This is a genomic window from Pararhizobium antarcticum (assembly GCF_001885585.1).
GTDB classification, from domain to species: Bacteria; Pseudomonadota; Alphaproteobacteria; order Rhizobiales; family Rhizobiaceae; genus Pararhizobium; species Pararhizobium antarcticum.
The window spans coordinates 1-57,671 of record NZ_LSRP01000080.1; the positions used below are offsets into that span (position 1 = coordinate 1).

Here is a 57,671-nt window from a genome sequence, read left to right on the forward strand (position 1 = left end):
TCAGAAGCTTCGCCAAAGAGCGCAAGTCATGGGCAAACATCCCAGCGAAAATCAACCGTAAGCAAACCTTCAGCTTCAGTCGCTGGGTTTATCGACAGCGTAATCTCGTTGAGCGGTTCTTCAATCGAATCAAACAGATGCGCGGATTGGCAACCCGATACGACAGGCGCGCAGATAACTATCTGGCGGCACTCAAACTCGCCGCTATTCGAATATGGATCGCTTCAAAAAACGAGTCCGCATCCTAGAACAGCTTTGGCATCGGCGCCACCGCCCAGTCCGAACATTGTATTCTCCAGGAATAGTCACTCGGTTGGAAAATGATGTCCACTCTGCGACGGATGATCGAAACTTCATTTTCGATAACTCTAATTGTTGGGTGGAACCATTTACTATGTGTGAACATTCTAATGAAAAAACAACAATTCTTGCTTTTTTGGTCGATTTTTGCTCAGAATCAGGAGGGCCAACGTTCCAGGGAGTGTTGTCCGCAAGGCTGACGCAATCTGAGATACGTAAAAAATAATCATGGATCGAAAACAGAAATTTCAAATTCATTTCAAAGAGGGCGATGCCGCAGCAGAGATCACGACAGCCAAAAGCTGGCGCGGTGTATCGGTGCAGTTCTCCCGCCTGAAACTGCCTGCGGAATATGAGTTCAAGTGGGAAGGCCATTCCCACTACCTTGCCCATCATGATCTGGTGCTGCTCGACGGCGAGATGGAGGTTGTCGGTGAACGCCCGGTGGCCGCGCAGGACCTGCGCGACAAGATGACCTATGTGCCTGCCGGACAGACGATCACCGGCTGGTGCTCGCCTGTTGCCAGATTGAACGCTTTTACCGTCGTCAATTTCAACCCTGTGGACATGGAGGAAGAGCTGCAGGTGGAGTTCAACGGCGCTGAGCCCCGACCACAGATCTACTTCAAGGACGACGCGCTGGGCGCCACCATGCGCAAGCTTGGACGGCTGATGGCGGACAAGAACCAACCGGCCGCAAAAGTATACATTGAAACCGTTGGCCTGACGGCGGCGCTGGAGATGTTCCGGATCAGCCAGCCGGAGACGACCAAGATCAAGCTGGCCGGGCAATTGTCACAGGCACAGGCGAATATGGTCAAGGAGTTCATCGCGGAAAACCTGGCGCGGGACATTGGACTGGACGATCTTGCCTCCGTCTGTGGCCTGACGCGGTTCCATTTCTCGAGATCATTCAAGGCAACGTTCGGTGAACCGCCGCATCGGTATCTGACCCGGGTACGGATGGAGCGAGCCACACAGATGCTGGCAGCAACAAAGTTGTCGCTATCGGACATAGCCGGTGCTTGCGGTTTCAATGGCATCAGTCAGTTCGGGCGAGCGTTCCGTGATGTGGTTGGAAAGACGCCGCTGGAGTTTCGGCGCCAGGCATGATGCCGGGAGGCAGCAGTCTCTCAAGAACGACGTTCCTGGCCCGTGCCCGGTGTGGCTTTGGCAACGACCGAGCGGATTGCAATAAAGGCGACACAGGCCACCGAGACCATGAAAATCGCCCCCGACAAGGCATAGATAACGGGCGAAGCGCCTGAATTCATCTTGCCGAACAGCACCACCGGAAGGGTGTTCTGCCGGCCGGCCAGATAGAAGGCGCGGGTGAATTCGTTCAGCGACAGCAGGAATGAAAAAATGAAGGCGCTGACCAGTCCGGGGCGGATCAGCGGCAGCGTGATATCGACGAATTGACGCCAGCGCGTCGCTCCAAGATCGGATGCTGCGACGAGATAGGACCGGCGCACCGCGGCGAAGCTCGTCAGGATGACGATGAAGGCAAACGGCATTGCCCACAGAAGATGGCCGCCGATAACGGTCAGGCTGGACGCCTTGATGCCGGTGCGCGTGAACACTGCCGACAGGGCCAGTCCCTGAATGACACCGGGCACGAACATTGGAAGGATCACGGCCAGGAACCATGCCGTCCGCTGCGCCCGCAGTTCGAAATAGGCAAGCGCGGCCAGCAGCGCCATTCCGGTCGCCAGAAAAGCCGTGACCGTTGCGATGAGAGCCGATTGCTGCAGCGCCGCCATCAGCGCGGTCTCTTTCGGCAGCGCCAGATACCATTGAACGCTGAGATCCGACAGGCTGGGCAGTCCCGGCTGCAGCGCCGGATTGAAGGACACGGCCAGCAGATAGAGTGGCGGTGCATAGATCACGATCAGTCCGACGAGCGTGATGGCCCAGAGCAGGATGCGGTTGGAAAGCCCCTCGCGGATCATCATGGCGAGCGGTCCTCAAACAGCGACGCAAGACCGAAAAGCCGGTTGCCGATCAGCACGAGCCCAAAGATGACGGCCAGCACGATGGTCGAGATGGCAAAGGCGAGCGGATAATTGGCCACGCGCATGACGTCGTTGATCATCACCGAGACGATCGATGCACCGGCACCGCCGAGCATCTGCACCTCCGTCGACGATCCCACCACCATCACGAAGACAAACAGGAAGCCGGCGAAGATCCCCGACAGGGTCAAAGGCAAGAGCACGGTCGTCAGGCACTTCCAGAAGCCGGCGCCAAGATCCTGCGCCGCAGCCAGAAGCGTCGGATCGACACGCCGCATCGACAAAAGCAGCGGGAAGGTTGCAAACGGCAGATAGGACGCGATCAGCCCGACCACGACGGCAAAATTGCTGAACAGCAGCCAATCAAGCGGTTCCTGCGTGATGCCGAGATCCAAGAGCAGCGTGTTGATGACGCCGGTGCGTCCCAGCACCAGCCGCCAGGAAAAGGACCGGATCAGATAGGATGTGAAGAAGGGAATGGTGATCAAGGCCAGAAGCAGGATGCTCAGCCGGCGACCGGCAAGAAAATGAATCGCATAGGCCGTCGGATAGGCGATCAGAAGGCATAAGAATGCCGTCGCGAAAGCCTTTACCAGCGTCGAGACGATCACCGTCCAGCGTCCAGCCTCCAGAATGCCGGCATACCCTGCAAGGCTGAGATCCGGCTTGATCCAATAGGTCAGCGGGTCCCAGCTCCAGAAACTCCAGATGACGACGATGGCGAGCGGCGCCAGCCCGAGCGCCAGGATCGCCAGCAGTGGCGGCGTCATCAGCATCGACGAAATGGGCAGGCGGGGTCTGGTCATGGGGCCGTTCCTATGGGGCGGCGGCGGCGCCAGGAAGCGCCGCTGCCGGTTTGTCGTGTCAGGCGTTGCGAAGCTTCTGCCACCATTCTTCGTAAAGCTGGAAATTGTCCGGCCGGGCATTCTGCCAGTAGATCTTGCCCGCAAACTTCGCCTTCACGTGGTTGGCCAGCTTTTCGACCTCTTCCGGTTTGTATTCCTCCGGATGCGCCTTGGCATAGACCACGTTGTTGTCTGTTGGGACCAGATAGCCGCGCGCCTGGCCAAGCTCGCAACCATAAAAGCCGCCGAGCAAGCCGTCGACGAACGTGTGGGCCGCGTCCGCAACACCGCGATCCCCGGCACCTTTCAGGAGAACCGTGTTGTTGCCCCAGCCCTCATACCCCTCGACGGGGACTGCGTACTCCACCTGAAGCCCGCGCTTGCGGCCTTCATAAACGATCGGTTCCCAGCCGGTCATCGCATCGACTTCCTCGTCTGCAACAAGCTGAACGCCCTGCTCCCAGCCGTTCCAGAAGGTGCGGAACTGGCCGTCGGTCTTGTGCTTGATCAGGAATTCCATGACCAGACCAAGTTCGGATTCACTCAGATTGCCGGGATCCGCGATCGGCTGGTTTTCGCTTTCCTTCAGATACATTGCGGTAAAGATGGCGCTGTTGATCCAGGCATCCTCCATCGCAACACGGCCCTTCAGCTTCGGATCGAAAATCGCACCATAGCTGTCGATCTTGCCGAGCTTGTCCGGCCGATAGATGATCGAGTCGGCATTGACCACGGTCGGGATGCCGTATTGCTTGCCATCCTGCTTCAGGTAGGGAATGTCCTTCGCCCACTGCCAGACACTTTCGTAGTTGGGGATCTTTGCGAGATCCCAGGGAATGATCACGCCCTGGCGCGCCAGTTCCTTTTCCGCACCGCCTTGAAAGCCGCCAATATCGAAGAGGTCGTTGGCATTGCCCGCCGCCAGACGGGCGATTACCGGGCCAAGATCATTGCCATTATCGGTGAATTCCGGTGCAACGCCGGCCTGCCTGGCGAACTCCTGCCATTTCTCGCCGATGTCGAGTGTCGCAGTCGCCCAGAAGGCAACAGTGCCGGCCTCCTGTGCGGCAAGCCGCGATGCAAAACCCAGGCCGCCGGCAGACAGGGCAACGCCGCCCGCCCCCATCAGCTTGAGGAAGTCACGCCGCTGCACATTGCTGTGCCGGATGGATGAAACCTGTGTGCCATGCTTCGTCATTGTCATTCCCCTTTTTGATTCGTGGCATGCAGTCGTCAATCCGCTCGTCCGAACGCGGTCCGGCGGGCGGCAGTCGTCATCTTGAAATCAGCACCGCCGCATCCGGCTTCAGGCCGATCGCGACCTCCTGCCCGATGGCCAGTTCGCCAATATCCATGTCCGCGTCGATGGCAATCATCAGCGTCTGGCCGTCGCCAAACGCCAACCTGAGATCGCGGTGCAGGCCGCGAAAGGTGGTCCCGGAAACGCACAACCGAAGGGCCGCATCTGTGTTGGGCGGTGCCAGAAACAACCGGTCCGGACGGATGGCAACAACGCTCGCTGCAGGGTCAGCAGGTCCGGCAATGCGGACTTGCACCGTCTGGCCAGCGATCGTCGCGGCGCCGTGGTTGCCCGAGACCAAAACTGCTTGCGGGTGCAGCAAGGTGTCGATGCCAACGAAGCGCGCGACGAAAGCATTCGCCGGTGTCTCGAAAAACCGCGCCGGGACATCCATCTGCTCGATGCGGCCCTTGTGCATCACCGCCATGCGATCGGACAGGCTCAGCGCCTCGTCCTGGTTGTGGGTGACGAGAATGAAGGTCGCGCCGGTGCGCTTGTGCAGCCGACCGAACTCGTCGCGCATCTGCTGGCGCAACCGCTCGTCGAGCCCGGTCAACGGTTCGTCGAGAAGCAGGATGCCGGGCTCCATCACCAAGGCGCGGGCCAGCGCCACGCGTTGCCGCTGGCCGCCGGAGAGAAGATTGACATCGCGCGCACCAAAACCGGTAAGCTCGACGAGATCAAGCGCATCGTCGATTTTGACCTGAAGGCGAGACCCGGACAGGCCCTTCAGACGCAGCCCGTAGCCGACATTCTGCGCAACGCTCATATGCGGGAACAGCGCCAGATTCTGGAACACAGTGTTGACCGGGCGCTGGTTGGCCGGAAGATCGCCGACATCCTTGCCATCAAAACAAACGCGTCCGGAGGTCTGGCGGTCGAACCCGCCGATGAGCTTCAGAAGCGAGCTCTTCCCACATCCAGACGATCCAAGCAGCGTGAAAAACTCCCCCGCCTTGATGTCGATCGACACGTCGTCGAGCGCCTTGACGGGCCCGTATTCCCGGCTGACATGGTCGATCTGGATCGATATCGCCATCTATTCTGCCTCGACACTGGTTTCGCGGATGATCAGGATACCGGTATCGGTCACACTCAGCACCTGGTTTTCCTGAACGAGCGTCGTTGCCGTTGCTTCCTCGACAATCATCGGCCCCTCGATGAATTGACCGGGAGCAAGAAGGCCGCGCGCGTAGACGGGGCACGAAATCCAGCCGCGCGTACCGCCGAAATAGACGTTGCGATGCCCCGTCAAGGCCGCGCTGGAACCGGTCGGCTCTATCTTCGGCAGGGCGATGACCGCGCCGTTGAGAACCGCTTCGAGATGCAGGGTGGTGATTTCAATCGCCGCGTCGGCCAGCCGGAAAGAGTACGCCCGCTCATGCGCTGCATGAAACCGCTCTGTAAACCCCCTGACATCGTCGTCAGGCTCGACATGCGTGAACACGCCGTGTTCCTGCCCGCGATAGCGCGCCTCGACCTGATAGGTGAACCGGATGTCGGCATCCTCGCCCTTGGCGAAATAGGCGACCGCCTCCGTTTCGAGACCCTTGAACCGGACAGACATATCCGCCAGCGCTTGCGTCGACAGCGCTGCAAACCATGTACTGCGAAAATCCGCCCGCGGTTCGGCCGCGAGCATGCCCCATGCGGAAAAGATACCCGGATGCGGCGGAATGACAGTTGCCTTGACGCTGAGGTCGCGCCCGAGACGGGTGGCAAGCGCCGGACCGGCACCGCCGCTGACGACGAAAACGGCATCGCGCGGATCATGACCGCGCTGCACCGTCACGAGCTTCAGGGCATTGATCATGCTGGCATGGGCAATCTCGATGATCGCAATCGCTGCGTCCTCGATGGCAAGCCCCAAAGGTCCGGCGATGGTCGCGATCGCCTCTTTGGCCTTCTGTTTGTCCAGATGCAGGCTGCCGCCGGCAAAAGTTGCCGGATCGAAAACACCGATGGTGAGAATAGCGTCGGACAGCGTCGGCTTCAGACCACCGCGCCCATAACAGGCCGGCCCGGGCGACGAACCGGCGCTTTGCGGCCCCACGATCAGCACGCCGCGATCATCGATCCGCGCGATCGAACCGCCGCCGGAGCCGATTTCGACAATATCGACCACCGGCACCTGGATTGCATGGCCAGGGGCAATGCGGGTGTGTTCCAGCCTGTATTCGACATTCAGTGTTGGTCGGCCACCATGGATGAGCGAGCATTTCGCTGTGGTGCCCCCGACATCCAGCGACAGCACCTCGCTTTCGCCAATGGCCGTGCCGATCCGGGCCGCACCCGCCACACCACCGGCAGGGCCGGATTCCACCAGCGTCAATGGGCTGGCGACTGCCTGGTCGAATGTGGAGATGCCGCCATTCGACTGCATGGCGTAATACGGGCATGTCAGATTGCGTCGCGTCAGCGAGCGTTTCAGCTGCTCGAAGTAGTTTTGGATGATCGGCTGCACATAGGCATTGAGCACGACAGTGTTGGTGCGCTCATATTCCCGCCACTGCCGCGAGACCTCGTGGCTGGCGCAGATCGTTGCAAACGGCAGTGCATCGGCAAGGATGCCGGCGCAGAGAATTTCGTGTTCCGGGTTGGCATAGCTGTGCAGAAAGAGAATGGCGACCGCTTCGATATCCTCGGCCTGACATCGCGCGATAATCGGCCGCAGGTCGTCGAGTTCCAGCGGCACGATGACCTGGCCGGAGGCATCGAGGCGCTCGCGCACCTCGAACCGCAAATGCCGCGGCACGAACGGCTCCGGGCTGTGAAACTGTAGATTGTAGAGATCGGGCCGATTGCCCCGGCCAATCTCCAGAACGTCGCGAAAACCGGCCGTGGTCACAAGCGCGGTACGCACGCCCTTGCGCTCGGTGATCGCATTGATAACGGTCGTGCCGCCATGCGCAAAAAACGTCACGTCCCGCGTGCGCAATCCGTCTTTCGCTTCGGCGACGGCAATGGCATCGAGAACACCGAGCGACTGATCGTCAACGGTCGTCAGGCTCTTGGCGGTGAACAGTTCTCCGCTCCGCTCGTCGTAACCAACGAGATCTGTGAAGGTACCCCCGACATCGGTCGCCAGTCTGATCATCCAGCAATCCTTCGTTCATATCCGTAAAGCGCGGAAGCCTCGGCCTCCGTCAAGAATCCGTTTTGAAGATCCTGTTCGATCAGGCCGGGCTCGCGTTGCTGCGCGTCTCCCCAGCCGCCGCCGCCGCCGGTGACGACCCGCAGAAGATCACCGCTCTTCAGGTCGATATGGGCGACGCGCCCGTAGGATTGCGGTTCGCCTTGATCGGCTGGCGTTATCTGCAAGACGTTCGCGGTACCGCTCCCACCGCCATCCATGCCCCATGGCAAGGTGCTGGTGCGTCCGAAACTGCCATAGGCCGACGCGTCTTTGCTCAAGATCTCATATTCGCGAACGATGCCGAAGCCGCCGCGTCTGCGCCCCGCCCCTGCTCCGCCTTCGACATTGAAGCCGTAGCGTTTGACCCGCAGCGGGAACCGCGCCTCGATGACCTCGACCGAATAATTATACGTGTCGCCATCGGTGAGCGCGATTACGGCATTGGCCCCGTCACGGTGCTCGCTGCCCCCCCAGCCGCCATGCTGCGGTTCGATATGGATGAACGGCTGGCCGCTTTTGTCCGTGCCGGAAATGTAGACGACGCAGAGACTGGAATAGGAACCGGCCGAGAATCGCGATGGCATGAGCGGGGCGAGCGCCTTCCAGACGAGTTCCGACGCATGCACCGATCCCTCGTAATACCAGCCGGTCGGCGATGGCTTTTCCGCCGTGAAGATCGTGCCGGAGGGCGCGATGACCGTCAGCGGGCGAAACCAGCCTTCATTGGAGGGGGCCTGCGGCCCCACCATTGCCTTGATGATGGTCTTGACGGCTGATTGCAGCGCACCACGGGCGCAGTTGATGGGGCCAGCAACGGCCGGCGGGCATCCGGTAAAATCGGCGGCTATGCTGTCACCGGCAATGGTTACGGCAACGGTCACGACAATAGGCGTGGCGCTGACGCCGTCACCATCGATGATGTCGGTTGCCTCGTAGCAGCCGTCGGGAAGAAGAGAGATTGCCGCCCGGCTCCGCTTCTCGCTGGTATCAAGAAGATTGGCGAAGGCTGCCTGGACCGTTGTGATCCCGTATTTCGACGACAACTCCGCCATACGCCGGGCTGCGACACGCACCGTCGCCACCTGCGCATTGAGGTCGCCGAGGGCGATTTCCGGAAGGCGCACGTTCTCGCTGATAATATTCAGGATCTCGTCAGAAAAGACGTCCGAGCGGACGACTTTTACGCCCGGCAGGCGCAATCCTTCCTGAAAGACCGAAGTCGCATTGGGTGCGAGGCTGCCAGGCACCGACCCGCCGACATCAAGGTAATGCGCCACATTGATTGCATAGGCAACGATCCGGCCCTCGGCGAACAAGGGCTTGACGATCGCAAAATCACAGGCATGCGTGCCGCCGGCATAGGGGTCGTTCGACAGAAGAATATCGCCATCGAAAAGATTGCCGGCAAACTTGGCGATCAATGCTTTGACCTGCACGCCGAACGTGCCGGTGAACAGGGTGATGCCGTTCATCTGCGCGACGAGTTCGCCTTCGGCAGTCAGGAGACCGCAGGCAAAGTCCAGGACCTCGTAGATCACCGGGCTCATGCTGGTGCGCGCCATGACGATGCCCATCTCGTCGACGGTCGCCATCAGCTTGCCTTCGATAATCTCCTGCGTCACGGGATCGACGCACAGGGTCGCTGGGGACATTTTACCCTCATCATTCAACAAGAGGGTAGGCTAAGCATGTTCGCGGTGAAGTGGTAGCCTGCCAGATGGGTGGGGATAGTACTTGGGACCCTACCCGTTTGGGTTGGGTCGGCGCGAACCTTGGGGATCGCGCATGGCCATGACGGCAGCCGTGCGCGTCGTCACATTGAGCTTGGCGAAGATATTGCGCAGGTGAAACTTGACCGTGTTGTCGCTGAGGCTCAGCTTCCGACCAATTTCCTTGTTGCTGAGACCAGCACTGAGCAGGTGCATGACACTTTCTTCGCGTTCGGTCAGCCCGCTTGGCTCGATCGTCGGACCGGGCCGTATCCCACCGATGGGGCCGTTCAGGTCCGGGACGATTTTCAGAGCATCGGAAAGACGTTGCGACACCACATCGGCGACATCCATCGAGATGGCGAGCGTGCGCAGGCGTTCGGTAAAATCGGTGCCCTCAATTTGCAGGATGGCGCGGTAGTCACCGACTGGAAGCGACAGCAGCATGTCCGATAATTTTCCCGCAGCCTCGCATGTTCGATCTTCGGCAAGCAGCAAACGTATATCGAGAAGGCCGAGCTCGATCTGTCGGGGGACATGCGGTTTTGCCGGTTGCTGTGTCCTCAACCGTTCGAAGCCACCGCGTGCCCGTGCGATCTCGCCGCGCGCCACATCGATGCGGGTCCATAGAAGTGCCGGCACCGACCCGCGCAGATGATAGGCGAGCATGTTTGCATTGTCGGCGGTGGCACTTTGCCGACTGAAACCGCAGACTGCAGCAAAACGCTCCGCCTCGTCCAGATCCCCTGTCGCAATCAAGAGCATCACGCGCTCGCCGTCGATCAGTCGCGCCAGACGACCGAAGCCGCGGCGGGTGGCGACGGAACGGGCGCTGTCCATGGCAGCATGGGCGGCGATGACATCGCCATTCAGCCGGTGCACACGCTGCTGCGCCATGAAACCCGCCGCCAGGAGATCGAACCAGGTATCATGGCGTTCCAGATGCGGCAGAGCCCAGGAGAGTGCGGATGCGGCAGCAGCCCGCTCGCAGCGCATGGACAAGATCTCGCTTTCGAGCACCTGCCCGACAGCATCAAGATCGCTGCCCTTGCCGACATGCGTCTGCGCCTCGACAATCAGATTGCGATAGGCCTCGGCGGCGCTGACGCTGTCGCCGCTAAAAAACGAGGCCTGGCCGATATGGGTGTAGAGATGCATCGCCCCGAAATCGGCGCCGCCATCACGGAAGGCCCGCATCGCCAGCTGCCCGTAATGCAAGGCGCGGTCGAGTTCTGTCCGGATCAGGAAATTGTAGGAGAGCATGTTCAGTGCGAGCGCGCGATGGATAAGCTCGATATCGTTGTCCTGCGACAGATCAGCTTCCAGTGCGGAGAGATCATCGGCCCCCGCCCAGCGGTCCGTATAGAGAGAAAGAAGCACCCGGACGACACGCAGATCGCGTGACAATTGACCGCCGGAGGTGGCGCGCTCGGTCAGCGCCAGATAATGATTGGCCGTGTCGAGCTGGCCGGCCTTGGCGCTGATCACCGAAAGTCCAAGTGTTGTCAGCGGAAACGCAGAGAGGTTGATCTCCGCCGCCTTTGCGATCAGCGTCTGAAACAGAAGGGTGCCGCCCCGCGTCGTCGCATAGACCAGCCGCCAGCCACCGGCTGCCTCGACGATCTCAGCTGCCAGCGCAGTATCGCCGGCCAGCATCGCATGCCGCACCGCAGCGTCACAATCCTTGCGGGCCTGAAACCAGCGCGCGGCTTTGCCAAGCACCTGGTTGGCATCGATGCCGATCCGCTCGGCCTCTTCCTTGAGGAAGCTGTTGAAAACAGGATGGTAGCGGACCCACTGACCCTGCCCGTCGAGAACGGCGATCGGCAGGGCATAGGTCCCCAGCCTGTTGAACAGCGCAACCGCGTCCGGCAGAGTGCAGACGGCAGCGACGAGCGGCCGGCCAATCTCTGGAAGTGAGGCGGTCTCGGTCAGGAACCGCTGGATATCGTCCGGCAAACGGGAAAAGACCTGTTCGGACAGATAGCGTCCCATCTCGCTGTTGCTGCCGTCGAACGTATCGAGGATCGCGCCGCTGTCAGCATTGTCGTTGACCAGCACGCGGACCATCTGCAACGCGACTGCCCAGCCTTCCGTCCGCTTGTTCAGGACACCGATCTGTGCGTGCGTCAGCGACATCGAGCGGCCCGCAAAAAACTCCTGCGCCTCCGCATCGGAAAAACTGAGATCCGCGACCCCGATCTGCCGGAGCTCGCCATCGAGACGCAGCGTGGAGAGCGGGAAACGCGGGGCACTTCGGGAAATCAGAACCAGACTGACATGGCTGAGATCGGCAGCCGCCAGAAGCCTTGCCATAAGCGCTTCCGTCGCATCGGTCTGGGCAAAATGATAGTCGTCGAAGAACAGCGTGACCGGCGTGTCGATCTGGCGCAACCGCGTGATTACAACCGACAAAACAGCCGCCACGGGCATGCTGCTTGCGTCCAGTCCGCGCCCGTCATCGGGCAATAGCGGCGCCAGCGCTTCCAGCATGGTCAAAAGAAAATGCCCCTCGTCGCAGTCATCCGCATCAAGTTGCAACCAGACAAGCGTACTCCCCTGGCTTTTGAGATGCGCGTACCACTGCGCAGCAAGCGACGTCTTCCCATAGCCCGCGGGCGCAACGATCACCGTGAGGCGTCGCGCCCCGGATCGCTGCAGCTGCCCAAGGATAGCCTGGCGCGCTATATGCGGGTAATTGCTCGCCGGCGGCTGGAATTGGGTCCGAATGATTATCATCCCGCATGATTGCTAGGTGCAGGCCAGTTTGCAAGTCGCAGACGGTCTTTGATGTCCCCTCTGTCCATAAGCTCCTTCAGCAGCCGTCCTAGAACGACAGATCGAACGCCTGCCTTCGGCTGTTTTCGTGAATAGACTGCTCTTTCGGCCACCGCCTCAAAACGTCATAAGGCCTTACCCTGAACGAATTTACCGTCAAATGCCGGCCGGAACCAAATCGAGCACAATGAATTCGACATTTGCTTGCGAAGTGCCTGTTAAGGGATGCAAATGTCGGAATCGAACCACTAGTCCCTTTCTGCACCGATCGTATCGGCAACGTAGGCCCCCCGTTCACCCATTGGCCGGGGTTTGCCGATCGTTGAATCCTGGGATGTCTGGTGTTCGAGTTCGGAGTTTATTTCGGCACCAAGGATCAGGACAATGACGGATATCCAGATCCAGACCATGAAACCGATCAACGCTCCCAAAGTCCCATATGTCGCATTGTAGTCGGCAAAATTTTCCAGGTAGAGCGAAAACAGGATGGATGCCGCAAGCCACAGCAAGGTGCTGAATGCGGCACCCCAGGTCAACCATCTGACTTTTGCAGGATTACGGCTCGGTCCATAGCGGTACATCATCGTAATTCCGCTTCCGACCAGCAAAAGCAATGCTGGCCATCGGGCAATGGTCGCCAAAAGCTCAGCCCATCGATCCAGCCAGAGGTAGGCAAGAACAACAGGGATGACGCCAATCGCCGTGATCAGAGCAATGGCAATGACGATTGCGCCGAATGTGAACAGCAACGAAATGAGATTGAGCCTGACAACACCCCTCTTTTCCCTTTCGCCATAGGCGATGTTCATTGCCTCGAAAAGAGCCTTGATACCATTGTTCGCGCTCCAGAGCGCGATCAGAAAACCGGTGAAGACGCCAATACTCAAGGTCGAGTTTTTCTGCCTGGCAAGCGCATCCAGCTGATCCAGGATCAGATCGAAGGAACCGGGCGGAAAAACTCCGGATAGGAACGTGATGTGCTTGGCTATCGTTACGGGGTCCGCAACAACACCATAGAGAGAAACAAGCGCCGCAAGGGCCGGAAACAGGGCCAGAAGAAGATAATAGGTGGCGCCGGCGGCAATCAGTGTCACCCGGTCTTCGCTGAACTCCGACAGCACCCGCCAGAACACATCGATGAGACCCCGAACAGGGATTTCATTGGGTGTGTGAGCCAGACGCCCGCGGCCCCTTTCGGCAATATCGCTATTGTCGGTCAACAACGGCTCCTGTCAGCACGCAAAGATTTCAAAGTGTTACAGCCGTTAATTCTCAAGATCCTCCGCGTCTGAAGCTGTGGCCGAGACGCTTGCGGCTTTCGGCTTTTCAGTCGCCGGGCGGGTGACTTTTTTATTCTGAACCGAAACAAATGCCGGCGGCGCCTTTCCGTTCTTGTCGACCCCAAAATAAAGCGTCTGATGTGGATACGGGATTTCAATACCCCGTGCATCGAACACACGCTTGACCGCGCCGTTCAGAGCCCGGCCGACGCCCCATTGCTTGCCCGGATATGTCTTGATGCGAACGCGAATGATAACAGCACTGTCGGCAAGCTCCTGGACGCCAAACCATTCCATATCCCCCAGAATAAGGGCATTCACCTCCGGATCGCTCCGCAGTTCCTCGAAGGCCTCGAACATGGCTTCTCGCGCATCTTCAACATTCTCGCGATAGGCGATGCCGATGTCACCGACGTGATAGGAGAAATCACGCATCAAGTTGGTGACCATATCCACCGAGGAGAAAGAAATAATATGGTATGCGCCGCGGACATCACGCAGGCTGACCGAGCGGATTGTCAGCCGCTCGACAGTACCGGTCGTGTCGCCCACCGTGATGACGTCGCCAACATTGATCGCATTCTCAAGCTGGATGAAGACGCCGTTGATGACATCCTGAACAAGTTTTTGAGCACCAAAACCGATCGCCAGACCCAAGACGCCTGCCGATGCCAGCAACGGCGCTATATCCAGCCCCATCTGCGACAGGGAAAACATCAGCGCAATCACCACGATTGCGATCGTCGCGGCATTTCTGAGAAGCGAAAGAAGCGTTGTTTCACGCGAGCTCGCAACGGACCCGAATGCGGGGTTGAGCCGATAGTCCACCCATGAGGTCAGAGCTAACCAAAGCATGTAAGCGATCAGCACAATGATGAACACGGATGCAGCGGCGCCCGTCAAGGCAAGACCGATGCGGGATTGCATCAGGTCGGCCATGTCGAAAATTCCGATCGCCGACAGGACAACGCCAAGAACGAGCGCCAGTACGAGCAGTCGCAGAATGACCAGAAAGCGCGGAACGAGGCCGTTCACCCGCCGTTCGAGAAGTGGAAGCCGTTGGTTGACGTTTACCGGGAGATGAACGCCTTTGGTGACCGCGCGCGCCAACCAGTCAACGACGACGAAGCCGAGAATGATCGCAGCGAATGCCTGAGCACTGGCGGTGAGCACGGCGAGTAGCCGCTCTGCCGGGCCGATAAGCACCACGAAGAATAAAAATGCGAGATAGACAAGCACCGGCCAGTGCCATCGCTTTGCCAAAAATCGAACACGATGGTGGCGTCGGCTGTCATCTGGTGTTTCCAGAAGCCAATCGGTGACCGCCTGCCTGTTCATAAGCGTGGCCATGATGGCAATGATCAGGGCGACGAGGGCGACAAGCGCTGATAGAGCCTGTCCAGATGCGAGCGATACAGCCTCGGCAAGAACCGGCTGAAGCAACAACTGGCCGTAACCGAGAATGCTGATGATTCCGGCCAGAATCCGACTGGTTCGTTTGGCCGCGGCGTCGGATATCCTCAAAAGCCTCAGTTCCCTCGTCGAGGGGGACAAAACAGTTCTGATCGCCACCCTTGCCAGTTGCACGACCGTGAAAGCATTGAGGTACAGCGTCTGCTGGATATCCATGCGCCCGAGTTCGCCGAACACTGTCAGCGCTGCCACATATCCTGCGCCCCAGGCTATGATGACGATGGCGATGTCGAGCAGGGACGACGCGACAATCAGGAAGACCTTTTCGAAGAGACCGGCTGTCACGGCGCGTTTGCCGAAGGAATGATCGATACGGCGCGTAATCAACCGCAGGCCGGCAAAGACGCCGTGGGTGACGATGATCACGAGAGCCAGATCCCGCAGCGTCAGCAGCAGGATTTCGCCTTCGGCAACATTCAGGCTCGAAAAGGTAGCCGGTGCTGCCGCCACCTGCCTGGTAAAGATCACCGCGGAGGCAACGGCTCGTTCGGCAAATTGCCGCGTGGTTTCTGCGATCCTTTGGCCAATGGATATAGTCTGCGGGGTCGCTGGCTGCGACGGGTCCGTGGCAGCAACACCTTCCCCTGCGACCTTCTGCAGCTCGTCGAGAAAAGGCTGTCTTGTCTTGTCGTCCCGCAGAACGTCGATCAGATCCTGAAGTTTGGACGCCGGGGCCGGCTCCCCTTGAGCAACAGGTCCGGTCTGCGCTGCTGGTTGTTGCGCGGTCGCAGACGTGATGCCCATGATCAATGTGACGATCAAACAGCAGGTTGTCCGTATCAATGCCCGCAGGAATGAATGTGCCATTGGTTCCCTATCCCTCGGCATTCATCAGATGCGAGCGCATTTAGCAAAAAACATTGTTGCCTAACTAGAAGCCTCGCACTGCAGGTCAACCTCTTTGCCAACAATGCATCCAGCCGGTAGCAGCAAGTCGCTGGCATGATCATCATGTGCGAGGTGACGCTGATCACCCGGCTTGTCGGCATGACCCTGTCCGTTGTGCAGGGCGTGCGCATCGACGCGGGGCCACCTACAGCGATATGATGAAAGGTCCATTCCGGACCCGGCGGTCATAGCCGAGGCGGTGTTCCCAGGCCGCTGACGCACAGGGTGAATAGGTTCTGCGCTATAGGATCACCGACGCCGGGTGCCGGGTCAGTTCGCCATGGTCGAGCGATGCGCCCAGCCGGTCATGCGCTTCTCGATAAAGGCCATCAGCGCATACATGGCAATGCCCTCGATCGCCAGCATCAGCAGGCCGGCAAAGACCAGGGGCACGTTGAACTGGCTCTGGGCCGAGCTCATCATATTGCCGAGGCCGTAATTGGATGCCACCGTCTCCGAGACGACCGAACCGACAAAGGCGAGCGTGATGGCGATCTTCAGCGAGCCGAAGAAATACGGCATGGAGCGGGGAATACCGACCTTCAGCATGATATCGATCTTCCGCGCACCGAGCGCCCTGAGCACGTCCTCGGTCTCAGGCTCGATGGTGGCCAAGCCGGTCGCGACATTGACCACGATCGGGAAGAAGGAAATCAGGAAGGCCGTCAGCACCGCCGGCACCGTGCCGATGCCGAACCAGATGACCAGGATCGGCACCAGCGCCACCTTGGGGATGGCGTTGAAGCCGATCATCAACGGGTAGAGCCCGGCATAGATGGTCTTCGACCAGCCGATGAACAGGCCGATGCCGAGGCCCGCAACCACGGCAATCAGGAAGCCGAGCGTCGTGGTGTAGAGCGTCTGCAGCGAATTCTTCCAGATCGGCGACCAATATTGCACGATCGCCTCGAACACCCTTGTCGGCGCTGGCAGCAGGGTCTGCGGCAGGGCAAAGACGATGACCGACAGTTCCCAGATGACGAAGAGCCCGAGCGTATAGAGAAATGGCGCCGCCCGCACCCAGTTGATCCGCTGCATCAGTGGCTTCGTCGAAGGCTTTGCGGCCCGGTTTTGCATCGCCATGGTCATGCCACCACCCTCGCCTTTGCGATTTCGCCATGCAGGACATGCACCATGTCGTTGAAGGCGGTTTCATACATCAGTTCCAGATCGCGGGGCCGCTCAAAGGGCACGGTATGCTCCTTGACGACTTTGCCGGGCCTTGCGCTCATCACAAAGATCCGATCGGCGAGGAACACCGCCTCGCGCAGGTCATGGGTCACGAGCACGATGGTCACGCCTTGCGCTGCATGCAGGTCGCGGATGACGCACCACAGCTCCTCACGGGTGAAGGCATCGAGCGCGCCGAAGGGCTCGTCGAGCATCAGCAGTTCCGGCTCGTGGATCAGGGCCCGGCAGAGATTGGCGCGCTGCTGCATGCCGCCCGAGAGCTGCCAGGGGAATTTCGAGCCGACGCCCTTCAGGCCGACGATCTCCAGCAGGTTTTCGGCTTTCTCGATATATTCCTTTTTGTTCGCCCGGAGACGGTGGCGGTGTCGCTCGACGATCTCCAACGGCAAGAGGATGTTTTCGAGCGTCGTACGCCAGGGCAGCATGGTCGGGTTCTGAAAGGCCATGCCGACGATCGACACCGGCTTTGTCACCTGCTGGCCGGCGACGATCACGACACCGGCCTGAGGAATATGCAGCCCTGTCACCAGTTTCATCAGGGTTGATTTGCCGCAGCCGGACGGTCCCACCACGGCGGCGAACTCGCCCTTGTCGACGCGCATGGTGAGGCCGGACACGGCCAGTGTGCCATCGGCGCCGCCATAGCGCATGTCGACATTGTCGATGGAAACGAGATGGGACATGGGGGCTCCGGTCAAAATGGGACTTCCCAACCTCCCTTTTGCGGGGGAGGTCGTTGCGAAGCAGCGGGTGGGGTGATCTCGCGGAAGTTCACCCCACCCCGAACCTGCGGTTCGACCCTCCCCCCTCAAGGGAAGGGTGAGATCATCAAGGCAACATGCGGTCTTCCTTGGCCGGCAGGAAGCTCGCGTCGAAGACCTGCTCGGCCGCGACATTGCCATTCAGTCCCATCGACACTTTCAACGTCTCGATCGAAGCCGAGAGCCGGGCCATGTCGACCCCACCCATGCCGTTTTCGATGACGTAGGGCGTCTTGATGTTCATGGCATTGGCCATATCAAGACGTTCCTTCTCGATCTCGGGGTTGAGCGTCTCATTGCGCTTCAGGACGGCGGCAACGCCTTCTTCAGGATTGGCCACCGCATCGGCGAAGCCCTTGGCAAGCGCCTTGAGGAAGCCCTTGACCGCGTCCGGGTTCTCGGCGGCGAAGTCCGAATTCACCAGCACGCTGTTGCCATAGAGGTTCAGCCCGTTGTCGGCCATCAGGATGGTGGCGATGTCGTCATCGGCAATCCCCTGCGCCTTGAGGTTCAGGATGACCGAGAAAGCAAAGCCGAAGACGGCGTCGACGTCACCCTTGGCGAGCATCGGCTCGCGCACCGGAAATCCGATACTCTCGATGGTGATGCCGCTGTCGTCGATCCCCGCGGCCTGCTTGAAGGCCGGCCACTGGGCAAAAGCACCATCCGGCGGCGGTGCGCCGAGTTTCTTGCCTTCGAGCGACTTTGGATCTTCCGTCACGCCGAGCGACTTGCGGCCGACCACGGAGAAGGTCGGCTTTTCATAGACCATCATCACGGCCTTGACCTTCTGGGTCGGGTCTTCGTCGAGGAACTTGATCACTGAATTGATGTCACCGAATCCCATCTGGTAGGCGCCGGTCGCCACACGAGGGATCGCCTCGACCGAACCATTGCCGCTATCGATCGTGACGTCGAGGCCTTCGGCTTCAAAATAGCCCTTGTCCAGCGCCAGCAGGAATCCGGCCGCCGGGCCCTCGAACTTCCAGTCGAGGGTGAACTTGATGGAAGTTTCAGCCCGTGCATCGACGGTCGGCAGCGTGACGCCGGCCATCAGGGCGGCGGCGAGGACCGCAACCGAAAAAAGACGTCTGGTGATCATGAATTCTTGCTCCCGTTGTTTTTTTGATGTCGTCATCAAAGCATGATTTCAAACCGGCGAAAAGCGAAAATTGCCCAAAACTTCACCAAAAATAAAGCTGCCTATTCGGCGAGCATTTTGCTGACCGACTTTGCCCACAAGCGCATGGAACATTCACTTGAACATGCCCACTCGCGCCAACGGCTCTGCCTGCAGAAATCAAAGGGTCATCCTCCTGAAACAAACTTTTGTTACCTTCGCTACGCTTTCCGACGACGAGGCAATCGCCCTATGCGATGGACCGTGTTCTGGAAGGCGTTCGATTTCGTGCTCATCCCGGATGCGCTTGATAGACATTTCAAACATTCAGGCCAAACATTCAGGCCAAACACTTAAGCGAAGCATTCGGGCCAAACATTCAGGAATGTGTGGCTTTCACAGACCGGGCCGCACATAATGCGGCCTTGTCGGCTCCGCCTTCAAACAGAAGCGGGAGACGCGGGTCCATGGAACATTTGCCGGCCCAGCATGGGCGCTATGAGGCTTTACTCAAGAAAGCGGCAGCACTACCGCCCTTGAAAACGGCAGTCGTTCATCCGTGTTCAGCGGAAACGCTCAGCTCCGCGGTCGATCTGAAACTCCGGGGCGTTCTCGATCCCTTGCTTGTCGGCCCCGAAGACAAAATCCGAGCCGTCGCCAAAGCGGCAGGGATCTCGCTTTTAGGCATGGTCATCGAGCCTGTGGAGCATAGCCATGCCGCGGCCGAACGCGCGGTGGAATTGGCAGCGTCGGGACGGGTGGCCGCCCTGATGAAGGGGAGCCTGCACAGCGACGAACTGCTGTCAGCCGTGATGGCAACATCCTCGCGATTGAGAACCGAACGCCGCATGAGCCATGTCTATCTCATGGATATTCCAGCCTACGACCGCCTGCTCCTGATCACCGATGCCGCCATCACCATCCAGCCGGATCTCGATCAGAAGCGTGACATCTGCCAGAACGCGATAGACTTCCTGCGTTTGCTCGGCGTCGAGAAACCAAACGTGGTCGTTCTCGCCGCTGTCGAAACCGTCAACAGCAAGATGCAGGCGACGCTTGATGCTGCAGCCTTGACCGTGATGGCAGCCCGGGGACAGATTACCAATGCGGTTGTCGACGGACCTCTGGCCTTCGACAACGCCATCAGCATCGAGGCGGCGCGGGCAAAATCCATCGTGTCGCCGGTCGCCGGCCATGCGGACATCCTGCTCGTGCCGAACCTGGAGGCCGGCAACATCCTCGCCAAGCAGCTCATCTATTTTTCCGGCGCTGGCGCGGCCGGGCTCGTTCTCGGTGCCCGTGTTCCTATCATCCTGACAAGCCGTTCCGATTCTCTCGAGGTTCGTATGGCCTCGGCAGGTTTGGCCAAGCTGGTGGCGGACCAGAACCGTCAAGCGGGAGCTGGTGTTTGACCGCCGGGCGCATCATCACTTTCAATGCCGGATCTTCGACGGTCAAAGTTGGCATCTTTGCGCTTCAGCTGGGGCGGCCGAGGAGAATTGGCAAGGCTGTCGTCGATCTTGCCAGCCAACCTTTGATGCTGCGGCTCAAAGTGGCCGATCAACAGATCGAAATCACACTGAAGGCGCAAGCCGATGGCGACGACACCCGCCTCATGGACGAAATGTTCAGCGAATTGGCAAGACACTTCGACCTTGGGTCTTTGACATCCGCTGGGCATCGTATTGTGCATGGTGGGGACTTGTTCACTGGACCGGTGGTGCTTGATGAGGTGACGCTGAAGCAGATCAGCGGGCTGGTCGATCTCGCACCGCTCCACCAGCCGCAGGCCTTGCGCATGATCAATGCCGTTCGGGCTCTGCTCCCGGAGCTTCCCCAGACCGGATCCTTCGACACGGCATTTCACACAACCGTGCCCGACACGGTGCGGCGCTTCGCGCTGCCCCGTGTCTATGGCGAACAGGGCGTCAAACGATACGGCTTCCATGGCCTCTCCTATCAGTATGTTGCGGGAGCTCTGACCGCAAAAGCACCGGAGATCGCCCGCGGCAGGGTCGTGATCGCGCATCTTGGCAGCGGCGCCAGCCTGTGCGGCATTGAAAGCGGCGTCAGCCGCGACACCAGCATGGGTTTTTCCACACTCGACGGCATTCCCATGGCCACACGACCGGGTGCGCTCGATCCAGGTGTCGTGCTGCACATGCTGGGACCACTCGGCAAATCGCTCGCTGAGGTCGAGGACATTCTCTACCACCGGTCGGGTCTTCTCGGCCTGTCAGGCATCAGCGGCGACATCCGGACACTTTCAGCCGATGATCGCGCCGAGGCGCGCGAGGCAATTGACGTTTTCACACACAGAACCGCTGGCGAAATATGCCGTCTGGCATCCACGCTTCAGGGGCTTGATGCAATCGTCTTTACTGCGGGTATCGGCGAGAACCAGCCGGTCATCCGCCAGCGCATTGCGGCGCGGTTGCAATGGCTGGGCATCGAGCTCGATGCAAAGGCCAACGAGAAGAACAGCGAGCGCATCAGCACGCCGTCAAGCCGCATCGCCGTCCATGTCGTCCCAACGGACGAAGAACAGGTGATTGCCGACGAATCTCTAGCCGTCACAACAGGCAGCCCGGTTGAACTTTGATCCCCGGATTTGATCGACATCATAACCGGGGCCAGACTTCCCGTTAAAACTCCCCCCAGTGCGTCAAAAGGATAAAGCTATGCAGCGACAGGTATCCTCGCCGGATGTATCCGGACTCGACCCTTTGGAACTGGCAAGACTTGACCGGTACTGGCGGGCCGCCAACTATCTGTCCGTCGGACAGATCTATCTGCTCGACAATCCGCTTCTGCGCGAACCCCTCAAAGCCGAACACGTCAAGCCGCGGCTGCTCGGGCATTGGGGCACGACCCCGGGCCTTAACTTCATCTACGCGCATCTGAACCGCATCATCCGCGCCCGCGATATCAACATGATCTATGTCTGCGGTCCCGGCCATGGCGGCCCAGGCATCGTGGCGAACACCTATCTTGAAGGCAGTTACAGCGCGATCTATCCGGAAATAGCGGAAGACGTCGATGGCATGCGCAGGCTCTTCCGGCAGTTCTCCTTTCCCGGCGGCATTCCGAGCCATGTGGCTCCCGAAACGCCGGGCTCGATCCATGAAGGCGGCGAACTCGGCTATGCGCTGGTGCACGCCTATGGCGCAGCCTTTGACAATCCGGATCTCGTCGTTGCCTGTGTCGTTGGCGACGGCGAGGCTGAGACCGGGCCGCTGGCTGCCAGCTGGCATTCCAACAAGTTCCTCAATCCGGCCCGCGACGGCGCCGTCCTGCCGATCCTGCACCTTAATGGATACAAGATTGCCAATCCGACGCTGCTTGCCCGCATGCCGGACGAAGACCTTGATCACCTTTTCAGGGGGTACGGCCACGAACCGTTCTTCGTCGAAGGCCATGAACCGGAGGATATGCACCGACAGATGGCCGCGACCCTGGAACAGGTGTTCGATCGCATCCGGTCCATCCAGCAGGCGGCCCGTGACGGCACGGCGGCAAATGATTGCCCCCGCTGGCCAATGATCGTTCTCCGCAGCCCCAAGGGCTGGACCGGCCCGAAGGAGGTCGACGGCAAAAAGGTCGAGGACTTCTGGCGGGCACATCAGGTGCCAGTCGCCAATTGCCGGCAGGACCCGGCACATCGAAAAATCCTCGAAGACTGGATGCGAAGCTACGATCCGGAAGACCTGTTTGACGCCGATGGACGGCTCAGGGAGGAGTTGCGCGAACTTGCGCCGGAAGGTCCGCGTCGTATGGGCGCCAACCCGCATGGCAATGGCGGACTTCTCAGGAAAGACCTCCTTGTTCCGGCAATCGCCGACTATGCCGTACCGGTCACCGAACGCGGCGCCCTGATCGTGCAGACCACGGACGTGCTCGGTCAGTATTTGAGAGACGTGCTCACGCTGAATGACGAGAACGCCAATTTCCGCATCTTTGGCCCCGACGAAACAGAATCGAACCGTCTCGGCGCGGTGTTCCAGGTCACCGATCGGGTCTGGATGGAGAGGATCGAACCTTACGACGTCCACCTGTCGCGGGACGGCCGGGTTATGGAGGTGCTTTCGGAACATCTTTGCCAGGGCTGGCTCGAGGGTTACCTGCTTACGGGCCGCCACGGCTTCTTTTCCTGCTACGAAGCGTTCATCCACATTGTCGATTCGATGTTCAACCAGCATGCAAAGTGGCTGAAAGTCTCAAGCAAGCTGGAATGGCGCAAGCCTGTCTCGTCGCTGAACTACCTTTTGACCTCGCATGTCTGGCGACAGGATCACAACGGCTTCTCGCACCAGGACCCTGGCTTCGTCGACCTGGTTGCCAACAAGACCGCGGATGTCGTGCGCATTTATTTTCCACCGGATGCGAACACCTTGCTCTGGGTTGGCGATCACTGCCTGCGCACCTGGAACCGCGTCAACGTCATCGTTGCCGGCAAGCAGCCGGAACCGCAATGGCTGACAATCGAGGAAGCGGCGGCCCATTGTGAAGCTGGCGCCGGCATCTGGGAGTGGGCTGGCAACGAGGATGGCGCAATCCAGCCGGATGTGGTGATGGCCTGCGCCGGCGACGTGCCGACACTTGAGACGCTGGCGGCCGTCATGCTTTTGCGCGCGGCGGTGCCGGAGATGAAGATCCGTGTCGTGAACGTCGTCGACCTGATGGTGCTGCAGTCGCGCGAGCATCACCCCCACGGACTTGCCGATACCGAGTTCGACGACCTCTTTACCAAGGCGCAGCCGGTGATCTTCGCCTATCACGGTTATCCCTATCTTATCCACCGGATGACCTACAAACGGACCAATCACCGCAACATCCATGTGCGCGGTTTTGTCGAGGAGGGCACGACGACAACTCCCTTCGACATGACGGTGCTGAACAAGCTCGATCGCTACCACCTTGCCATGGCGGCGATCGAAAGCGTGCCTGGCCTCAAGGAAAAGGCGGATGATGCGATTGCCGCTCTCAAGGCAAAGCTCGAAGAACACGATCGTTACGTCCGGGAACATGGCGAGGACATGCCCGAGATTCAGTACTGGAAATGGAAGCCTTGAATACCACCGCGCCGCCGTCAGCCCGAAATTTCGCCGGCACGGCGGCGGCATCTTCGGGGCTGACGAGAATCGAGGCGGCTGAACGATTGGAGAGATTCGGGCTCAACCTCTTACCGGCACCTGCGGCCAGCTCGTTCGTCTTGACCTTTCTGCGGCAGTTCAAAAGCCCGCTGATCTACATCCTGCTGCTCGCCGCAGCGGTGTCTTTGCTGGTCAGCGAAGCAGCGGATGCGGCCTTCATCGGTGTGGTCCTGCTGGCCAACGGCCTCATCGGAGCAGTGCAGGAACATTCCGCCAGCCGGGCGGCGGCGGCCCTTCGGGCGCTCGAAGAGCCTATCGCAACCGTCATCCGCGACGGCCAGATCACTCAGATCGAGGCTCGCTTTCTGGTGCAGGGGGACCTCGTCCTCTTGGAAGCCGGCGGCAAAGTGCCGGCCGATATGATGCTTGTCGAGGTCAACGACCTTCTGTGCGACGAATCTCTCCTGACGGGTGAATCAATGCCCGTGCGCAAGACGATCAGTTCCCCGGGCAGTGCCATTGACGACCACTCCCGGCCCACAGCATCTGCCGGTACGCTGATCACGCGGGGCCGGGCAAAAGGCCTGGTCATCGCCACGGGTCGGTCGACCGGGATCGGCCGTATCGCTGCTGAAATCGGCAAGGCATCCGTTTCGCAGCCACCCCTGATGATCCGGCTTGCCCGCTTCTCCAACATCATTGCCTGGACGGTCGGCGGCGTCTCGTTGCTGTTGATTGCCATAGGCCTGATGCGCGGCCTTGCATGGAACGAGCTTTTCCTGATGGCCGTCGGACTGGCGGTCAGCGCCATCCCGGAAGGCCTGCCGATTGCGATCTCGGTGGCGCTCGCCATCAGCATGCGCCGCATGGCCAAGAAGAACGTCATCGTGCGGCGCTTGCCAGCGGTGGAATCGCTCGGTTCTTGCACGCTGATCGCCACCGACAAGACCGGAACGCTGACGCTCAATGAACTGACGGTCACCGACATCCGCCTGCCCGACGGCACCGACCTCGCGATTGATGCAAGCATGGATCTTGATGCCTGCGTCATCCGCGGCGCGGGGATCGATCCGGACATTGCGCGCCAGCGGGCAGCAAAGCTGCTAAAGGCCGCCCTCCTGCCCAATGAAGGCTCGCTGCAAGAAGAAGGCGGACGCTGGAGAGGTGTCGGCGACACGGTCGACGTCGCCCTCCTCGAAGCTGCGCACAAGGGCGGGTTGAGGGCGGACGAACTTTCGGACGCCTATCCACTGATCGGCCGGATCGCCTACGAGCCGGACTTGAAATATGCTGCATCCCTTCACCGAAGCGGCCAGGGCGCGCATATCTTCGTCAAGGGATCGGCAGACGTTCTGATCGGCATGTCGGACCGGATGGACGCCGGTCACGGCCCCGTGTCGATTGATCGCGACGCTCTGTTGCGCCAGATGGCGGAGATGGCCGGACGTGGTCTGCGCGTGCTCGCATTCGCGGAGGGCGCGATCGACGACGGCCCGGAAGGCCCTTTCGGCCCGCATCACCTGACAGACCTGGTATTTCTCGGCATCTGCGGCATGCAGGACCCGGTGCGGCCGGAAGTACCGCAGGCGATCCGCGATTGTCATGCGGCCGGCGTGGAGGTAGCCATGGTCACCGGTGACGATCCCAAAACCGCAGCTGCGATCGCTTCGGAAGCCGGCCTTATCTTCCAGGATGACCAAATCACGACCGGTATCGAAGTTCAGGCGGCCGAGAATGCAGGTGCAAGCCAACTCGACGACCTTACACGCCGCGCCCGCATCTATGCGCGCGTGGCACCGTCTCAAAAGCTTGCGATCGTCCTGTCGCTGGCACGAAACGGCCATTTCGTTGCGGTGACAGGGGATGGCGTCAACGATGCTCCCGCCCTGAAGCACGCCCATGTGGGCGTGGCCATGGGGAGAAAAGGCACGGATGTCGCCAAGGAAAGCGCCGACATCGTTGTCACCGACGACAATTTCGCATCGATCGTTACCGGCATACGCGAAGGCCGCGCCGCCTATGGCAATATTCGCAAGGTCATCCTGATGCTGGTCGCGACCGGGGGGGCAGAAATCCTGCTGTTCATGCTGGCGATCCCGCTTGGGCTTCCCATGCCGCTGCTGCCGGTACAACTCCTTTGGCTGAACCTGGTGACCAACGGCATTCAGGACGTGGCGCTGGTTGCCGAGAGACCGGAAGGCGACGAATTATCACGGCCGCCCCGGCGCCCTGGAGAACCGATCTTCGATAGGATCATGCTGCGTCGTATCCTGATTTCGACTGTCGTGATCGGAGGCGGCGGCTTTGCCCTCTTCGCCTGGCTCCTTCGCCAGGGATACGAAGTGGATGCGGCCCGCAACATGCTTCTCTTGCTCTTCGTCATGTTCGAGAATGTCCAGACCCTGACAAGCCGTTCGGAACGGCGATCCGTATTCTCGCTGGCCTTCTTCGGAAACCCCCTGCTGCTTGCCGCCATCGTCGCGACGCAGGCGCTGCATATCGCGGCGATGTATGTTCCGTGGTTCCGGGATACGCTTGAAATCGCTCCGATCTCGCTCATGGAATGGGCGTTGATGCTGCTCGCAGCCTCGTCGATCCTGATTGCCACAGAGCTTGACAAATGGCGCCTGCGGCGTGTGATCCGTTGATTGGCGCAAGGTCTGACGGGATTGCAGACGGCATATGTGCTTCGCCGCGCCGAAGGGCACCGGGGAAGACAGCCACCAACGCACCACGCAGCTCGAATTTTCAAGAGAGCAAAGCACCTCTGAAACCTTTTTTTGTGGCGTTACGTTGTCTTCTCCGGATGCGGCATGGTCGACATCCGGATTTGTGTTTTTCGGGATGATCTCTATGATTTCGGGCGTGAGGTGGTGGAGCCGGTGATCATCCTGCTTGTACGGCGTTTGTCCGGAAAGGCATTTTTAACCATGCTGATCCAGCTTGGGAGCCGAGGCGTACACCCTGTGTGACATGACGCGACAAAGGAAGATCGAATGGATACGCCGCGATATCCGGGTGCGATGCGGACCATGCATTGGCTGGTTGCCGTGCTGGTGCTCGCCACCTGGCCGCTCGGCATGATCATCAAGTTCGTCCGCGACGATGTGAAGCTCGACTTTTACCTTCTGCACGAATCGCTGGGCTTCCTTGTCCTCTGGCTGATGCTGGTCCGCATCGGCATACGCCTGACATCGCGCATCCCGAAGAGCGCTGCAACCGGTTCCATGGCGCTGGTGGCCCATACGGTGCACACGGGCCTTTACCTGATGCTGATCGTTATGCCGGTCAGCGGTTTTCTGGCCACCAATGCGCATGGTTTTCCGCTGGTCTGGTTTGGTGTCGTTCCGGTCTGGAGCCCGGTGGGCAAAACACCCGATATCGCGCCGCTGCTATCCACGGTGCATGAATGGAGTGCGTGGATCCTTTTCAGCCTCTTTGCGTTGCACCTTGCCGGCGTTCTGTTTCATCACGTCCTGCGCCGGGATGATACCTTGTACAAGATGCTCTGATGAAGTGGGATGATCCGATGATACGCCGCATCAAGATGACCGAGGGAACGTGGCGCACGCTTTTGGCGGCAAAGTCCGGACGATCGGTTCTTCCCTCTGCCGCAAGCGATGCGGCAATAGCGCTCTACGGTCCGATTGCGTCATCGGCGGGTCCGTTTGTTCTGGCTCAGGTCGGCCAGTCGCTTGACGGGCGCGTGGCGACGCCCTTTGGCGACGCCCGGGATATTTCCGGACCGGAAGGCATTGCCCATCTGCACCGGTGCCGGGCGCTTGTCGATGCCGTGATCGTCGGCGTCGGAACGGTGAAGGCCGACAATCCGCGACTGTCCGTCCGAGACGTCGAAGGCCCTGACCCTGTACGGGTCATCATCGATTGCCGTGCCGAGCTTGCCGGTGACGAGGGCGTGTTTCATGATGGCGGCGCTCCCGTCATCCTTATCCAGTCACGGGACGCCGCCCAGAAGACCTATCCGGCTGATGTCATTCGTCTGCGACAAGGTGTCAACGGACTGTGTCCCATTGACATCATCGACGCGCTGGCTGAGCGCAACCTTTCGAAAATCCTGGTCGAAGGCGGAGCGCGCACGATCGCGCGCTTTCTGGATATGGACCTCGTCGATCATCTGCATGTGTCGATTGCACCGCTGATCATCGGCTCGGGCCCGTCCGGCATCTCGCTTCCGCCGATCCGGACCCTTTCCGAGGCGCATCGCCCTGCAGCCGAAATCTATAGCCTGGGCAAGGATATCCTGTTTGATTGCCACCTGAGAGCCGGTCGCCCGGCCACGTCAGAGCGGAAGCGCCAGAAGATCGACATGGCCGACGTCAAGCCGTCCGCCGTCGTGTAGTTTGGCGAGACGAAAGTCGAGCCATGCTTCCAGCGTATTCCGGCTGAGATTACTGACCTCGGCAACTGGCGAAATCATGCCGCGCAGAAAAGCTACCTGCAGAGCGGAATGGGATCGATCCAGTCGCCAGGTGCTGTCAGCGATTGCGATCCGGTAGCCGCGACTGGCGAAACTGCTGTCCAGATGGGCTGCGGCCTGTGGACCCAATGCCGCGCCAAATCCCTTGTCACTGCGCTGGTGGCGGTTAAAGGCGCTGACAATTTCGCCATCCCGTTCATGCGGATCACTCCAGCTTATGCGTCCATCATAGTTGAGCGCGGCATAGAGCCCTATCTTATGGCTGGCCAGGCGCTCGACAAGATGCTCGCAAAAGTCGCCGGAGCAGAGATCGAAGAAGGCGGACGCCGTCACAAGGTTCACGCCCTCCAGTTCGAGGGAGGCAAGATTCGTCAGGTCTTTCTGGTGGTAGGAGACCATGGCGCCACCGATCAGCCGTTCGGCTTCGTGCAGCAGTCTTTGGTCATAGTCTACGAGTTGCCAGCGGGCCGTGGCTGGAAACCGGCTGGATAGGCTGCGATAGGTGGATCCGGTACCGCAGCCGATATCCATGATGGTCGGCGCCGCAAGCCCATCGAGATGGGTGACCAGTTCTGTCGCAAGAACCTTGCTGCGAGCAGCCTTATCGGCCGGTTCGCGAAGCGCAAGCCATCCAGTGTCGAAACCGCTCATTGTATCCCTTTCAGGCAAACCGCGACGCTTGCTGCCGTATCCCGCCAGCCCGGAAGAGCCGCGCCGACTTCTGCAGCAGCATCGGCAAATTGCCGCCTTAGACGGGGGTTGATGATGAACTCGCGCAAGGCCCCTGCAAATGCATCGACATCATCGACCGCAACAAGGATACCGGCCTGCGGCGGCACCACATCGGGCACGGCCCCCGCATGGCAGGCGACAATCGGCAAGCCTTGCGCCAGAGCTTCCGCAAACACCATGCCATAACCCTCGTAGCGACTGGCCAGCGCAAAGATGTCAGCCGTTTCCAGCTTCGCCGGCACATCGCTCACTTCACCGCAGAGCGTCACGCGTTCGCCCAGACCAAGCCGCCTGATCTGATCGTCCAGCGCGCCTGCGGTGGCGGGATCCAGCGATCGGTTGCCGATGATGCTTGCGCGCCATGGCAGATGCTTAAGCGTGTGAAGAGCGTTGATCAGAACGTCGTGGCCTTTGCGCTTGGTCAGCGTGCCGACGCTGACGATGTGCACAGGATCATTGCCGCCGGCAGCAAGAGTTCGCTGATCCGTACCGGGCAAGGCAATGGTAATGTCAGCAGATGCAACGCCGTAGGATGATGACAGCGTGCGGGCCGTCTCCGGAGACGTCACGACCACATGGCGCACGAAGCGCAGCGCCTCACGCTCGCTCGCCCGCAGGACGCCAGCGAGATCGGCAGGAGTTCCGGTCTCCAGCGCGAGAGGATGATGCACGAGCGCAACGATGCGCAGACGCGAGGCCTCACGCTTTGCCCATTGGTTCATCGCCCCGAAGGCGAGCCCGTCGATCATGACCAGAGCACCGTCAGGCAGGGCAGACAACCGCCCTTCCGCCTCGGCCAGAACATCCGCCCGTGGCACCGGGAAGCCGTCACCCAGACCGGCAAATTCCACCTGCCACCCCAGTATTTCCAGCTCCCGGATCAGACGCCGGTCATAGCCATAACCGCCGGTCTTGAGTTCAAGCTGGCCGGGATAGGCAAAGACAAGCCGGTTTTTCAAAGGTCGGCCTCATACCAGCCACGCGCCGCATGGCTTTCATGCAAGAGAACACGAAGCCGGCAAATGCGCGCGCTGCCAGGCCCGAGTTTCTTTTCGGAGACGGCCTTGGCCAACTGGTCGAAGATATGCTTGGCGATGACTTCCGTGGTTGAAATCCGCCCCTTGAAAATCTCCACTTCATCGAGGTTCTGGTAGTTCAGGGGCTTCAGGGTCTCGGCAAGGATCGTCGTGGCGAGACCAATATCGACGGCCAGCCCGTCTTCGTCGACATCGCGGGTGAAGAAGGCAGCATCAACCACGAAGGTTGCGCCATGCATGCCCTGGGCAGGGCCGAAAACGGGTCGCGGCAAGCTGTGGGCGATCATGATGTGATCACGGACTTCGACGGCAAACATGGGCAATCCTTGTCAGTAGCGCACGCGATGACAGAGCGTGGAGGTTGAATGGAGGATACGTGGATAGATGTCTTGCAGATCAGAAAAAGCGGTTTCTCCTGAGATCAGCGCATCGAGGCGCGGATCGGCAAGCAGATCCAGTGCCTTGGCAAGACGGCGCGACAGTGGCCAGCGCGGCTGCTGGCTTGCGGATACGTGACCCACCTGAGAACTCTTGATCGACAGCCGTCGCGAGTGGAACGCACCTCCGAGCGACAGCGTCGCCTGGCGCTCGCCATACCAGCTGGCCTCGACGATGCGTCCCTCGAGCCCGGCATGATCGATGGCCATGGAAAGGGCTGCCGATTCGCCGGACGCGTTGACGAGGACGTCGAATTCACCTTCCAGCGCGTCTGGCGCGACAAAGGAGACGCCCAGCGCGCCAGCAAGCCTCGCACGTTCAGGATTGGGATCAACGAGCACTGTTTCCGTGCCGGGGATCCCGGCGGCCAGATGCGCCGTCAGAGCGCCCACGACACCCGAGCCGAAGACAGCCACCCGGTCGCCCGGCCGGATTTCGGCATCCCAGACGATATTGAGAGCGGTTTCCATGTTGGCTGCCAACACTGCTCTCTCGGGCGCAAGGTCCGGCGGCAAAAGAGTGAGCGCCGTCTGCGGCACTACAAAATAGTCTTGATGCGGATAAAGGCAGAAGACGCGGGCACCGACGAGTGCCGCCTCGCCTTCCATCACCTCGCCAACGGTACAATAACCGTATTTGACGGGGAAAGGAAAAACGCCGGACATGAATGGCGCACGCATCCGGTCATATTCCGATTGCGGCACTCGCCCCTCAAACACGGTTGCCTCCGTACCCCGGCTGATGCCTGAGTAGAGGCTGCGCACCAGAACATCGCCATCGCGCAAGGCGGGAAGTGTTTCTTCCTCGATGCGGCATTGGCCAAGCGCGGTGAACCACAGGGCGCGCGCTACGCCCCCATTGCCGGATATGTCAGTTATCTGCGTGGAAACAATCATGGCTCTTCCGATTTTGACAGATCAAGGCGGTGGGATACGACAGAGTTCGGCAGCCTACCTAGTGCAGCCAATCGAAATAGCCTGCCAATTCGGCATCACTTTAAATTTATGTTCCGTTGGCAATCCGTTGTCTTTTGCCAGTCGTAGCGCCACCTAAGCAGTCAAGGAGGCCATCATGACGTCTAAAAGCCCATTTGCCATCGACTTTTCCAATGCCGCCGTTGAGGTAGAACGCGCCGTTTCCGAGTTGCGGTTCGGTCGGCCTGTCCTGTTCGAGGAAGACCAGCAGAGCCTGGCCGTGCTGGCGCTTGATGCCGTGACACCGGCACTCTACGAACAATTCGCGAGCGTTGTCGAAGGATCGCACCGACTGTTGCTGACCCGGCAGCGCGCCAATCGGCTGGGTATTAAGACAATGACGGATGTCACTGTCCCTCTGGCTGACGTCAGTTTCGATGAGGCATCCCGGCTTTCCTATTCGCTGGATTCCAAGCGCCCGGGGCGCTGGACGTCCGCGGGAAGTCTTGAATCAAGTTCGGCTGAACTTGCCAGGACCGCGCTTCTTTTGCCAGCCATGATCATTGCCGACGTGACGCAGACAAAATCGCTGTTCAGTGCGTGCTGCAGTCTTCACGCGTCCCGGCTTTATCAGACAGGTGGCGCGCGCCAGGAGTTTCAGCAGGTTGTGCGCACGCGCGTCCCGTTGAAAGACCATGGCGATTGCGAGTTTGTTGTTTTTCGCGGTGGACTTGCGCAGAAGGACCAGGTCGCGATCGTCGTTGGAAAACCGGATGTTACCAAGCCGGTGCCGATCCGGGTGCATTCCTCCTGCATCACCGGTGATCTCTGTGGCTCTTTGAAATGCGATTGCGGCGACCAGTTGCGCAACGGGCTTGACCTGCTGAAGCAGGCCGGCGGTGGCGTGTTGGTCTACCTCGACCAGGAAGGGCGCGGCACGGGAATCGGCGCCAAGATGCGCGCCTATGGCTATCAGCATCTCGGTCTCGATACGATCGATGCGGATGCCGAGCTTGGGCTCGCAGAAGACCACCGCCGCTACGACGCAGCCTTGGCCATTCTCCGGCTTCTGTCGATTCCGGAAGTGGTTGTCTTTACCAACAACCCCACAAAGATATCGGCGCTGCGCGACGGCGGGATCATCGTGCATTCCCGCACGGCAGTGACCGGTCGGGTGACGAGTGAAAACGAAAATTATCTGCGCACCAAGACACTGCGCGCCGGCCATATGTTGGATCTCGATACGCTTGTCGCTGCCGAATAAGCGCGGCGCGGCGCGCAGGAGAAGAGCCCATGGCAGAAATTGATGAAAGGCGCGCGGGAGCGGCAGGACCGTCTGGCCAAAACGCATCGGCAACATTCGGGGAACTGCGCGCCAACACCAGCAAGGTGCTGGCCGGCGTCTATCTTGCTTCTGCCCTTGTCTGGTGGCTTGCAGCAGCAAGCCTGCCGATGGAGGCCCATATCCCTGTCATCGCCGGCGGTGTCCTTGCGGTGATATTTGCTTTCGTGTTTCTGGGCCTCCCACATCACCGCCACCCCCGCTTTGGCTATGCCAATCTCGTCACGGCAATGCGCGCCGGACTCATCAGCCTGGTGGGTGCGGTGGTGCTGTTTTCCGATGCTTTCGGCGAGAACCAGATTGATCGTATGGTTTGGGCCACAGCGGCCGCGGTCGCTTTCGCACTTTCGCTGGACGGCGTCGATGGTTACCTCGCCCGGCGCTATCGCCAGCAGTCAATGTTCGGCGCACGATTCGACATGGAGTTGGATGCTTTCCTCATCCTGATCCTTTCGATTGCGGCCACCGTGCTTGGCAAAGCGGGTGCGTGGGTATTGCTGATTGGCATGCTGCGTTATGTCTTCGTTGCCGCACAGTGGTTCTTGCCCTGGCTGCGGAATGCGTTGCCAGCATCCTTTCGGCGCAAATCGATATGCGTCGTTCAGGTTGCCGCGCTGTGTGCCGTCATGCTGCCCTTCTTGACGCAGCCTTTTTCTGGAATTCTGTGCGGTGTGGCGCTTTGTCTGCTGGTCTACTCTTTCGCCGTTGACATCCTGTACCTGGCGGCGGCCCGCGGAGCAAAAGCATGAGCAGATCCGTCGCAACCTCGCTTGGCATGGCCCGTTCACTGGCGATCTATTATGGCCTGCCCTGGCGGCGCACACGGTTGAAGCTTTTCTATGCCCAGCTCATACGGCCCGGCGATCTGGTGTTCGACATCGGTGCCCATGTGGGAAGTCGCAGCCGAACGTTGCTGTCGCTGGGTGCCCGTGTCGTTGCCATCGAGCCTCAGCCTGCCTTCGCCGACTTCATCGAGAAGCACTTTTCGCGCGAACTGGAAGGTTTTGAGCGAGTCGCCGTTGGCTGTCAAACCGGCGAAATCGAACTGCATATCTCGAGCCGCCATCCGACCGTGACGAGTATTTCCACCGATTTCCTCACCAGAGCCAAAACCGCCCAGGGCTTTGAAGCCGTCACGTGGGACCAGACCATCAAGGTACCGATGGTGACGCTGGATGACCTGATCCGCAAATATGGCTGCCCGGCTTTTTGCAAGATCGATGTGGAGGGTGCCGAGGCCGACATCATCAGGGGGGCCTCACAGGCGATTCCCTTGATTGCCTTTGAATATCTTCCGCCGATGCCGGACCTCAGCCTGCAGGCGCTGGATGCCATCGAATGCCTGGGGGACTACCGATATAACCGTGTGGTGGGCGAGCAGCATCATTTCGTGCATGCACAATGGCTGACAGCGCCGAAGCTACGCGAAGTTCTGGCCGCCTTGCCGGCTTCCGAACCGTCCGGCGACATTTACGCACGGCTTTCGTCGTGACCAGCATGCTTGTCCTCATCAGCGTGCTGGGCAAGCTGTTGTCGAACACGGCTTCCGGGCCAGCCTCCAATCAACAGGAGGATGACAAGACCGGGTATCGCTCCGACCAGCGCCAGTGCCCCGTAGACAAGACTTGCCGCAACGCCATCGGCAGCGCTGAGGCCGGCAATCGGCCAAAGCGCGGCGGCGGCGGCTTCGCGTGTACCCCAACCGCCAAGGCCGGTTGGAATGAGCATGACAAGCAGACTGGCCGGGACAATCGTGAGCGCGCCAACCGGGGGCAACGGCGCGCCAACAGCATGGGCGGTCAGCATGAAGAGCCCGACATAGGCGAGCATCACGGTGACGCTGAGGGCCGCCTGCACAGCCCAGGCATAGCGGCTGACGAAAACGGCGTGAAGCTCCATGCCCAGACCCTGGTAGCGTTTGGCGACCAGAACCAGAGCGACAATCAGGCCCGCAAGGATAGCCGTCACAGGCAACAGGATGCCGCCGGGTATCTGGGCCTGTCCCGGCAGGAAGCGCCAGAAGAACAGGCCAACGGCAAAAAAAGCGAAGAAAGACATCTGTCCCGACAGCCGCTCGAAGACAACGGTCTTTGCCGAACGCTTCAGCCCACCGGGGTCACCATCGCGCAGGCGGAAGGCGCGCAGCGCATCACCCGCAACACCACCCGGCGCCAGCTGGTTGACGGCAGTTGCCACGTAGTATTCACGGACAGCCTGCAGGCGCGACATGGGGAAGGACAGTCGTGCGGCAGTAAAGTGCCAACGGGCGGCGGAAACGACAATCTGCACCTGTACAAGCAACAGGCCGGCCATGACATGACCCAGCGACACTTCGTCAAGCGCCGACAGAACCGCGCCAAGATCCACCAGCAGCAGCAGTGCAGCGACAAGGCCGATCAAAAGAAGGCTGGCAGCAAGTCGGGCAAGCAGCAAGATGGTAGCCTTTCGGGCCTGGCGCAGCCGAGCAGCCAGCGGAAAAACACGACATTTGAGCGTCTCTACGCAGCAAATACACCAATGGACCGGATCGATGTTTAAACAGAACGCACGGCAAGCAGTTCCCGGACGGTCTTGGGCACAGATCCTGTGGTTCATTCTCGTTGTATGTGTCTCCAGCGCGATCCTCAACCTGCCCCAACATCCGAATGGGCTCGGTGTCGATGCCTTTCTCCGGATCCCGCTGGAGGTCGTCCTTCTTGGCCTTCTCCTGCTGCTCATCCCGCGCCGGATGAGCACGGTCCTCATTCCCGTAGCGGTAATAACCTTCGGTGTGATCCTCTGTCTGAAGCTTGCGGATCTGGGCACGCAGACGGCTTTCCAGCGTCCCTTCAATCCCTATCTCGATGTGAAGATGCTTCAGGATGGCTGGAACCTGTTATCGGGCACGCTTGGGACAGGCACCGCCGCGCTTGCCTGCATGGCCGTCCTCCTCGCCTTCCTCGTTACTCTCGGACTGCTGGGCCGTGGCATGCGGGGCACCACGTTGACCTCCGACAAATCGCGCCTGCTGCTTCTGCTGCCGCTTCTCCTTCTTGCAGCAGCCGGCAGTCTTGCAATTGCCAGGCCGTCACTTGTCACACACCTGCCTCTTCCCCGCTTCGAATTCAGCGCCGCACGCTATCTGTCTGCGCGCCTGAACCTGATGGCCAGAACGCTGGAGGATATGCGTCGCTTTGAGGCGGAACTTCAACACGCTGATCCGATAAAGGAACCGCCACCGACGTTCGCGGCGGTGAGCGGCCGCGATGTGATCCTCATCTTCATTGAATCCTACGGCAGAAGCGCCATCGAAGATCCGCTCTATGCCCCGCTGATTGGACAGCGACTGAACACGGTGGCGCAACAACTGGATAGCGCCGGTTTCTCGATGGCCAGCCGCTGGATCGGATCGCCGACGGTGGCGGGCCTTAGCTGGCTTGCCCACGGCACCTTCCTGTCGGGCTTATGGGTCGACAGCCAGTCGCGCTACGACCGCCTGATGATGAGCGAGCGAACCAGTCTCAACCGGCTGTTTTCAGATGCTGGGTGGGAGAGTGTCGCCGTAATGCCGGCGATCACCATGGATTGGCCCGAGTCCGCCTGGTACGGTTATAACCAAATTCTGGCCGAAAAAGATCTCGGCTACAGGGGAAAGCCCTTCAACTGGGTCACGATGCCCGACCAGTTCACGCTATCCGCCTTTCAACGCATGGTGCGCGACAGGCCGGATCGACAGCCGGTAATGGCCGAAATCGCGCTGATTTCCAGCCATGCGCCCTGGACGCCGGTCCCACGTCCGATCAATTGGAATGACGTCGGAGACGGTTCGGTCTTCAATGAGCAGGCAACATCCGGTGAAACACCGACCGCTGTCTGGGCCGATCCGGCCAAGGTCCGGACCCACTACATCCGCACGATCGATTACTCCCTGGAAACGCTGGGCGAGTATATCAGTCGTTACGGCGACAACGCGCTGTTCCTGATCATCGGCGACCATCAGCCAGCGGCTATCGTCACCGGCGCCGACGCCTCACGCGCCGTGCCGATGCATGTGATCAGTCGCGACAGCGCCGTCGTCGACAGGTTCCGGTTGCTTGGATTTGATGACGGCCTGACGCCAACGGCCGCGAATAGCGAGATACCGATGAGCCAGATGCGCGATCTATTGGTTCAAACCTTGAGTGCGCCAGGCTGATCCGGGGCGAAATGCTCGTGCCGCCATTGGCATGGTTTTGCGTCTTGGGAAGTCGAAAGACGATACGATCTCTGTTTTGGCGGTCCGCTGTATCCCCTATCGGCCAGCATTCGCGGTTGGTTCGGCGTCCGACAAAGGAAACCAGAAGCTTCTTTTAAAATTCAGAGTACGAATATATTGTGCAGCGCAGCAACTTTGCGGCGTTTGGTGCGTTGAGACTTAGGCGATTGTGCCTTTTGCCCTGGAGGCACATCATGCGATCGATTTCCGACACCATTGCACGTCTGAGCAGCCTGCGATCCGCAAACGGCGCGTTTACCCCAACGTCCCAACGGCTTGCTGACTTTTCCCCTTCCGGCTCAAACCCGGGTGCCCTGGAAGCCAAAATTCATATCCCGAAAGGCCTGGCGCCCCGCGCCGCACTCGTGGTCGTCCTGCATGGGTGCACGCAAACGGCTGACGCCTACGACCACGGTTCGGGATGGTCTCACCTTGCTGACGACCACCGTTTCGCGGTTCTCTATCCTCAGCAAACACGCGCCAACAATCCAAATGCCTGCTTCAACTGGTTCGTGCCGGGCGACATCCGCCAAGACGGGGGCGAAGCCGCCTCGATCCGCCAGATGATTGAAACAGCGGTCACCCGCTATGACCTTGACCGAGACCGCATCTTCATCACCGGATTGTCGGCCGGCGGTGCGATGGTGAACGTCATGTTGGCGACCAACCCCGACCTTTTTGTAGGGGGCGCGATCATCGCCGGCCTGCCCTACGGAACGGCGGCAACCATACCGGAAGCCTTCGACCGGATGCGCGGCCATGGCATGCCCACGACGGACAGGCTGCAAGACCTCGTTTCCGGGGCTTCGAACCACAAGGGACCCTGGCCGACGGTCTCGGTTTGGCAGGGGACGAAGGACACCACCGTTGTTCCTTCGAATGCCCTGTCGATCATCGAACAATGGCGCGGGATCCACAGTCTCGAAAAGACCGCCGATCGGGTTGCCTCGTTGGATGGTCACACGCGGCAGGCCTGGACGGCGCCGGACGGTCGGGAGGTGCTGGAGTTTTATAGCGTGAGAGGCATGGGACATGGCACCCCGCTGGATGTCACGTCCGGCTATGGCAAAAGTGCACCCTATATGCTGGATGTGGGCATTTCCTCGACACTTCACATCGCCCGTTTCTGGGGGCTCGTCAGTTCCTTCGATAAAAAGTTTGACCTTGAGCTGGAGCTGACAGTGCCGTCCGCTCCCATTTCGCAGCCTGCACCCGTGGTGCCGACGAGCGGCATTCAGAAGACGATTGAAGACGCTTTGCGGGCCGCAGGTCTCATGAAGTAAAAGCCGACGCGGCCGGCATCCTCATTTCTAGAAGTCGCACACCGCCTGACTGTTTCTCAGATAAAAGAACCACGGGCGTCAGACGATGGCTGCGGCTTGCTTCCCGCAAAAAATTGCAGCACCTGCTTGGCTGACACGCTCTCGCGCCCGCTGATCATTCCTCTCAACGCGAGTGATCCGGCTCGATCTCGTCGTAGTTTACATCCCAGTCCTTTCCTGGCTTTTTCTCGTCCGGAAACCGGTTCACCGTAGCATCTTGCGATCCGGTGATCACCGTAGGCTTTGCACTGATCACCCCGTCCGGCTGTGGTTCGGCTTGCGATTTGGCGAACTGCCCTTTTGCATCATCTTTCGGATTCATGATTATCCATCCTTGTTTTCAGAAAAAACGGGGTGCTGCCGTTCAAGGCTGCACCCCGCAATCACAGATCAAGCCACAGATCAGGCAGCTTTGGACTTGGCCTTCACATTCGCAGACGCCTGACCAAGCGACGACAGTGCTTCGTCGGTTGCACTTTCCTCACTGAGCGTCTGTTGGAAGAGCTGCGCTGCTTCCTTCATGCCAAGCTGCAGGGCCCAGGACTTCAGCGTGCCGTAGCGGGTGATTTCGTAGTGTTCGACGGCCTGGGCCGACGAAATCAACCCGGCGTCGAGGGCCGGCGACCCCTTGTACTCTTCCATGATCTCCTCGCCTTCGGCGATGATGCCCTGGATCGCTTCACAGGTCTTGCCGCGGGCAGCCTTTCCGAGCAGTTCGAAGACCTGTTGCAGCCGTTCGACATGCACCTCGGTCTCTTCCTTGTGCTTTTCGAAAGCGGCTTTCAACTCAGGCGACTGTGCGGCGCGCGCCATCTTCGGCAGCGCCTTCAGAATCTGCCGCTCGGCAAAATAAATGTCCTTCACCGTATCGAGAAAAAGGTCTTCCAATGTCTTCTCAGCCATGTTCGTCTCCTGTTGCTTTTGTGGTGGTGGATAGTTGTCATTCAAGGTCAGTCGTCGATTGGCAACGACGCCTTCCCGAGTTTCACGGATGGCTCACGCGCCCAAACGCGGAGCTTGCCAAGCGCCTCGACAAAGGCCCCGTAGCCTCCCTCGCCGGGAAGACTGATCGTGCCTTCATCGAGATCTCCCACTATGCCTGCTTTTTCGAGCAGCGGCATCGCGGTTTGCGCGTAGCCGATGAACTTGCAATGCTGGAACGCATCGGCCACGAAATCCCGGGCCGTCGCTTCCTTCAGCAAGTCGGCGACGCCATCCTTCGATGGCAGAAGCGCGACCGCGTCGAAAAGCACCGAAGGGCCGCCATCGATCATGTGATGCGCCGGGATCAGTTCGCCCTCGGAATCGGTGACGCCGCCCACCTTCGGCGCGATCAGTTCAAACTGCGCCTTGGCTTGCGTGATCGCACCGGTCAGGCCTTTGAGCAGCTTTGCGTCCACGCCGTCCGTGACGAGAATGCCGAGCTTACGGCCCTCGAAGCTCTTTGGCCCACGTTTGACGATGCTGAGCGCCGGTGACGGCTCCAGGTCGTCCCGTGTGGGCATGGCCGCGTCCGCCGGCTTGGGCATCGTCCGGATGCCAAGTTTCGCGGCAACGGTCGTTGCCAGCGTCTCGTCGATATTGAGGAGATGCGCGATCATGCGCTCGCGGATGACAGGCGTTTCCACCTTGCTCAGCTCGAACGTCAGCGCCGCCGCGATATGCCGCTGCTCCGGCGGGGTCTGGCTGATGAAGAACTGCCTTGCCTGGCTGTAATGGTCAGCGAAGCTTTCCGGACGAAGCCGGACCTTCTGTCCCTGCTCTTCCGCCGGAAAATGGGTGTACCCACGGACAGGATCCTCGCGCGGCCCCTCGCCAAAGGAGTTCGGCTGGTAGTTCGCCCGGCCAACAGGATTTCTCATCGCCATATGGCCGTCCTGCTGGAAATGCGCGAAAGGACATTTCGGCGCATTGATCGGCAGATGCGTGAAATTCGGCCCACCGAGGCGCTTCAGCTGCGTATCGAGATAGGAGAAGTTGCGGCCCTGCAGCAGCGGATCATTACTGAAATCAATGCCGGGCGGCACGTTCTGGGTCATGAACGCGACCTGCTCGGTTTCGGCAAAGAAATTGTCCGGCATGCGGTCAAGGACCAGACGCCCAACCGGCTGCGGCGGCAGGATTTCTTCCGGAATGATCTTGGTCGGATCCAGCACGTCGAAGTCGAAACTGTCGGCGAAGTCCTGATCGAACAGCTGCACCTGCAATTCCCATTCCGGAAAATTGCCGGACTGGATCGCCTGCCACAGGTCGCGGCGGTGGAAATCCGGATCGGCGCCGTTGATCTTGACGGCCTCGTTCCAGGCCACCGACTGCAGCCCCAGTTTCGGCTTCCAGTGAAATTTGACGAAGGTGGACTCTCCCTTCGCATTCACCAGCCGGAAGGTATGGACCCCAAACCCTTCCATGAAGCGGAACGAGCGCGGGATGGTGCGGTCCGACATAGTCCACATGACCATGTTCATGCTTTCCGGGGTCAGGCTGATGAAGTCCCAGAACGTGTCATGGGCGGTCTGCGCCTGCGGAAATGCCCGGTCGGGTTCCTGCTTTGCAGCGTGGATCAGGTCGGGAAACTTGATGGCATCCTGAATGAAGAAGACGGGAATGTTGTTGCCGACGAGATCCCAGTTGCCTTCCTGGGTGTAAAGCTTGACCGCGAAACCGCGCACATCACGGGCAAGATCCGCCGATCCCTTGTTTCCCGCCACTGTCGAGAAGCGAACGAATGCAGGGGTTTTTTCACCCGGGCGCTGGAAGAGATCGGCCTTGGTGTAGGCGGCGAGCGATTCATACGTCTCGAAATAGCCGTGTGCGCCATAACCACGGGCGTGAACGACGCGTTCGGGAATGCGCTCATGGTCGAAATGAAACATTTTCTCGCGGAAATGGAAATCATCCATGACCAGCGGCCCACGGGCGCCGATGCGAAGCGAATTTTGGTCATCCGCAACCGGCGCGCCCTGCGCCGTGGTTAAAACCGCACCGCCATCCGCCGTCTGATGAAGTTCTCCCCCCTCGCCGCGCGAAAGTTTCTGATCGTGAATGACGGCTTCCGCGGAAGCCCCTGATTTTGCCTTTGTCGAACTGTTAGACCGTTTCGAAACCATCGTTATTCCCGTCCATTTAATTCCCTGTGATCACAAAAACGTGATACTTTTTACTTTGTTCCGGCGAACAGAAACGAAATTTGGGAGGCTGAAAAACCCACGTGTGGTCACGGGACCGACGATCTATCGGCGGTGCGCAAAGATCTTCTCGTTGCCAAGTTTCCGACTGGAAAACGACGTGTTACATCGACTGCGTGGAGATATTCGGGGTTCGGGGGAGACGGTAAGGTGAAAAAGCGACTGTTTGCCGTGGTGTTGACGGCATTGATGCCGACAATCGGAATGCTCGCGTACAATGAATTTGCTGCCCGCTCCGAACGCAACGCGGAGGTCCATCGGCATGCCGCCCAGATAGCCCGTCAGGCGGCCTCTGACGTTGCAAGCGTTATCGACGGTATCAAGGGCATTCTGATAGCCACCTCGGCAATTCCGGCCATTGCCGCACGCGATCCTGCCCCCTGCAACATCGCGCTCAAGTCAGTCGCGAGCAAACTGTCACAAGTCCGCAACATTCTCGTTCTGGATCGAACGGGAAGCCTCGTCTGCGATAGCCTGGGGTGGGAGGCAGGCACCAGCTTCGCCGATCGCGACTAGTGAAACGGGCACTGGAGGCAGACGGCCTTGTTGTCGGCGAGTACACAATCGCCCGTGTCTCGAGCGCGGCTATTCTGCCGATGGCGATCGCTCTTAAGGAAGGGGATGAGACTGTCGGCGTTCTCGCGACAGGCGTAACGCTCGATTGGCTGGAAGAACAAATACTCGCACGCGGCGTAGCGCCTGGCGGTGCGATGACGATTGCCGACAGCAAGGGTGTCATCCTTGCGCGCAATCCCGATCCGGCTCGATTTGTCGGCACGAAGATACCCAGCACGTACCAGCATCTGATTCTGGCATCCAAGCCCGGCACGACAGAAGTGCTTAGTCAGGACGGCACCCGGCGGATAATGGGCTACATTCCTGTCTCCGCCAAAAACCCGCTTTATGTCAGCGCAGGAATTTCTCGGGACGTCGCTTTCGCGCCCGTCAATCGCGCCACGCTCACGGGGCTTGCGATGACGGCCGTCGGAACCGCTCTTGCGTTGGCTGCAGCTGTCTTCGTCGGAAATCGCTTCATTCTCGATCCCATCGCTCAAATCGTTACAGTTCTTGAGCGGTGGAGAGACGGGGATGTTGGCGCACGGACGAAAATGCAGGGGCGTCACGGGGAACTGGGACAAGTCGGCGCTTCGGTCGACGGTCTTCTGGACGAGATCGAGGTTAGACGATGCGAAAGCGCCCGCGCCGAGGAAAAGCGTAAGCTGCTGACAAACGAATTGGCCCATCGTGTCAAGAATACCCTGGCTATCGTCCAGGCGATCGCGCGACAGACGTATAAAAACCTTCCCGAGCAGAATGCGGTGTTTGCAAATCGGGTCGGCACCCTTGGGACCGCCTACGATATATTGATGTCAGACGATCACGACGCGGCCGAGCTCGGAAAAGTGGTCGAGCGGGCGCTTCGTCCCGTCTGTGGCGACGCAGAAGATGCTGTCACTGCTTCAGGACCCAAGCTTTTGCTAAATGCCGAGGCGGTCAGCGCCCTCTCTATGGTTGTTCATGAACTGGCGACCAATGCCGTGAAATACGGGGCCCTTTCCGAGCCACAAGGCCGCGTCGAGATTGAATGGGAAGCACACGAGGGCGAAATCGCGTTTTCCTGGAGGGAGTTTGACGGACCGCCTGTTGTTCCACCCAACGCCCAGGGGTTCGGATCCAAACTCATCCATAGTGCCTTCCCGGCCAAGATGGAGCCGCGAACCGAAAGCGAATTCGCACCCGACGGACTGAAGTTCAGCCTTTCGTTCCAGACAGCGTGAAGCCGAGAGCGCAGTGGGCAAGCTCGGTGACAAAGTCTATCGGCGAGCCCGGCATGTCGCAGGGTGAGGCCGGCGTAAAATCCGTCCGCTGCGACCGCCGATCGCGCGACCGGTGACATCCTCACGGCCCGATCGAGGCCATCTCTGTGGCCAAAACCTTGCCGTAAAATGCCGCGTTTCGTGGACACCTTCGTTGACAAATGTCAGGCAAGGAGAGCCTCATGAGCGAATGCAATCTCCGCCAGAAGCGCGACGTTTACCGTTCATTCACGGAGGGGTACCACACTGCCATTTCGTTGTGATGCCGCTCCAGCGGTAGCCCGGGTTTTGGTTTCTCTAGCTGGTCTGATCCCGCATATGGTTTGACGGGGGCACGTCGAATACCTCGCCATTCGCCCAGGCTTCCGCTGCTACCATCAGACGGTTCATTTCGGCTTTCAGCGCGTGAATGCGCGCGATCTCCTCGGCCCAGGCCCAGTTGACGCGCGGATCGTAGAAATCGGCAATCTTGCTGTCGGCAGATTTGCGCGCCTCTTCCAGCCGACGCTTGAGATTTGCAGCCTGCGTTTTAGCCTCGAAGTAGGATTTCATGACCCGGAGGAATCGGGTGTCGTTTTCGTTGATATCCAAAAGCCGTTTTTCTCCAATGCAGTCCGGTGCGCTTTGCAGATACAGCGCTAGACTGTCGCAACACCTTATATTCTTTTGATAATTCGCCACTGTTCCGAGACTCGACCGGATCGGCAAAGGTCAGCGACTTGCCCTTCCTTCATGGCAAACTCGCGGCAGCAGAGACAAAAATCGGAGATATTGGGAAAACAGGCAAAGAAAAAGCCCGGTGCGGGAGGAGGTGCACCGGGCTTTCAATTAGGACTGACAGCTGGGAGGAGGAGTGCTGTCCGTCGGACCGAAACGCGTTCGGGAGGAGGTGAACCGTTTCGATGCCTTCAACATAATGCTGCGTTGCAGCAAATTCAAGACATGTTTACCAGAAAGTAAATTGTGCGGTAAATCGGCAACAGTGCCGCCTGTCATACCCGGCATTGCGCTCGCTCTGCCCGCCAAGCCAGATCATTTACCCCACAATGTCCAGTTGACAATCTGCCGTGAAGTTTCAACATACGGCCATCGAGACGGGCAGCGGTGGGAGGACTTATGTCTATGCGCGCGTTCATCGGGTTTTCAGCTGTTTTTCTGATTGCTCTTGCCACCAACCAGCTGGCTGTTGCTGCGGATCCTGGCCGTGACATCGTCACGACACAGGATGGCGACTATTTCGGCTTCGACCTTCGCACCGAGCAGAATGTGTCGCTTGATCAGTGCAAGACCGCCTGCATCGACGATCAGTCGTGCCGGGCCTTCACCTATAATCCGAAGGTAAAATGGTGCTTCCTGAAGTCGGATTTCAACCAGCTGAACAGCTTTGCGGGTGCTGTCGCCGGGAAGGTTGTCACTGTTGATGGCGATCCCGATATAGGGGCCGCACCAAAACTCGATTTTGTCTCGGACGAATTGCTCCAGCAGGCCCGTGAGCAGAAAGCGCGGCTTGCACTGACGGACGGCCAGGAGATGATGGGTTATGAGGGCCTGCAGGCGATTGCCCGCGCCAATCTCGGCCTGTCGCAGATCGAGCAAGCCGTCGATACACTGAAAGGCGCGCTTGCCATCAGCCCTGATGACGCGGACCTCTGGATCGAGACCGCGCGTGCCGGGAACCGGGCGTCCGTGAGTTCAAGCATTGCGGCCGATGCGCAACTGAGCGCGCTCAACGGCTATCAGCTTACCCGCACGACACAGAGCCGTGCCGATGCGCTGGCCGTGCTGGCTGCCGCATTCCGCAACACCGAAAATTTCCGCGCCGCGCTCAGCGCGTACAAAGCAAGCCTTTCGCTCGTCAATTCGCAGACAGTGCGCGCAGCCTATGTCGATCTGAGATCCCGTCAGGGGTTCCGGATGGTTGGAAACACCATCGACGCCGACAGCGCCAATCCGCGTGCCTGCGTCCAGTTTTCCGAGCCGCTGGTCAAGACCGGGGTCGACTATGCACCGTTCGTGACGATCGACGGCGGCGCGCCGAAGGCCGTCGAAGCCAAGGGCAACGACATCTGCATCGAGGGCCTGACGCATGGCCAGCGCTACAAGCTTGCCTTCCGTGCCGGTCTGCCCTCCTCCGTCAACGAATCGCTGGAGGCCCAGGTCGATCTCGATATCTACGTGCCGGACCGATCCGCCAGCGTTCGCTTCACCGGCGATAGCTTCGTCCTGCCAAGCACGGCGCGCCGCGGCATTCCGATCGTCTCGGTCAACAGCCAGAGCGCCGATCTCAAGCTTTACCGGGTCGGCGACCGCAACATCGCCAGTCTGCTGACGAATTCGCAGTTCCTGACGCAGATGGACGGCTACAGCGCCCAGCGCATCCAGGATGAAAGCGGCGAACTGGTCTGGCAGGGCAAGATCGACCTGACATCCGAACTCAACAAGGACGGGATCACCAGCTTTCCGGTCGACGAAGCCCTGCCGGAGCGTAAGCCGGGCGTCTATGTTCTGACCGCGCATTCGTCGAATGCCCGCAGTGACGACTGGGAAGCCAAGGCGACGCAATGGTTCGTCGTCTCGGACATCGGCATCTCGACCTATGCCGGCACGGACGGGCTGAACGTCTTTGCCCGGTCGCTTGCCAGCGCCAAACCGATGGTTGGCGTCACGCTGCAACTTCTCGCCAGGAACAACGAAATCCTCGGAACGGCGACGACCGATGACGACGGCCGGGCCAGCTTCACCGCCGGCCTGATGCGCGGCACGGCGGCCATGGCACCGGCTGTCATCACCGCCCGCAGTGGCGACAGCGACTATGTTTTCCTCGACATGACGCGCGCCGGATTTGATCTCTCCGATCGCGGAGTCACCGGCCGCGCGGCGCCCGGCGCCATCGACGTTTTGACCTGGACGGAACGCGGTATCTACCGCGCCGGCGAGACGGTGCATGTTTCCGCGCTGGCCCGCGACAGCGAAGCCAATGCCGTCGAAAATCTGCCGTTGACCTTTGTCTTCCTGCGCCCGGATGGTGTCGAGGATCGCCGCATCGTCAGCGATGGCGGCGTGGTGGGCGGGCACACGCTCGACCTGCCATTGCAGACAAATGCGATGCGCGGCACCTGGACGATGCAGATCTTCACGGATCCGAAGGGTAGGTCGATTGCCGAAAAACAGTTCATGGTCGATGATTTCGTGCCTGACAGGATCGAGTTCGACCTGACGAGCGACGCCAGGGAAATCGATCCTGAAGGCGCAACGCCGGTTGCCGTAGATGGCCGCTATCTCTATGGCGCGCCGGCCGCAGGGCTTGAAATCGAGGGCGATGTCGCACTGAAACCGACCCGCCAGAGTACTGCTTTCCCCGGATATTTCTTTGGTCTGGCTGATGAGGAAGCAAGCGAAGACAGCCGCACCGCGCTCGAAGGTCTTGATGGTCTCGACGCAGACGGCAAGGCGACATTTGATGTCACCCTCGCAGAGGTGCCCTCGACGACGCAGCTTCTCAACGCCGATATCGTCCTGCGCATGCAGGAAGCCGGCGGCCGTGCCGTCGAGCGAACATTGACCCTTCCGGTCAAGTCGACCGGGGCGATGATCGGTATCAAGCCTGAATTCTCCGGTGATCTCGCTGAAAACTCGATTGGCAAGTTTCATGTCATCGCCATCGATGCGGAAGGCCGCAAACAGCCGATGACGGGGCTCGGATGGAAGCTCGTCAGCGTCGAGCGGAACTATCAATGGTACCGCGAAGGCACCTCGTGGCGCTACGAGCCTGTCACCTCGACCAAGCTCATCGCCAATGGAACGGTCGACGTGACGACGGATGGCGCGGAAATCGCCGCGCCGGTCACCTGGGGTCGTTACCGGCTGGAGATCGAAACGGCCGCGATCGACGGTCCGACGTCGAGCGTCGAATTCGATGCCGGCTGGTATGTCGAGGCAACTTCCACGGAAACACCCGACGGGCTCGAAATTGCGCTCGATAAGGAAAACTACGTCATCGGCGAAACCGCAAAGCTCAAGGTCAGCCCGCGTTTTGCCGGCGAACTCATGGTGACGGTCGGATCCGAAAACCTGATTGCCACCACGAACGTCAGCATTGCGGCCGAAGGCGGCGAAGTCGAGATTCCGGTTACCGCCGAATGGGGAGCCGGCGCCTATGTCACGGCCACGCTCTTCCGGCCTGGAGATGCGCAGGAAAGCCGCATGCCGATGCGCGCCATTGGTATCAAATGGCTGACCGTCGATCCGGCCGAACGCAAGCTTTCTGTTGCGCTCGACCTGCCGGAGAAGACCCTGCCGCGCCAGACGCTGAACATTCCGATCTCTGTCACCGGCGCGGGCTTGGAAGATGCCTATGTCACGGTTGCTGCCGTCGATGTCGGCATTCTCAACCTGACGCGCTACGAAGCGCCGAACCCGGATGGCTGGTATTTCGGACAGCGCCGGCTGGGGCTCGAAATCCGAGACCTATATGGCCGCCTGATCGACGGATCACTCGGCGCCACCGGGCGTCTGCGCACCGGCGGCGATGGCTCGCAAATGCCGTTGCAGGGCAATCCGCCGACCGAGCAACTCGTTGCCTTCTTCTCCGGGCCGGTCAAGCTCGATGCCGACGGCAAGGCAATCATCAGTTTCGATAATCCGCAATTCAACGGCACGGCCCGCATCATGACGGTGGCCTGGTCGAAGACCGGCGTGGGGCATGCCACGGCCGACGTGATCATCCGCGACCCGATCGTCGTTACTGCCAGCCTGCCGAAATTCTTGGCGCCCGGCGATCTCTCGGAGTTGCGGCTCGACATCGCCAACACCGACGCGCCGGCCGGTGACTATCAGCTTCAGGTCACCAGCAATCCTGTCGTTACCGTCGATCCGGTTGCCGCAACGCAAACGGTCGCACTGGCCGCCGGCGGAAAATTCGACCTGACCCTGCCGCTGATGGGCGGGTATAACGGCGACGGCGTCATCTCGGTCAAACTGTCGAATGCGTCCGGCCTGTCGCTCGAACAGGTTCTGAACATACCGGTTCGGCCGGCTTCCCTGCCGATCACCACCCGTCGCCCGGTGACCATCCCGCCAAACGGCAGCCTGCTGGTGGATGGCGAGCTTCTCGCCGACAGCATCCTGCAGGGTGCATCGGTGAGCCTCAGTGTATCGCGCTCGTCGGCCTTTGATGTTCCGGCCTTGCTGATGACGCTCGATCGTTATCCCTATGGCTGCGCCGAGCAGACGACGAGTCGCGCTTTGCCGCTGCTTTATCTGAGCGAAATGGCGCAGAAATCCGGCATCGCCGATGATGGCGAGGTCAAGAAACGCGTGCAGGAGGCGATCTATCGTGTGCTCGCCTATCAGTCTTCTGCCGGCAGTTTCGGGCTCTGGAGCCCGGGGTCCGGCGATCTCTGGCTCGACGCCTATGTCAGCGATTTCCTGACCCGCGCCCGCGAACAGAAATACGACGTGCCGGAACAGGCCATGGTGCGGGCGCTGGAAAACCTGCGCAATGGGCTGGCCTACGAGGTCAACGTCAAGGATCAGGGCAACGAGATCGCCTATGCACTCTATGTTCTGGCCCGCAATCGCAAGGCCTCGATCAGCGACCTGCGCTATTATGCCGATACGAAACTGCAGGAATTCCCGACGCCGCTGGCCCGTGCCCATATTGCCGGGGCCCTGGCGCTTTATGGCGATGCGCAACGCGCCATGAGCATCTTCGAGGATTCGCTGCAGATGTCGTCAGGACTGGTCAATGTCAGCCTGAAACGCTCCGACTACGGCTCGTCGCTGCGCGACGATGCCGCGGTCCTGGCCCTGGCGGCGGAAAGCCGCCCGGTCCCGACGATCATTCCGGCCCTGTCCACGATCGTTGCCCGGCAATGGGAGCAGAAGCGTTACACCAGCACCCAGGAACAATCCTGGATGCTGCTTGCCGCCCGTGCCATCCAGGATGGCGATCAGGACCTGAAGCTGGAGATCAACGGCGCGCCACAGGCCGGCAGCTATTCCGCCCGGGTTTCCGGCGACGAGCTGCTGGAGCAGCCGGTGACCATCCGAAACCGGACGAGTGATCCCGTCGCTGCAGTGGTAACGACGATTGCCGCACCGGCACAGCCGCTGCCGGCCGGCGGTGACGGTTTTGCGATCACGCGTAGCTACTACACGCTGGACGGCGCCGAAGCCAATGTCAGCCAGGCGCAGCAGAACGAGCGGTATGTTGTCGTGCTGAAGGCAACCGAGACCAATGACTGGCCGTCGCGGGTTCTGATCACCGATCTCCTGCCGGCCGGCTTCGAGATCGACAATCCGGGTCTCGTCGATAGCGCCAAGCTATCGAACTTCGAGTGGGTTGGCGAAGTCGAGGCGGCCCATACCGAATTCCGCAGCGATCGTTTCGTCGCGGCCTTCGATCGTGCGAGTGGAGACAACCGGGAAATCACGCTCGCCTATGTGGTGCGCGCAGTGACGCCAGGGACCTATGATCATCCGGCAGCCAGCGTCGAGGACATGTATCGTCCACAACTCTCGGCGCGCACGGCGACGGGCCGCATGGAGGTCGTTGCAGCGCAATAATGGCGATCCTGCGCACCATCGGCATCGGCGTTTCGGTCAGCCTCCTCCTGGCCGTGGCCGGCTTCTTCGGCTTGCGGGCGGCGGACAGGGCTTTCCCGCCGCCGCTCGACAACGCCTATGAGGTGTCCAAGGAGGTGCTGGATGTGGATGGCCAGCTTCTGCGGGCCTTTGCCACCCGGGAAGGCCTCTGGCGCCTGAAGACCAAGGCAACGGATGTCGATCCGCAATTCATCCGCATGCTGGTCGCCTATGAGGACCAGCGTTTTTCGCAACATCGCGGCGTCGATCCGCTGGCGCTTCTGCGCGCCGCTACGCAGTTCATCGGCAATGGCCGGATCGTATCTGGCGCCTCGACGCTGTCGATGCAGGTGGCACGGCTGATCGAGCCGCGCGACGGACGCTCGCTGACCGCCAAGGTCCGTCAGATTGCCCGCGCCCTGCAGATCGAGCGACGTCTGAGCAAGGCGGAGATCCTGGACCTCTATCTGACGCATGCGCCCTATGGCGGCAATCTCGAGGGTGTCCGCGCGGCAAGCCTTGCCTATTTTGGCAAGGAACCGAGGCGCCTGACGGTGGCGCAGTCAGCGCTTCTGGTCGCCCTGCCACAGCTTCCGGAACGCCGGCGTCCGGATCGCCATCTGGCCGCCGCCGAGGCCGCGCGCCTGCGTGTGCTCGACCGCATGGCCGTATCCGAAGTGATCGGCGAGGGTGAAGCGGGCCGGGCTTCGCTTGAAGCGGTGCCGTCGCGCCGCCTTCAACTGCCAGCCTTTGCCGCCCACGTCGCGGAAGCGGCGCTCCGCCGGCAGCCGGCGGTGATTGAGCACAGGACGACCCTGCGGCGCAGCATCCAGCAGGGTCTGGAAGGGGTCGCGCGGGATGCCGCAGCCAGGCTCGACCCGAAAGTCTCCATCGCCATGGTCATGGCCGATATCCGGACCGGCGAAATCGTCGGCGAATTGGGGTCAGCCAGTTATTTCGATGCCAGCCGCTCCGGCTGGATCGACATGACCCGCGTCACCCGCTCCCCCGGTTCGACCCTGAAGCCGTTCATCTACGGCCTGGCCTTCGAAGAAGGGCTTGTGTCGCAGGAAACCATCATCGAGGACAGGCCGTCTGATTTCTTCGGGTACAGGCCGCGCAATTTCGACATGAGCTACCAGGGTGATGTCAGCATACGCCAGGCGCTTCAACTGTCCCTGAACGTGCCGGCGATCCGGTTGCTCGATGCCGTCGGGCCGACACGGCTGATGGTCCGCTTCCGCCGCGCCGATGTCCGGCCGTCGCTGCCGAAGGACGAACCGCCAGGTCTTGCCATCGGTCTCGGCGGTGTCGGCATCACGCTGAAGGATCTTGTGCAGCTCTATGCCGGCCTTGCCAATCGCGGCCAGCCGGTGCGGCTTGGCGACGGCATCCAGGACAAGGCCGAACGGCTTATTGGCGAACCGCTGATGGAACCTGTCGCTGCGTGGCACGTGGCGGATATCCTCTCCGGCGTCATCCCGCCGGCCGGCAGCAGGCAGCGCGGCATCGCCTACAAGACAGGCACCAGCTATGGCTATCGCGATGCCTGGTCTGTCGGCTTCGATGGTCGATATGTGCTCGGCATCTGGGTCGGCCGCCCCGATAACGGCGCGGTTCCCGGCATTACGGGTTATGGCACTGCCGCACCGATCCTGTTCGAAGCGTTTGCCAAATCCGGCGTCGCCATCACCAGGCTTCCCGGCGCGCCTTCCGGCGCCGTGCGGATTTCGCAGACGCAACTGCCGATCAGCCAGCGACGGTTTTCCATGACCGCCAGCGGGCTCCTCTCGTCCTTGAGCCGCGAACCCGCACCGCAGATTGTCTATCCGCCGGAAGGTGCACGCGTCGAACTCGGTGCTGCGTCCGGTGGTGAACTCATGCCGCTGGCGCTCAAGTTGCAGGGCGGTCGCGCGCCCTTCCGCTGGCTCGCCAATGGCAAGCTGCTGGCGGAAACCACACGCCGCCGGACCAGCCAGTGGGTACCGGACGGCGGCGGTTATTCGACATTGACCGTCATCGATGCAGCCGGACGTGCCGCCAGTGTCCGGGTGTTCGTCGAATAGGCCCTCACGCCGGCAGACATTTTGACCCGGCGAAAATTGAAATTCTCTAATGAAATCAAATTGGTCGATTTTCGAAGCAGGTCTTTGGGCGTGGGGAATAGCGAATTGTCGTGATCGACGGCGCGGTTGCGATCATTCACAAAGGAGCATCACAGGAGAAATGCTATGCTCCCTGCAATCAAGATGAGTTCCTGGCATGACGGCCTTCTGGTCCGGCCGCCGGCTGTAATCGCGTTTGGTGAGTTGCGTGATATTCTGCTTTCGCTGACTGACTTCGACGAAGGAAAAGTGGACCTGATCTGTTCGTCCGTCGAGCAGGACGGTGGCTGCGAATTGCTCGACGAAGATGCAGACTGCCTCTTCGTTCTGGAGCGGATCCTGCATTCGTGAGCCGGATTCGGAGCTCTTGCCAAACGCATCCGGGCAGACCACAACGGCGTTTGTCAGTCCGTACTGCGACTGTCGAGCTTGGCACGTTCGGCCATTCGCCAGGCCCGCGGCGTCGCGCCGGTTTGCTTTGAAAAGAGCCTGGAAAAATAGGCCGGATCAACAAATCCAAGACTTTCGCTGACATCCTTTATGCTGCCGAAACTGAAAACCAGCTCCCGTTTTGCCTCGTCGATGAGCTTGCGGGCAATCATGTCATGGGTACCCAGTCCGGTGACCGACTTCAGGAACCGGTTCAGATGGGTTGGCGAAATGCCGAGTTCGGCGGCATAGAAGGAGGCCGGCTTGTGCGCCCGCAAATGGCGATGGATGAGGCTGTTCAACCGCTCCATGCGACGGCCTTTGTCGTCCATCGACTCTCCGGCGCTGGCCGGTGAAAGCCGTGCCGTCAGGTGCAGGGCAAGGGTGAGATAGGCATCGAGCAGATCGTTTCGGCCGGTTTGGTAGGCTGCGTATTCGGCGCCCAGCCGCATCAGTGTATCCGCCACATAGGCTCCCTCATGCCGGGTCACGTCCAGCAACGTTACGTGCGGCAAGGCGAGCCACGCACCCAGGTGACTCCGGTCGCCGGGGGGCGTGCGCAGTCGGGATGCCAAAATCGTCACGACGAAGCCATCGGTATCCCTGGAAAACCGGAATCCATGATCGACGCCCGGCGGGACGGTGATCACGCTATGAGCCCGGATTTCATGCCGCTGATTGCCAAATATTGCGTCTCCGGAACCGGCATGCATGTATAAAATTTGAAAGAAGCTCTCATGCCGATGCAACCGGATTTCCCAGTGGTGCAGCCTGCTGCGCGCCGGAATCGTTTCGCAATGCAGCCAATCCCGCATGTTTTCGCCCGTCTTCTCCCCATAGAGATCATAGGTCGGCACGGCTGTCGGCATGGCGCATCGCTCCCTTAATGTTCGATATATGCAATTTCTGGCATGAATTGTCCATTGAAGCATGCTCCTGCAGGGGCGACAATCCGCCTCAACATAATGTGCGGGAGGAAACATGCGCACCCAGGTAGCGATCATCGGCTCGGGACCATCCGGGCTGCTTCTCGGTCAGTTGTTGACGGCAGCTGGCATAGACAATGTCATCATCGATCGCGCCGACAAGGACTATATCCTTGCCCGCGTCCGCGCCGGGGTTCTGGAGGAAGGCACCGTCGCGCTGATGGATCAGGCGAACGCCGGCACGCGCATGCATGCCGAAGGCCTGCCGCATGACGGTTTCGCGCTGGCCTTCGATGGCCGCGAGCACCGGATCGATCTCCACGGACTGACGAGCGGCAGACGTGTCATGGTCTACGGACAGACGGAACTGACGCGCGACCTGATGGAGCAGCGCGAAAAGACCGGCGGTTTGACGATCTACAATGCGGTGAATGTGCAACCGCGGGATTTCGACGGAAATGCACCGTCTGTGGCCTTCGAAAAGGACGGGGTGTCGCAGCATCTTCAATGCGACTTCATCGCCGGATGCGACGGGTTTCATGGTGTGAGCAGAAAATCCGTGCCCGATGGGTCGATCAAGATTTTCGAAAAAGTCTATCCCTTCGGCTGGCTCGGCATTCTGGCCGACGTGGCCCCCGTCAGCCACGAACTCATCTACGCCAACCACCCGCGTGGTTTTGCCCTGTGTTCGATGCGCTCGGAAACGCGCAGCCGCTATTACATCCAATGTGCCCTGGACGAAAAGGTTGAGGACTGGAGCGACGACCGTTTCTGGGACGAGTTGCGCCGACGCCTTCCCGGACATCATGCAGAGGCGCTTTTGACGGCCGCTTCCTTTGAGAAATCGATTGCGCCGCTGCGATCCTTCGTTGCCGAACCGATGCGCTTCGGGCGCCTTTTCCTGGTTGGCGATGCCGCTCATATCGTGCCCCCGACAGGCGCCAAGGGCCTCAATCTGGCGGCCAGCGACGTGCACTATCTGTTTTCGGGTCTTGTCGAGCACTATCGCGACCGATCCGATGCCGGCATCGACGCCTATTCGCAGCGGGCGCTGTCCCGCGTCTGGAAAGCCGTTCGCTTTTCCTGGTGGATGACGACCATGATGCATCGTTTCCCCGACACCGGTGATTTCGACCAGAAGATCCAGGAAGCCGAACTCGACTATCTGACGCGCTCGCAGCCAGCATCAATGGCGCTTGCCGAGAACTATATCGGCTTGCCCTATTAGGGAGATGCGTCTCGGACTTCATGGCCAATCCGCGTAGTCGGATGACAACACGCTGTTGTCTGACCCTGCAGACGCCTGTGCGACGGCACGATAGCTGGCCGGTGACAGTCCGGTCTTGCGCTTGAAGAAATGGCTGAAATAGGTCGGGTCGCGAAAGCCGAGGCTATCGGATATTTCCTGTATGTTGCGGGCCGAGCGTTCCAGCCGCAGCTTTGCCTCCTGTACCAGCCGCTCATGCAGAAGCTGGATCGGCGAACGCCCCAGCGTCCTCTGGCAGATCGCCTGGAGCCGGTCGGTGGTGACACCCAGTTCCACCGCATAGTCGCTGATCGGCCGGTGCTGGCGAAACCAGGCTTCGACAAGCTGCCGGTAACGCACCAGGATCGAGCCGCTTTCGCCCTGCCCGCGCCGTTCGGCATTTGCACCGCCCGACGCGCGCCAGACCGCCATCAGGATCAGCCGCATATAGGCGGACACCACCATCCAGGAGGCCCGGGCAGGATCGGCCAGTTCACGCACGAAGCCTGAAATCAGCGGATTGATCTCGCCCAACGATCCCGCATCCATGGTTTCGATCAGTTTCATCTGTTCGATGAAGATCCGCAGCGAATAGGATTCCACCTTGTCGCCGATCGCATCAACCATGATCTGTGGCGAAGCACCGATCAGGCAGGCTTGTGCACCGGCGGCGATGGTGATCTCGCAGCGAACGTCAGGGGACAACAGGGCAAGGGACGGACCATACAGGGTGCGATGTTCGTCATCGTCGAAATGCAGTTCACCATCGCCATAGCTCAAGAGGAAGATGTGATGAAAGTCCACATAGAGGCCTTTCTGGAAACGGATGCGCCGATGCGCCAGTGACGGTTCCCGCCACTCGCCCCGTGCGTGATGATGAATGCCGCCGTCCGTCGCCATTGCTTCCCCTCAATCCGTGATGAACCTTGCCCTGATCCCCGTATAATTACAATATTAACCCGTAAAATCACATTCCATCCGTTCGAGAACGGCGTAGTCTTTCGTCATCAGCCTTTGGGAGGAGGCACCTCAACAGACCCATGCAGGACACGCGGCCTTCTGGCCAAACCTGTTCGTGCGTCTGTCTCCCGTTAGAAAACGCAGGTATCGCCTGCCGGAAGAGGGTGACGATCGTGTTTGTGGCGAAGCTGATGATCAACGACGAGGCAATGGACGCATCCGATGCGTCAACCTTCGAACGTCTCGATCCACTGACCGGCGATCTCGCGACGACTGCCCCTGCCGGTTCTGTTGCGGATATGTCCAAAGCCGCGAATGCCGCCGCCGCCGCCTTCCCGTCCTGGTCGGAAACCGGCCCCGGTGAACGCCGCATGCTACTCAACGCCGCCGCCGATATCCTCACAGCCCGCACAGCCGAGTTCGTCGCGGCGATGACCAGCGAAACCGGCGCGACGGCGCAATGGGCCGCGATCAATTGCAGTCTCGGTGCAGACATCCTGCGAGAGGCTGCCGCCATGACCACGCAGGTCAGCGGCGAAATCATCCCCTCCGGCACATCAGGCAATCTGTCCATGGCCGTGCGGCAGCCGGCAGGTGTTTGTGTGGGCATTGCACCCTGGAACGCGCCGATCATTCTCGGCACCCGGGCGATCGCGATGCCGCTTGCCTGCGGAAACACCGTCATATTGAAGGCCTCTGAGCTCTGCCCGAAAACGCATTGCCTGATTGGCGACGTCATGCGCGACGCCGGCTTTCCGCGCGGCGTCGTCAATGTCGTGACCAATGCGCCGAAGGATGCGGCAGCGGTCGTCGAAGCGCTGATCGCCCACCCGGCCGTGCGCAGGATCAATTTCACAGGCTCCACCCGCGTCGGCCGCATCATCGCGGAATCCTCGGCGCGGCAGTTGAAACGCTGCCTTCTCGAGCTTGGCGGCAAGGCGCCATTCATCGTGCTTGCCGATGCCGATCTTGATGAGGCGGTGGCGGCTGCCGCCTTCGGCGCCTTCATGAACCAGGGCCAGATCTGCATGTCGACGGAGCGCATCATCCTGATGGACAGGATCGCTGACGAATTCGTCGACAAGTTCCAGGCAAAGGCCGCGACGCTTCTCGCCGGCAACCCGCAGGACGGCAAGACGCCGCTCGGCACGCTGATCAATGCCGAATCCGTTCGGCGCGTAACCTCGCTGATCGATGACGCCAGGCAAAAGGGCGCAGTCGTCCTCTGCGGCGGACCGTCGAACGGGACGCTGATGGATGCGACCGTGGTCGATCACGTGACCCCGGCCATGCGCATTTACCGCGAGGAAAGTTTTGGCCCGGTTGCGGCCATCATCCGCGTTGGCAGCATCGACGAAGCCATAACGGTTGCCAATGACACGGAATACGGCCTGTCATCGGCGGTTTTTAGCCGCGACATAAACGCGGCGCTGGCCGTCGCCAAGCGGCTTGAATCCGGCATCTGCCACATCAACGCGGCGACTGTTTCCGATGAACCACAGATGCCCTTCGGCGGCGTCAAGTCGAGCGGCTACGGCCGCTTTGGCGGCAGCGCGGCAATCGACGAATTCACGGATCTGCGCTGGATCACCTTGGCATCCGGCAGACGAGACTATCCGATCTGAGCATTCCAAGGATTGCGCCTGATCGGTTGAACCAAAGAGCAAAGCCGGGCTGGGAGGCCCGCACACAGGGAGGAAGCACTTCATGAACGGCAGGTTCCGCAACGGAAAATTCGACCCATCGGCGCTGACACGCCGCTCGTTTATCGCATCGACAGTGGCAGGCGGGGCGGCGCTGGCGCTTTCCGGGCGCACTGCCTTTGCCCAGAGCGGCGACACTCTGAAGGTCGGCTTCATCAGCCCGCGCACCGGCCCGCTGGCGGGCTTCGGCCAGACCGACGGCTATGTGCTCGATCTTGCCCGCAAGGCCCTGGCATCGGGCTTTCAGGCCGGTGGAAAGACCTATCAGGTCGAAATCATCGATCAGGACACCCAGTCCGATCCGTCCCGCGCCGGCCAGCTGGCCAGGGACCTGATCAACAATCAGGGCATCGACCTGATGCTGGCGGT

General features: G+C 60.2%; 46 protein-coding genes (1 of these 46 running past the window's edge). 23 read left to right on the forward strand and 23 right to left on the reverse strand.

Annotation, left to right across the window (positions count from 1 at the left end):
• A partial coding sequence (locus tag AX760_RS10435; RefSeq protein WP_139276480.1) for a transposase occupies positions 1–248 on the forward strand: 248 nt, incomplete at its 5' end.
• 280 nt (positions 249–528) lie between these two features.
• Entirely contained in the window at positions 529–1,413 is an 885-nt protein-coding gene (locus AX760_RS10440; protein WP_071832822.1) for a helix-turn-helix domain-containing protein, read from the forward strand.
• Positions 1,414–1,433: 20 nt separating this feature from the next.
• Here the strand turns inward: AX760_RS10440 and AX760_RS10445 are convergent, their stop codons facing one another.
• The 9 genes from AX760_RS10445 to AX760_RS10485 form a co-directional block, all read right to left on the reverse strand.
• Positions 1,434–2,255, reverse strand: coding sequence for an ABC transporter permease (locus AX760_RS10445; protein WP_071832823.1), 822 nt, complete (start codon positions 2,253–2,255; stop codon positions 1,434–1,436).
• On the reverse strand, positions 2,252–3,121 hold the full coding sequence (locus AX760_RS10450) for an ABC transporter permease (protein ID WP_071832825.1): 870 nt from the start codon (positions 3,119–3,121) through the stop codon (positions 2,252–2,254). Before AX760_RS10450 ends, AX760_RS10445 begins: the two co-directional genes overlap by 4 nt.
• Positions 3,122–3,179: 58 nt before the next feature.
• Entirely contained in the window at positions 3,180–4,358 is a 1,179-nt protein-coding gene (locus tag AX760_RS10455; RefSeq protein WP_071832867.1) for an ABC transporter substrate-binding protein, read from the reverse strand.
• A 76-nt stretch (positions 4,359–4,434) separates the two neighbouring features.
• Positions 4,435–5,499: an ABC transporter ATP-binding protein gene (locus AX760_RS10460; RefSeq protein WP_071832826.1), complete on the reverse strand. Its 1,065-nt coding sequence runs from the start codon at positions 5,497–5,499 to the stop codon at positions 4,435–4,437.
• Positions 5,500–7,557 (reverse strand): hydantoinase/oxoprolinase family protein, encoded by a 2,058-nt coding sequence (locus AX760_RS10465; RefSeq protein ID WP_071832827.1) that lies wholly within the window; start codon positions 7,555–7,557, stop codon positions 5,500–5,502. It lies immediately after the preceding gene.
• The gene (locus AX760_RS10470) at positions 7,554–9,248 is read right to left on the reverse strand and encodes a hydantoinase B/oxoprolinase family protein (protein WP_071832828.1); all 1,695 of its coding nucleotides are present in this window, start codon (positions 9,246–9,248) and stop codon (positions 7,554–7,556) included. Before AX760_RS10470 ends, AX760_RS10465 begins: the two co-directional genes overlap by 4 nt.
• A 90-nt stretch (positions 9,249–9,338) precedes the next feature.
• Positions 9,339–11,846: a LuxR C-terminal-related transcriptional regulator gene (locus AX760_RS10475; RefSeq protein WP_245294977.1), complete on the reverse strand. Its 2,508-nt coding sequence runs from the start codon at positions 11,844–11,846 to the stop codon at positions 9,339–9,341.
• A 485-nt stretch (positions 11,847–12,331) separates the two neighbouring features.
• Positions 12,332–13,303, reverse strand: a complete 972-nt coding sequence (locus AX760_RS10480; RefSeq protein ID WP_245294978.1) for a YihY/virulence factor BrkB family protein — start codon at positions 13,301–13,303, stop codon at positions 12,332–12,334.
• 45 nt (positions 13,304–13,348) lie between these two features.
• Complete coding sequence (locus tag AX760_RS10485) at positions 13,349–14,992, reverse strand: mechanosensitive ion channel domain-containing protein (protein WP_210187273.1); 1,644 nt, start codon at positions 14,990–14,992, stop codon at positions 13,349–13,351.
• Between AX760_RS10485 and AX760_RS27435 the strand changes: the two genes are divergently transcribed.
• Entirely contained in the window at positions 14,945–15,634 is a 690-nt protein-coding gene (locus AX760_RS27435) for a hypothetical protein (RefSeq protein WP_210187274.1), read from the forward strand. The genes AX760_RS10485 and AX760_RS27435 overlap by 48 nt on opposite strands.
• Before the next feature lie 360 nt (positions 15,635–15,994).
• On the opposite strand, the gene AX760_RS10490 is transcribed toward AX760_RS27435, so the two are convergent.
• The 3 genes from AX760_RS10490 to AX760_RS10500 form a co-directional block, all read right to left on the reverse strand.
• Positions 15,995–16,807: an ABC transporter permease gene (locus tag AX760_RS10490; RefSeq protein ID WP_425348836.1), complete on the reverse strand. Its 813-nt coding sequence runs from the start codon at positions 16,805–16,807 to the stop codon at positions 15,995–15,997.
• Between the two features lie 2 nt (positions 16,808–16,809).
• Positions 16,810–17,598, reverse strand: coding sequence for an ABC transporter ATP-binding protein (locus AX760_RS10495; RefSeq protein ID WP_071832833.1), 789 nt, complete (start codon positions 17,596–17,598; stop codon positions 16,810–16,812).
• Positions 17,599–17,743: 145 nt separating this feature from the next.
• Positions 17,744–18,778, reverse strand: a complete 1,035-nt coding sequence (locus tag AX760_RS10500; RefSeq protein ID WP_071832868.1) for an ABC transporter substrate-binding protein — start codon at positions 18,776–18,778, stop codon at positions 17,744–17,746.
• A gap of 407 nt (positions 18,779–19,185) precedes the next feature.
• Here AX760_RS10500 and AX760_RS10505 point away from each other — a divergent pair, with 407 nt between their 5' ends.
• From AX760_RS10505 to AX760_RS10530, 7 genes are all read left to right on the forward strand, one after another.
• Positions 19,186–20,208 carry a bifunctional enoyl-CoA hydratase/phosphate acetyltransferase gene (locus AX760_RS10505; RefSeq protein WP_425348834.1) on the forward strand — a complete coding sequence of 341 codons (1,023 nt, stop codon included), beginning with the start codon at positions 19,186–19,188 and terminating at the stop codon, positions 20,206–20,208.
• On the forward strand, positions 20,205–21,398 hold the full coding sequence (locus AX760_RS10510; protein WP_071832835.1) for an acetate/propionate family kinase: 1,194 nt from the start codon (positions 20,205–20,207) through the stop codon (positions 21,396–21,398). Before AX760_RS10505 ends, AX760_RS10510 begins: the two co-directional genes overlap by 4 nt.
• A 79-nt stretch (positions 21,399–21,477) precedes the next feature.
• The gene (locus tag AX760_RS10515; protein WP_071832836.1) at positions 21,478–23,868 is read left to right on the forward strand and encodes a phosphoketolase family protein; all 2,391 of its coding nucleotides are present in this window, start codon (positions 21,478–21,480) and stop codon (positions 23,866–23,868) included.
• Positions 23,856–26,537, forward strand: coding sequence for a cation-translocating P-type ATPase (locus AX760_RS10520; protein WP_083531141.1), 2,682 nt, complete (start codon positions 23,856–23,858; stop codon positions 26,535–26,537). Before AX760_RS10515 ends, AX760_RS10520 begins: the two co-directional genes overlap by 13 nt.
• Before the next feature lie 165 nt (positions 26,538–26,702).
• The gene (locus tag AX760_RS27170; RefSeq protein WP_175552043.1) at positions 26,703–26,861 is read left to right on the forward strand and encodes a hypothetical protein; all 159 of its coding nucleotides are present in this window, start codon (positions 26,703–26,705) and stop codon (positions 26,859–26,861) included.
• 24 nt (positions 26,862–26,885) lie between these two features.
• Positions 26,886–27,401 carry a cytochrome b gene (locus AX760_RS10525; protein WP_071832837.1) on the forward strand — a complete coding sequence of 172 codons (516 nt, stop codon included), beginning with the start codon at positions 26,886–26,888 and terminating at the stop codon, positions 27,399–27,401.
• Positions 27,401–28,249: a RibD family protein gene (locus tag AX760_RS10530; protein WP_245294979.1), complete on the forward strand. Its 849-nt coding sequence runs from the start codon at positions 27,401–27,403 to the stop codon at positions 28,247–28,249. The genes AX760_RS10525 and AX760_RS10530 overlap by 1 nt, the downstream gene beginning before the upstream one ends.
• On the opposite strand, the gene AX760_RS10535 is transcribed toward AX760_RS10530, so the two are convergent.
• From AX760_RS10535 to AX760_RS10550, 4 genes are read right to left on the reverse strand one after another with little or no spacing between them, the layout of a single operon-like run.
• Positions 28,190–28,978, reverse strand: a complete 789-nt coding sequence (locus AX760_RS10535) for a methyltransferase domain-containing protein (RefSeq protein ID WP_071832838.1) — start codon at positions 28,976–28,978, stop codon at positions 28,190–28,192. The genes AX760_RS10530 and AX760_RS10535 overlap by 60 nt on opposite strands.
• The gene (locus AX760_RS10540) at positions 28,975–30,018 is read right to left on the reverse strand and encodes a glycosyltransferase family 4 protein (protein WP_071832839.1); all 1,044 of its coding nucleotides are present in this window, start codon (positions 30,016–30,018) and stop codon (positions 28,975–28,977) included. The genes AX760_RS10535 and AX760_RS10540 overlap by 4 nt, the downstream gene beginning before the upstream one ends.
• Positions 30,015–30,413 (reverse strand): 6-pyruvoyl trahydropterin synthase family protein, encoded by a 399-nt coding sequence (locus AX760_RS10545; RefSeq protein WP_071832840.1) that lies wholly within the window; start codon positions 30,411–30,413, stop codon positions 30,015–30,017. Before AX760_RS10545 ends, AX760_RS10540 begins: the two co-directional genes overlap by 4 nt.
• A 12-nt stretch (positions 30,414–30,425) precedes the next feature.
• Positions 30,426–31,430, reverse strand: coding sequence for a zinc-dependent alcohol dehydrogenase (locus AX760_RS10550; protein WP_071832841.1), 1,005 nt, complete (start codon positions 31,428–31,430; stop codon positions 30,426–30,428).
• 175 nt (positions 31,431–31,605) lie between these two features.
• Here AX760_RS10550 and ribA point away from each other — a divergent pair, with 175 nt between their 5' ends.
• From ribA to AX760_RS10565, 3 genes are read left to right on the forward strand one after another with little or no spacing between them, the layout of a single operon-like run.
• Positions 31,606–32,712: a GTP cyclohydrolase II RibA gene (ribA, locus tag AX760_RS10555; protein ID WP_071832842.1), complete on the forward strand. Its 1,107-nt coding sequence runs from the start codon at positions 31,606–31,608 to the stop codon at positions 32,710–32,712.
• A gap of 29 nt (positions 32,713–32,741) precedes the next feature.
• A complete protein-coding gene (locus AX760_RS10560) occupies positions 32,742–33,539 on the forward strand; it encodes a CDP-alcohol phosphatidyltransferase family protein (RefSeq protein ID WP_083531142.1) in 798 nt (265 codons plus the stop codon).
• Positions 33,536–34,282 (forward strand): FkbM family methyltransferase, encoded by a 747-nt coding sequence (locus AX760_RS10565; RefSeq protein WP_071832843.1) that lies wholly within the window; start codon positions 33,536–33,538, stop codon positions 34,280–34,282. The genes AX760_RS10560 and AX760_RS10565 overlap by 4 nt, the downstream gene beginning before the upstream one ends.
• Here AX760_RS10565 and AX760_RS10570 read toward each other — a convergent pair.
• Positions 34,261–35,223 carry a lysylphosphatidylglycerol synthase transmembrane domain-containing protein gene (locus tag AX760_RS10570; protein WP_071832844.1) on the reverse strand — a complete coding sequence of 321 codons (963 nt, stop codon included), beginning with the start codon at positions 35,221–35,223 and terminating at the stop codon, positions 34,261–34,263. The genes AX760_RS10565 and AX760_RS10570 overlap by 22 nt on opposite strands.
• 97 nt (positions 35,224–35,320) lie before the next feature.
• On the opposite strand from AX760_RS10570, the gene AX760_RS10575 reads away from it, so the two are divergent.
• Together AX760_RS10575 and AX760_RS10580 are read left to right on the forward strand one after the other, a co-directional pair.
• Positions 35,321–36,964 (forward strand): alkaline phosphatase family protein, encoded by a 1,644-nt coding sequence (locus tag AX760_RS10575; protein WP_071832845.1) that lies wholly within the window; start codon positions 35,321–35,323, stop codon positions 36,962–36,964.
• A gap of 254 nt (positions 36,965–37,218) precedes the next feature.
• Positions 37,219–38,307 (forward strand): extracellular catalytic domain type 1 short-chain-length polyhydroxyalkanoate depolymerase, encoded by a 1,089-nt coding sequence (locus tag AX760_RS10580; RefSeq protein WP_071832846.1) that lies wholly within the window; start codon positions 37,219–37,221, stop codon positions 38,305–38,307.
• Between the two features lie 163 nt (positions 38,308–38,470).
• Here AX760_RS10580 and AX760_RS10585 read toward each other — a convergent pair whose 3' ends face one another.
• From AX760_RS10585 to katE, 3 genes are all read right to left on the reverse strand, one after another.
• Positions 38,471–38,671: a hypothetical protein gene (locus AX760_RS10585; RefSeq protein WP_071832847.1), complete on the reverse strand. Its 201-nt coding sequence runs from the start codon at positions 38,669–38,671 to the stop codon at positions 38,471–38,473.
• A 77-nt stretch (positions 38,672–38,748) separates the two neighbouring features.
• Positions 38,749–39,249 (reverse strand): YciE/YciF ferroxidase family protein, encoded by a 501-nt coding sequence (locus tag AX760_RS10590; RefSeq protein WP_071832848.1) that lies wholly within the window; start codon positions 39,247–39,249, stop codon positions 38,749–38,751.
• 47 nt (positions 39,250–39,296) lie between these two features.
• Positions 39,297–41,453, reverse strand: a complete 2,157-nt coding sequence (gene katE, locus AX760_RS10595) for a catalase (protein ID WP_071832849.1) — start codon at positions 41,451–41,453, stop codon at positions 39,297–39,299.
• Between the two features lie 228 nt (positions 41,454–41,681).
• Between katE and AX760_RS26260 the strand changes: the two genes are divergently transcribed.
• Positions 41,682–42,047 (forward strand): PDC sensor domain-containing protein, encoded by a 366-nt coding sequence (locus AX760_RS26260; RefSeq protein ID WP_083531145.1) that lies wholly within the window; start codon positions 41,682–41,684, stop codon positions 42,045–42,047.
• Positions 42,047–43,309, forward strand: coding sequence for a sensor histidine kinase (locus AX760_RS10600; RefSeq protein ID WP_083531146.1), 1,263 nt, complete (start codon positions 42,047–42,049; stop codon positions 43,307–43,309). Before AX760_RS26260 ends, AX760_RS10600 begins: the two co-directional genes overlap by 1 nt.
• A 336-nt stretch (positions 43,310–43,645) precedes the next feature.
• On the opposite strand, the gene AX760_RS10605 is transcribed toward AX760_RS10600, so the two are convergent.
• On the reverse strand, positions 43,646–43,939 hold the full coding sequence (locus tag AX760_RS10605) for a hypothetical protein (protein ID WP_071832850.1): 294 nt from the start codon (positions 43,937–43,939) through the stop codon (positions 43,646–43,648).
• 531 nt (positions 43,940–44,470) lie between these two features.
• On the opposite strand from AX760_RS10605, the gene AX760_RS10610 reads away from it, so the two are divergent.
• From AX760_RS10610 to AX760_RS10620, 3 genes are all read left to right on the forward strand, one after another.
• Entirely contained in the window at positions 44,471–49,915 is a 5,445-nt protein-coding gene (locus AX760_RS10610; RefSeq protein ID WP_071832851.1) for an alpha-2-macroglobulin family protein, read from the forward strand.
• Positions 49,915–51,999 (forward strand): penicillin-binding protein 1C, encoded by a 2,085-nt coding sequence (gene pbpC / locus AX760_RS10615; RefSeq protein ID WP_071832852.1) that lies wholly within the window; start codon positions 49,915–49,917, stop codon positions 51,997–51,999. The genes AX760_RS10610 and pbpC overlap by 1 nt, the downstream gene beginning before the upstream one ends.
• Positions 52,000–52,164: 165 nt before the next feature.
• Entirely contained in the window at positions 52,165–52,389 is a 225-nt protein-coding gene (locus AX760_RS10620) for a hypothetical protein (protein WP_071832853.1), read from the forward strand.
• A gap of 53 nt (positions 52,390–52,442) precedes the next feature.
• On the opposite strand, the gene AX760_RS10625 is transcribed toward AX760_RS10620, so the two are convergent.
• On the reverse strand, positions 52,443–53,336 hold the full coding sequence (locus AX760_RS10625) for a helix-turn-helix domain-containing protein (protein WP_071832854.1): 894 nt from the start codon (positions 53,334–53,336) through the stop codon (positions 52,443–52,445).
• Between the two features lie 112 nt (positions 53,337–53,448).
• Between AX760_RS10625 and pobA the strand changes: the two genes are divergently transcribed.
• The gene (gene pobA / locus AX760_RS10630; RefSeq protein WP_071832855.1) at positions 53,449–54,621 is read left to right on the forward strand and encodes a 4-hydroxybenzoate 3-monooxygenase; all 1,173 of its coding nucleotides are present in this window, start codon (positions 53,449–53,451) and stop codon (positions 54,619–54,621) included.
• 18 nt (positions 54,622–54,639) lie between these two features.
• On the opposite strand, the gene AX760_RS10635 is transcribed toward pobA, so the two are convergent.
• Entirely contained in the window at positions 54,640–55,539 is a 900-nt protein-coding gene (locus AX760_RS10635; RefSeq protein WP_071832856.1) for a helix-turn-helix transcriptional regulator, read from the reverse strand.
• Between the two features lie 251 nt (positions 55,540–55,790).
• Here AX760_RS10635 and AX760_RS10640 point away from each other — a divergent pair, with 251 nt between their 5' ends.
• On the forward strand, positions 55,791–57,224 hold the full coding sequence (locus tag AX760_RS10640; protein WP_245294980.1) for an aldehyde dehydrogenase: 1,434 nt from the start codon (positions 55,791–55,793) through the stop codon (positions 57,222–57,224).
• A gap of 82 nt (positions 57,225–57,306) precedes the next feature.
• Positions 57,307–57,671 carry the beginning of an ABC transporter substrate-binding protein gene (locus AX760_RS10645; protein ID WP_071832857.1) on the forward strand. The gene runs 955 nt beyond the window's last position, so 365 of the gene's 1,320 nt are visible here — the first part of the coding sequence; it begins with the start codon at positions 57,307–57,309; its stop codon lies beyond the right edge, outside the window.

Coding starts and splice junctions, on each gene's coding strand:
- AX760_RS10440 (WP_071832822.1), top strand. CDS start 529: ATGGATCGAAAACAGAAATTTCAAATTCATTTCAAAGAGGGCGATGCC.
- AX760_RS10445 (WP_071832823.1), bottom strand. CDS start 2,255: ATGATGATCCGCGAGGGGCTTTCCAACCGCATCCTGCTCTGGGCCATC.
- AX760_RS10450 (WP_071832825.1), bottom strand. CDS start 3,121: ATGACCAGACCCCGCCTGCCCATTTCGTCGATGCTGATGACGCCGCCA.
- AX760_RS10455 (WP_071832867.1), bottom strand. CDS start 4,358: ATGACGAAGCATGGCACACAGGTTTCATCCATCCGGCACAGCAATGTG.
- AX760_RS10460 (WP_071832826.1), bottom strand. CDS start 5,499: ATGGCGATATCGATCCAGATCGACCATGTCAGCCGGGAATACGGGCCC.
- AX760_RS10465 (WP_071832827.1), bottom strand. CDS start 7,557: ATGATCAGACTGGCGACCGATGTCGGGGGTACCTTCACAGATCTCGTT.
- AX760_RS10470 (WP_071832828.1), bottom strand. CDS start 9,248: ATGTCCCCAGCGACCCTGTGCGTCGATCCCGTGACGCAGGAGATTATC.
- AX760_RS10485 (WP_210187273.1), bottom strand. CDS start 14,992: ATGGATATCCAGCAGACGCTGTACCTCAATGCTTTCACGGTCGTGCAA.
- AX760_RS10490 (WP_425348836.1), bottom strand. CDS start 16,807: ATGGCGATGCAAAACCGGGCCGCAAAGCCTTCGACGAAGCCACTGATG.
- AX760_RS10495 (WP_071832833.1), bottom strand. CDS start 17,598: ATGTCCCATCTCGTTTCCATCGACAATGTCGACATGCGCTATGGCGGC.
- AX760_RS10500 (WP_071832868.1), bottom strand. CDS start 18,778: ATGATCACCAGACGTCTTTTTTCGGTTGCGGTCCTCGCCGCCGCCCTG.
- AX760_RS10515 (WP_071832836.1), top strand. CDS start 21,478: ATGCAGCGACAGGTATCCTCGCCGGATGTATCCGGACTCGACCCTTTG.
- AX760_RS10520 (WP_083531141.1), top strand. CDS start 23,856: ATGGAAGCCTTGAATACCACCGCGCCGCCGTCAGCCCGAAATTTCGCC.
- AX760_RS27170 (WP_175552043.1), top strand. CDS start 26,703: ATGGTCGACATCCGGATTTGTGTTTTTCGGGATGATCTCTATGATTTC.
- AX760_RS10525 (WP_071832837.1), top strand. CDS start 26,886: ATGGATACGCCGCGATATCCGGGTGCGATGCGGACCATGCATTGGCTG.
- AX760_RS10530 (WP_245294979.1), top strand. CDS start 27,401: ATGAAGTGGGATGATCCGATGATACGCCGCATCAAGATGACCGAGGGA.
- AX760_RS10535 (WP_071832838.1), bottom strand. CDS start 28,978: ATGAGCGGTTTCGACACTGGATGGCTTGCGCTTCGCGAACCGGCCGAT.
- AX760_RS10545 (WP_071832840.1), bottom strand. CDS start 30,413: ATGTTTGCCGTCGAAGTCCGTGATCACATCATGATCGCCCACAGCTTG.
- AX760_RS10550 (WP_071832841.1), bottom strand. CDS start 31,430: ATGATTGTTTCCACGCAGATAACTGACATATCCGGCAATGGGGGCGTA.
- ribA (WP_071832842.1), top strand. CDS start 31,606: ATGACGTCTAAAAGCCCATTTGCCATCGACTTTTCCAATGCCGCCGTT.
- AX760_RS10560 (WP_083531142.1), top strand. CDS start 32,742: ATGGCAGAAATTGATGAAAGGCGCGCGGGAGCGGCAGGACCGTCTGGC.
- AX760_RS10565 (WP_071832843.1), top strand. CDS start 33,536: ATGAGCAGATCCGTCGCAACCTCGCTTGGCATGGCCCGTTCACTGGCG.
- AX760_RS10575 (WP_071832845.1), top strand. CDS start 35,321: ATGTTTAAACAGAACGCACGGCAAGCAGTTCCCGGACGGTCTTGGGCA.
- AX760_RS10580 (WP_071832846.1), top strand. CDS start 37,219: ATGCGATCGATTTCCGACACCATTGCACGTCTGAGCAGCCTGCGATCC.
- AX760_RS10590 (WP_071832848.1), bottom strand. CDS start 39,249: ATGGCTGAGAAGACATTGGAAGACCTTTTTCTCGATACGGTGAAGGAC.
- katE (WP_071832849.1), bottom strand. CDS start 41,453: ATGGTTTCGAAACGGTCTAACAGTTCGACAAAGGCAAAATCAGGGGCT.
- AX760_RS10610 (WP_071832851.1), top strand. CDS start 44,471: ATGCGCGCGTTCATCGGGTTTTCAGCTGTTTTTCTGATTGCTCTTGCC.
- pbpC (WP_071832852.1), top strand. CDS start 49,915: ATGGCGATCCTGCGCACCATCGGCATCGGCGTTTCGGTCAGCCTCCTC.
- AX760_RS10620 (WP_071832853.1), top strand. CDS start 52,165: ATGCTCCCTGCAATCAAGATGAGTTCCTGGCATGACGGCCTTCTGGTC.
- AX760_RS10625 (WP_071832854.1), bottom strand. CDS start 53,336: ATGCCGACAGCCGTGCCGACCTATGATCTCTATGGGGAGAAGACGGGC.
- pobA (WP_071832855.1), top strand. CDS start 53,449: ATGCGCACCCAGGTAGCGATCATCGGCTCGGGACCATCCGGGCTGCTT.
- AX760_RS10635 (WP_071832856.1), bottom strand. CDS start 55,539: ATGGCGACGGACGGCGGCATTCATCATCACGCACGGGGCGAGTGGCGG.
- AX760_RS10640 (WP_245294980.1), top strand. CDS start 55,791: ATGATCAACGACGAGGCAATGGACGCATCCGATGCGTCAACCTTCGAA.